This is a genomic window from Pseudomonas sp. SJZ078 (genome assembly GCF_007828255.1).
Classification (GTDB): Bacteria; Pseudomonadota; Gammaproteobacteria; order Pseudomonadales; family Pseudomonadaceae; genus Aquipseudomonas.
Window position 1 is genome coordinate 1 of sequence record NZ_VIUG01000017.1, and the last position, 56,620, is coordinate 56,620.

General features: G+C 60.5%; 56 protein-coding genes, 1 tRNA gene and 2 pseudogenes (1 of these 59 cut by a window edge). 21 read left to right on the plus strand and 38 right to left on the minus strand.

What is annotated here, in order from left to right:
- Positions 1-123: 123 nt before the first annotated feature.
- Positions 124-411, minus strand: a complete 288-nt coding sequence (locus FBY02_RS16000) for a hypothetical protein (RefSeq protein ID WP_144929117.1) — start codon at positions 409-411, stop codon at positions 124-126.
- Between the two features lie 63 nt (positions 412-474).
- Here FBY02_RS16000 and FBY02_RS16005 point away from each other — a divergent pair, with 63 nt between their 5' ends.
- The 4 genes from FBY02_RS16005 to FBY02_RS16020 all read left to right on the plus strand — a co-directional run bounded on the left by FBY02_RS16005 (position 475) and on the right by FBY02_RS16020 (position 2,697).
- Positions 475-1,161, plus strand: a complete 687-nt coding sequence (locus tag FBY02_RS16005; protein ID WP_144929119.1) for a spermidine synthase — start codon at positions 475-477, stop codon at positions 1,159-1,161.
- Between the two features lie 47 nt (positions 1,162-1,208).
- Positions 1,209-1,583: a YajD family HNH nuclease gene (locus tag FBY02_RS16010; RefSeq protein ID WP_003184246.1), complete on the plus strand. Its 375-nt coding sequence runs from the start codon at positions 1,209-1,211 to the stop codon at positions 1,581-1,583.
- Between the two features lie 188 nt (positions 1,584-1,771).
- Positions 1,772-2,242 carry an RNA methyltransferase gene (locus FBY02_RS16015; protein ID WP_047701744.1) on the plus strand — a complete coding sequence of 157 codons (471 nt, stop codon included), beginning with the start codon at positions 1,772-1,774 and terminating at the stop codon, positions 2,240-2,242.
- Positions 2,243-2,319: 77 nt separating this feature from the next.
- Positions 2,320-2,697, plus strand: coding sequence for a DUF2892 domain-containing protein (locus FBY02_RS16020; protein ID WP_047701745.1), 378 nt, complete (start codon positions 2,320-2,322; stop codon positions 2,695-2,697).
- Between the two features lie 74 nt (positions 2,698-2,771).
- Here the strand turns inward: FBY02_RS16020 and FBY02_RS16025 are convergent, their stop codons facing one another.
- The 8 genes from FBY02_RS16025 to FBY02_RS16065 all read right to left on the minus strand — a co-directional run bounded on the left by FBY02_RS16025 (position 2,772) and on the right by FBY02_RS16065 (position 11,241).
- Positions 2,772-4,004, minus strand: a complete 1,233-nt coding sequence (locus tag FBY02_RS16025) for a hypothetical protein (RefSeq protein WP_144929121.1) — start codon at positions 4,002-4,004, stop codon at positions 2,772-2,774.
- Between the two features lie 33 nt (positions 4,005-4,037).
- Positions 4,038-4,487, minus strand: a complete 450-nt coding sequence (locus FBY02_RS16030) for a YcgN family cysteine cluster protein (RefSeq protein WP_024780408.1) — start codon at positions 4,485-4,487, stop codon at positions 4,038-4,040.
- A gap of 243 nt (positions 4,488-4,730) precedes the next feature.
- Positions 4,731-5,663: a D-2-hydroxyacid dehydrogenase gene (locus FBY02_RS16040; protein ID WP_047701747.1), complete on the minus strand. Its 933-nt coding sequence runs from the start codon at positions 5,661-5,663 to the stop codon at positions 4,731-4,733.
- Positions 5,664-5,786: 123 nt separating this feature from the next.
- A complete protein-coding gene (locus tag FBY02_RS16045; protein WP_144929125.1) occupies positions 5,787-6,080 on the minus strand; it encodes a YcgL domain-containing protein in 294 nt (97 codons plus the stop codon).
- Positions 6,077-7,210: a ribonuclease D gene (gene rnd, locus FBY02_RS16050; protein WP_144929127.1), complete on the minus strand. Its 1,134-nt coding sequence runs from the start codon at positions 7,208-7,210 to the stop codon at positions 6,077-6,079. The genes FBY02_RS16045 and rnd overlap by 4 nt, the downstream gene beginning before the upstream one ends.
- 121 nt (positions 7,211-7,331) lie before the next feature.
- Positions 7,332-7,973, minus strand: a complete 642-nt coding sequence (locus FBY02_RS16055) for a class I SAM-dependent methyltransferase (RefSeq protein WP_144929129.1) — start codon at positions 7,971-7,973, stop codon at positions 7,332-7,334.
- A 69-nt stretch (positions 7,974-8,042) separates the two neighbouring features.
- Positions 8,043-9,692 carry a phosphoethanolamine transferase gene (locus tag FBY02_RS16060; RefSeq protein ID WP_144929131.1) on the minus strand — a complete coding sequence of 550 codons (1,650 nt, stop codon included), beginning with the start codon at positions 9,690-9,692 and terminating at the stop codon, positions 8,043-8,045.
- 166 nt (positions 9,693-9,858) lie between these two features.
- On the minus strand, positions 9,859-11,241 hold the full coding sequence (locus FBY02_RS16065) for a glutamine synthetase family protein (protein WP_144929133.1): 1,383 nt from the start codon (positions 11,239-11,241) through the stop codon (positions 9,859-9,861).
- A 522-nt stretch (positions 11,242-11,763) separates the two neighbouring features.
- Between FBY02_RS16065 and FBY02_RS16070 the strand changes: the two are divergent.
- Positions 11,764-12,036, plus strand: a pseudogene (locus FBY02_RS16070) (LysR family transcriptional regulator); the annotation flags it as partial.
- Between the two features lie 58 nt (positions 12,037-12,094).
- Here FBY02_RS16070 and FBY02_RS16075 read toward each other — a convergent pair.
- Entirely contained in the window at positions 12,095-12,457 is a 363-nt protein-coding gene (locus tag FBY02_RS16075; protein ID WP_144929135.1) for a 5-carboxymethyl-2-hydroxymuconate Delta-isomerase, read from the minus strand.
- Positions 12,458-12,552: 95 nt separating this feature from the next.
- A complete protein-coding gene (locus FBY02_RS16080) occupies positions 12,553-13,491 on the minus strand; it encodes a LysR family transcriptional regulator (protein ID WP_144929137.1) in 939 nt (312 codons plus the stop codon).
- 166 nt (positions 13,492-13,657) lie between these two features.
- On the opposite strand from FBY02_RS16080, the gene FBY02_RS16085 reads away from it, so the two are divergent.
- Positions 13,658-13,849 carry a DUF1508 domain-containing protein gene (locus FBY02_RS16085; RefSeq protein ID WP_047701756.1) on the plus strand — a complete coding sequence of 64 codons (192 nt, stop codon included), beginning with the start codon at positions 13,658-13,660 and terminating at the stop codon, positions 13,847-13,849.
- A 101-nt stretch (positions 13,850-13,950) separates the two neighbouring features.
- Entirely contained in the window at positions 13,951-14,319 is a 369-nt protein-coding gene (locus FBY02_RS16090) for a cupin domain-containing protein (protein WP_144929139.1), read from the plus strand.
- Between the two features lie 32 nt (positions 14,320-14,351).
- Here FBY02_RS16090 and FBY02_RS16095 read toward each other — a convergent pair whose 3' ends face one another.
- Positions 14,352-15,830: an amidase gene (locus FBY02_RS16095; RefSeq protein ID WP_144929141.1), complete on the minus strand. Its 1,479-nt coding sequence runs from the start codon at positions 15,828-15,830 to the stop codon at positions 14,352-14,354.
- A gap of 119 nt (positions 15,831-15,949) precedes the next feature.
- On the opposite strand from FBY02_RS16095, the gene FBY02_RS16100 reads away from it, so the two are divergent.
- Positions 15,950-16,555 carry a TetR/AcrR family transcriptional regulator gene (locus tag FBY02_RS16100; RefSeq protein WP_144929303.1) on the plus strand — a complete coding sequence of 202 codons (606 nt, stop codon included), beginning with the start codon at positions 15,950-15,952 and terminating at the stop codon, positions 16,553-16,555.
- Here FBY02_RS16100 and FBY02_RS16105 read toward each other — a convergent pair.
- The 9 genes and pseudogenes from FBY02_RS16105 to FBY02_RS28420 all read right to left on the minus strand — a co-directional run bounded on the left by FBY02_RS16105 (position 16,534) and on the right by FBY02_RS28420 (position 29,682).
- A complete protein-coding gene (locus FBY02_RS16105) occupies positions 16,534-17,304 on the minus strand; it encodes a phytanoyl-CoA dioxygenase family protein (protein ID WP_144929143.1) in 771 nt (256 codons plus the stop codon). The genes FBY02_RS16100 and FBY02_RS16105 overlap by 22 nt on opposite strands.
- 13 nt (positions 17,305-17,317) lie before the next feature.
- Positions 17,318-18,106, minus strand: a complete 789-nt coding sequence (locus tag FBY02_RS28790; protein ID WP_371921424.1) for a methyl-accepting chemotaxis protein — start codon at positions 18,104-18,106, stop codon at positions 17,318-17,320.
- A 69-nt stretch (positions 18,107-18,175) separates the two neighbouring features.
- Positions 18,176-18,997 (minus strand): annotated as a pseudogene (locus tag FBY02_RS28795) (MCP four helix bundle domain-containing protein); the annotation flags it as partial.
- A gap of 73 nt (positions 18,998-19,070) precedes the next feature.
- On the minus strand, positions 19,071-20,693 hold the full coding sequence (locus FBY02_RS16115) for a hypothetical protein (protein WP_144929147.1): 1,623 nt from the start codon (positions 20,691-20,693) through the stop codon (positions 19,071-19,073).
- 85 nt (positions 20,694-20,778) lie between these two features.
- Positions 20,779-22,404 (minus strand): hypothetical protein, encoded by a 1,626-nt coding sequence (locus FBY02_RS16120; RefSeq protein WP_144929149.1) that lies wholly within the window; start codon positions 22,402-22,404, stop codon positions 20,779-20,781.
- A 17-nt stretch (positions 22,405-22,421) separates the two neighbouring features.
- Entirely contained in the window at positions 22,422-24,065 is a 1,644-nt protein-coding gene (locus FBY02_RS16125; RefSeq protein ID WP_144929151.1) for a hypothetical protein, read from the minus strand.
- Positions 24,066-24,079: 14 nt separating this feature from the next.
- The gene (locus tag FBY02_RS16130) at positions 24,080-26,173 is read right to left on the minus strand and encodes a hypothetical protein (RefSeq protein WP_144929153.1); all 2,094 of its coding nucleotides are present in this window, start codon (positions 26,171-26,173) and stop codon (positions 24,080-24,082) included.
- A gap of 27 nt (positions 26,174-26,200) precedes the next feature.
- Positions 26,201-27,121 carry an Ig-like domain-containing protein gene (locus FBY02_RS16135; protein ID WP_144929155.1) on the minus strand — a complete coding sequence of 307 codons (921 nt, stop codon included), beginning with the start codon at positions 27,119-27,121 and terminating at the stop codon, positions 26,201-26,203.
- A 71-nt stretch (positions 27,122-27,192) separates the two neighbouring features.
- Positions 27,193-29,682 (minus strand): hypothetical protein, encoded by a 2,490-nt coding sequence (locus FBY02_RS28420; RefSeq protein WP_256662529.1) that lies wholly within the window; start codon positions 29,680-29,682, stop codon positions 27,193-27,195.
- A 297-nt stretch (positions 29,683-29,979) separates the two neighbouring features.
- On the opposite strand from FBY02_RS28420, the gene FBY02_RS16145 reads away from it, so the two are divergent.
- The 4 genes from FBY02_RS16145 (at position 29,980) to FBY02_RS16160 (ending at position 34,536) form a co-directional block, all read left to right on the plus strand.
- A complete protein-coding gene (locus FBY02_RS16145) occupies positions 29,980-30,420 on the plus strand; it encodes a hypothetical protein (RefSeq protein WP_144929157.1) in 441 nt (146 codons plus the stop codon).
- 30 nt (positions 30,421-30,450) lie between these two features.
- Positions 30,451-33,381, plus strand: coding sequence for a DUF4132 domain-containing protein (locus tag FBY02_RS16150; protein WP_144929159.1), 2,931 nt, complete (start codon positions 30,451-30,453; stop codon positions 33,379-33,381).
- A 364-nt stretch (positions 33,382-33,745) separates the two neighbouring features.
- Positions 33,746-34,012: a short-chain dehydrogenase gene (locus FBY02_RS16155; RefSeq protein WP_144929305.1), complete on the plus strand. Its 267-nt coding sequence runs from the start codon at positions 33,746-33,748 to the stop codon at positions 34,010-34,012.
- A 263-nt stretch (positions 34,013-34,275) separates the two neighbouring features.
- Complete coding sequence (locus FBY02_RS16160) at positions 34,276-34,536, plus strand: hypothetical protein (RefSeq protein WP_144929161.1); 261 nt, start codon at positions 34,276-34,278, stop codon at positions 34,534-34,536.
- Positions 34,537-34,629: 93 nt separating this feature from the next.
- Here FBY02_RS16160 and FBY02_RS16165 read toward each other — a convergent pair whose 3' ends face one another.
- From FBY02_RS16165 to dapA, 7 genes are all read right to left on the minus strand, one after another.
- The gene (locus tag FBY02_RS16165; RefSeq protein WP_144929163.1) at positions 34,630-34,938 is read right to left on the minus strand and encodes an addiction module antidote protein; all 309 of its coding nucleotides are present in this window, start codon (positions 34,936-34,938) and stop codon (positions 34,630-34,632) included.
- Between the two features lie 2 nt (positions 34,939-34,940).
- Positions 34,941-35,234, minus strand: a complete 294-nt coding sequence (locus tag FBY02_RS16170; protein WP_144929165.1) for a type II toxin-antitoxin system RelE/ParE family toxin — start codon at positions 35,232-35,234, stop codon at positions 34,941-34,943.
- A 231-nt stretch (positions 35,235-35,465) separates the two neighbouring features.
- Positions 35,466-35,555 (minus strand) — tRNA-Ser (locus FBY02_RS16175).
- A gap of 83 nt (positions 35,556-35,638) precedes the next feature.
- A complete protein-coding gene (gene purC, locus FBY02_RS16180; protein WP_016963914.1) occupies positions 35,639-36,352 on the minus strand; it encodes a phosphoribosylaminoimidazolesuccinocarboxamide synthase in 714 nt (237 codons plus the stop codon).
- Positions 36,353-36,380: 28 nt separating this feature from the next.
- The gene (locus FBY02_RS16185) at positions 36,381-37,139 is read right to left on the minus strand and encodes an MBL fold metallo-hydrolase (protein ID WP_144929167.1); all 759 of its coding nucleotides are present in this window, start codon (positions 37,137-37,139) and stop codon (positions 36,381-36,383) included.
- A gap of 4 nt (positions 37,140-37,143) precedes the next feature.
- Positions 37,144-38,259: an outer membrane protein assembly factor BamC gene (gene bamC, locus FBY02_RS16190; protein WP_144929169.1), complete on the minus strand. Its 1,116-nt coding sequence runs from the start codon at positions 38,257-38,259 to the stop codon at positions 37,144-37,146.
- A gap of 17 nt (positions 38,260-38,276) precedes the next feature.
- Positions 38,277-39,155 carry a 4-hydroxy-tetrahydrodipicolinate synthase gene (dapA, locus tag FBY02_RS16195; protein WP_144929171.1) on the minus strand — a complete coding sequence of 293 codons (879 nt, stop codon included), beginning with the start codon at positions 39,153-39,155 and terminating at the stop codon, positions 38,277-38,279.
- Between the two features lie 313 nt (positions 39,156-39,468).
- Between dapA and FBY02_RS16200 the strand changes: the two genes are divergently transcribed.
- Entirely contained in the window at positions 39,469-40,029 is a 561-nt protein-coding gene (locus FBY02_RS16200; protein WP_041020812.1) for a glycine cleavage system protein R, read from the plus strand.
- A gap of 10 nt (positions 40,030-40,039) precedes the next feature.
- A complete protein-coding gene (locus FBY02_RS16205) occupies positions 40,040-40,513 on the plus strand; it encodes a peroxiredoxin (RefSeq protein WP_144929173.1) in 474 nt (157 codons plus the stop codon).
- Between the two features lie 116 nt (positions 40,514-40,629).
- Here FBY02_RS16205 and FBY02_RS16210 read toward each other — a convergent pair whose 3' ends face one another.
- On the minus strand, positions 40,630-41,700 hold the full coding sequence (locus FBY02_RS16210; protein WP_144929175.1) for an AI-2E family transporter: 1,071 nt from the start codon (positions 41,698-41,700) through the stop codon (positions 40,630-40,632).
- Positions 41,701-41,730: 30 nt separating this feature from the next.
- Positions 41,731-41,970 carry a sulfurtransferase TusA family protein gene (locus tag FBY02_RS16215; protein ID WP_047701765.1) on the minus strand — a complete coding sequence of 80 codons (240 nt, stop codon included), beginning with the start codon at positions 41,968-41,970 and terminating at the stop codon, positions 41,731-41,733.
- A 98-nt stretch (positions 41,971-42,068) separates the two neighbouring features.
- On the opposite strand from FBY02_RS16215, the gene FBY02_RS16220 reads away from it, so the two are divergent.
- Complete coding sequence (locus tag FBY02_RS16220; protein ID WP_144929177.1) at positions 42,069-43,502, plus strand: M48 family metalloprotease; 1,434 nt, start codon at positions 42,069-42,071, stop codon at positions 43,500-43,502.
- A 192-nt stretch (positions 43,503-43,694) separates the two neighbouring features.
- On the opposite strand, the gene FBY02_RS16230 is transcribed toward FBY02_RS16220, so the two are convergent.
- The 4 genes from FBY02_RS16230 to rpoE form a co-directional block, all read right to left on the minus strand.
- On the minus strand, positions 43,695-45,125 hold the full coding sequence (locus FBY02_RS16230) for a DegQ family serine endoprotease (RefSeq protein ID WP_144929179.1): 1,431 nt from the start codon (positions 45,123-45,125) through the stop codon (positions 43,695-43,697).
- A gap of 208 nt (positions 45,126-45,333) precedes the next feature.
- Positions 45,334-46,278: a MucB/RseB C-terminal domain-containing protein gene (locus FBY02_RS16235; protein WP_144929181.1), complete on the minus strand. Its 945-nt coding sequence runs from the start codon at positions 46,276-46,278 to the stop codon at positions 45,334-45,336.
- Between the two features lie 9 nt (positions 46,279-46,287).
- Positions 46,288-46,875, minus strand: coding sequence for a sigma-E factor negative regulatory protein (locus FBY02_RS16240; RefSeq protein ID WP_144929183.1), 588 nt, complete (start codon positions 46,873-46,875; stop codon positions 46,288-46,290).
- Between the two features lie 31 nt (positions 46,876-46,906).
- Entirely contained in the window at positions 46,907-47,488 is a 582-nt protein-coding gene (gene rpoE / locus FBY02_RS16245; protein WP_003172477.1) for an RNA polymerase sigma factor RpoE, read from the minus strand.
- Between the two features lie 558 nt (positions 47,489-48,046).
- Here rpoE and nadB point away from each other — a divergent pair.
- On the plus strand, positions 48,047-49,663 hold the full coding sequence (nadB, locus tag FBY02_RS16250) for an L-aspartate oxidase (RefSeq protein ID WP_144929185.1): 1,617 nt from the start codon (positions 48,047-48,049) through the stop codon (positions 49,661-49,663).
- Here nadB and FBY02_RS16255 read toward each other — a convergent pair.
- Together FBY02_RS16255 and FBY02_RS16260 are read right to left on the minus strand one after the other, a co-directional pair.
- Positions 49,632-50,084, minus strand: coding sequence for a protein YgfX (locus FBY02_RS16255; protein WP_144929187.1), 453 nt, complete (start codon positions 50,082-50,084; stop codon positions 49,632-49,634). The genes nadB and FBY02_RS16255 overlap by 32 nt on opposite strands.
- Entirely contained in the window at positions 50,068-50,322 is a 255-nt protein-coding gene (locus FBY02_RS16260) for a succinate dehydrogenase assembly factor 2 (protein WP_007930227.1), read from the minus strand. The genes FBY02_RS16255 and FBY02_RS16260 overlap by 17 nt, the downstream gene beginning before the upstream one ends.
- A 149-nt stretch (positions 50,323-50,471) precedes the next feature.
- Here FBY02_RS16260 and FBY02_RS16265 point away from each other — a divergent pair, with 149 nt between their 5' ends.
- Positions 50,472-51,413, plus strand: coding sequence for a folate-binding protein YgfZ (locus FBY02_RS16265; RefSeq protein ID WP_144929189.1), 942 nt, complete (start codon positions 50,472-50,474; stop codon positions 51,411-51,413).
- 34 nt (positions 51,414-51,447) lie between these two features.
- Positions 51,448-52,269: an HDOD domain-containing protein gene (locus tag FBY02_RS16270; RefSeq protein ID WP_144929191.1), complete on the plus strand. Its 822-nt coding sequence runs from the start codon at positions 51,448-51,450 to the stop codon at positions 52,267-52,269.
- Positions 52,270-52,307: 38 nt separating this feature from the next.
- On the opposite strand, the gene FBY02_RS16275 is transcribed toward FBY02_RS16270, so the two are convergent.
- On the minus strand, positions 52,308-53,693 hold the full coding sequence (locus tag FBY02_RS16275; protein WP_144929193.1) for a sensor histidine kinase: 1,386 nt from the start codon (positions 53,691-53,693) through the stop codon (positions 52,308-52,310).
- Positions 53,686-54,357, minus strand: a complete 672-nt coding sequence (locus tag FBY02_RS16280) for a response regulator (RefSeq protein WP_144929195.1) — start codon at positions 54,355-54,357, stop codon at positions 53,686-53,688. The genes FBY02_RS16275 and FBY02_RS16280 overlap by 8 nt, the downstream gene beginning before the upstream one ends.
- A gap of 441 nt (positions 54,358-54,798) precedes the next feature.
- On the opposite strand from FBY02_RS16280, the gene FBY02_RS16285 reads away from it, so the two are divergent.
- The 3 genes in view from FBY02_RS16285 to FBY02_RS16295 are tightly spaced (at most 55 nt apart) and all read left to right on the plus strand, a layout consistent with a single transcriptional unit that may run on beyond the window.
- Entirely contained in the window at positions 54,799-55,776 is a 978-nt protein-coding gene (locus FBY02_RS16285) for a tripartite tricarboxylate transporter substrate binding protein (protein WP_047701776.1), read from the plus strand.
- A gap of 55 nt (positions 55,777-55,831) precedes the next feature.
- Entirely contained in the window at positions 55,832-56,293 is a 462-nt protein-coding gene (locus tag FBY02_RS16290; protein WP_144929197.1) for a tripartite tricarboxylate transporter TctB family protein, read from the plus strand.
- A 1-nt stretch (position 56,294) separates the two neighbouring features.
- On the plus strand, positions 56,295-56,620 hold the 5' end (the start) of the coding sequence (locus FBY02_RS16295) for a tripartite tricarboxylate transporter permease (RefSeq protein ID WP_144929199.1). 1,189 nt of this gene lie beyond the right edge of the window; the window shows 326 of its 1,515 coding nt (coding positions 1-326); its start codon is at positions 56,295-56,297; its stop codon lies off the right edge, out of view.

The window sequence follows — 56,620 nt, forward strand, 5'->3', positions numbered from 1 at the left end:
TCTCCAGATATCTGCACTGCCAAGAGCTGTGAGAGCTTTTGCTGCCTTGAAAAAGAATGGCTAAATAAATCATCCAAGACAGTTGCTCCCACAGGAGGAGTCGTCTTCAAGCAGAAATGAAGTTCAGCCCCCCGGGGACTTGACCTTGGGCGGCTTCACCTCCATTCCCGGCAGCGGCTGATCCTTCGGCGGCCTGGGCATCTCGATCGGTGGCAACAAGGGCGGCCCGCCATTTTCGGGACCGGCCTTGGGCACACTGCTGGGCGCAACCGGTGGGTAGGGCATCGGTGTGGCGGTACCGGGCGAACCAGGCACACTAGGCGGGGTTACCGGAATCGTCGGCTGCTGGGCCTGTGCATAACTTAATGGAAGCGCCGCCAGGGCAATGGCCGTTAGAATGATGCACTTCATCACTGGCTCCGTGGCTACTGTCATCTTCAGGCTAGACCGTAGCCCCTCCCCCATGAGATTTCCATGAAACGTTTCGTTCTGCTCGACACCACCCCCATCCCCGACAATGGCGGTGCCCTGTGCCTGTTCGAGTACGGCGAAGACTTCGTCATCAAGATCCAGGGCGGTGACGGCGGGCAGTTGATGAACACCCGCATGCACGGCTCCGAAGACGCCCTGGCGGAGATTCCCTGCCGCAAGGTCGCCGGACGCCCGGGTTCACGGGTGCTGATCGGCGGCCTCGGCATGGGATTCACCCTCGCCTCGGCCCTCAAGCACCTGGGCAAGAGCGCCGAGGTAGTGGTGGCCGAGCTGGTGCCCGGCGTGGTGGAGTGGAACCGTGGCCCCCTCGGAGAAAAGGCCGGACGGCCACTGGAGGATCCGCGCACGGTGATCCGCCTGGAAGATGTCGCCAAGGTGCTGCAAGCCGAGCCCCTGGGTTTCGACGCGATCATGCTCGATGTGGACAACGGCCCCGAAGGCCTGACCCAGAAAGCCAACAGCTGGCTGTATTCGGCCGGCGGCCTGGCAGCCTGCGCGAAAGCTCTACGGCCCAAGGGAGTGCTGGCGGTCTGGTCGGCCAGCGCCGACCGGCAGTTTTCCGACAAACTGAAGAAGGCCGGCTTCAAGGCTGAAGAGGTGCAGGTGTTCGCCCATGGCAACAAAGGCACCCGCCACACCATCTGGATTGCCGAGAAGCTCAAAGGCTGAGCTAAACTTCGTTCAACCGTCATCAGTCTTATCTACAAGGTGAACCCATGAGTTCGTCAACGCCTCCTTCCAATACCGCGAAGCTGGACCGCATCCTCGCCGACGCCCAGCGCGACCGGGAAATGGGTTACCGCGACAAAGCCCTGAAAATGTACCCCCATGTCTGTGGCCGCTGCGCCCGTGAGTTCTCCGGCAAACGCCTGAGCGAACTGACCGTTCACCACCGCGACCACAACCACGACAACAACCCCCAGGACGGTTCCAACTGGGAACTGCTGTGCCTGTACTGCCACGACAACGAACACTCGCGCTACACCGACCAGCAATACTTCGGTGACGGCTCCCTGAGCACCCCGAAAATCGCCAAGGCGACTCACAACCCGTTTGCCGCGCTGGCTGGGTTGATGAAGAAAGACGAGTAGTCGGCAAGGCACTGAGCGCCTGTCATCAGGCCCTCATCGCGAGCAGGCTCGCTCCCACATTGGAATGCGGTCTTCTGTGGGAGTGAGCCTGCTCGCGATGGCGATGCTACCTTCACCGCCAATCTTGAAACTGACCACCCTCCCCCATTCCCCGTATAATCGCGCCTTTTCCCAAAGGCACCCCGCCCGTGGCCAACAAACGCTACAGCTGCATCGGTCTGTTCAACCCCAAATCACCGGAAAACGTCGGTTCGGTCATGCGCGCCGCCGGTTGCTACGGCGTGGCGTCGGTGTTCTACACCGGCAAGCGCTATGAACGGGCCGCCGACTTCGTCACCGACACCAAGAAAGTCCACTACGACATTCCGTTGATCGGCATCGACGACCTGAAGAAGATCCTGCCCCTGGGCTGTATACCAGTGGCCGTGGAGCTGGTAGAGGGTGCTCGCCCCCTGCCCGAATACACCCACCCGGACCGGGCGCTGTACATCTTCGGCCCTGAAGACGGCTCGCTGGATAAAGATATCCGGGATTGGTGCGAAGACGTGGTGTACATCCCCACCACCGGTTGCATGAACCTGGCGGCCACGGTCAACGTCGTGCTGTACGACCGCATGGCCAAAGGCAACAACACCCGCTCGGGGCCGCAATTCCGCTGACCGGTGGGAAATTCCATGGAACGACGGATTCGCTCCGGCAGTCAGTTTTATACCAATCCCCACACTGGAGACAGACCATGAGCGATAACAATCCGTTCGAGCCGATCGAGAGCACCCCGTTTCAATCCCGCCCTGCGCAAAATGTGCACGGCTGGGAACGCGCGGGCTCCCTGGCTGGCGGCGTGCTGATGATGGGCAAGGGCTTGCGTCGTGGCGGCATCATTGGTCTGGCTCAACTGGCCATCGGTGGTATGGCCCTGGCGCGGGGCATCACCGGGCATTGCTCGGCCAAGACGCTGCTGGAGAAGAGCCGCCAGAACCTGAGCAGCGCCCGTGCCCGTATCGAGCAGGCCGGCGATGAACTGGTCCGCATGAAGGCCAACGCCGAGGCGGCTACCGGTACAGCTACGGTGACGGGAAATGATTCGTTGGATTCGCCGAAGGCCGGGCTTTGAGCTGGACAATGTGCCGGGGCTGATGGCCCCATCGCGAGCAGGCTCGCTTCCAGAGCCTGCTCGCGATGGCGATTCTACTGAAGCAACCGATTATCCAGCACTGTAGAAGCCCCACCCAGGATGCTCTCGCTGAGTTGCACGAACTCCCGGGTGTCGACCGTTTCCAGGCGCATCGCCGCCTGCAGCACATCGTCGAGAGAGCGCTTGTTACGGGTTTTCAAACGAATTTCCCGATCCAGCTCCTGCAGCAACAGCACCGCCTTGGCCACCATCGCGGGGCTGGCCTGTTCGCCGCGCAGGGTCGTCACGCCCTTGCTGTCTCGTACAAGGCGCTCGTTCAGGGTCTGGTAACGCTCGTCGCTCATGCCGCCGGCGCGGCGCAGCAGTTCGACGGCGTAGTACTCGGCCAGGCCTTCGCTGATCCAGTCACTGCGCTCACGGTCGTGGATACGGGCGAGGGTCTGCACCAGTTCTCGCAACAACGGGCTGGAGCCCCGCTCGCTGACCAGCGGCGGGCGGCTGTGCAGGTAAATCGACTCACGGCCGGCCTGGGCACCGCGCCACATCGGGTCCTGGGCACCGACAATCAGCAATTTGGTGGGGTGCCGTGGTATCAGCACCTGCACCTGCGGCCAGACGAAGGTCAGCAGTGTCAGCACGTCCATCCGGCGCATGCCCTGGCCTTGGGGCGAGGCCACGGTAACGTCGGTTTCACCCAGGCGCGTGCGGCGGCTGCCCAGTTTGCCGGCCAGCATCCAACCCGTGGGACGGTCGAACAGCCGCGAGGGGTTGTCGATGCGAAAGCGCTGCTTGCCGATACGTGGCCAGGACGTTTCGATGCTTTTCCAGCCGGCGGGCAATTCAACATCCAGGCGCGCCACCAATTCGACGCCGTCTTGCTGGTCGAGCCGGGCCGACGGCACCAGGTCATCGCCGCGCAGCAGGGCCCAGGCGGGCGTCATGCGGGTTTCGAAGGTGCCGTTCTTGTGCTCATGGCTGATGCGCACCCGGTAGGTCAGGCTGGCCTTGTCGGCGCTCGGGCGCCAGAGGCCTCGCGCGGTTTTACCGGGTGTCAGCTGCCATTGACCGTCCGCCTTGAAATCACTGTAGCGGCTGCCGTCGCCAAGGTCGAAATCCAGACTGCGCACCGCCGAGCCACGGGCCAGGGTCAAGCGCACTTCGGCCTGATCGCTCTGTGGCAACAGGTGCACATGGTAATCCAGATCGACTTTCTGCGCCGCCCATAGCGGACCGCACACCGCCAGCAGCCCGCCGCTCACCAGCAGCCGTTTCAATCCTGCGCCCATGGACTCTCCCCCGGTGATGCAACGCCTGACGATTCAGCCGGCGCGAAAAATCAGATGATCTTCCCAATCGTCTTCCGGCACGCTGCCTTCGGCCAGCATGCGCCCGGACTGGGAAATGCGCTCGTGGTGCACGGCATCGCGGTCGCCACATACCAGATGGTGCCACAGCGGCAGGTCCTTGCCCTCGCTGACCAATCGGTAAGCACAGGTCGGCGGCAACCACTTGAACTCATCGGCCTTGCCCGGCGTGAGCTGGATGCAATCGGGAACGGACTCACGGCGGCGTGGGTAATCGGTGCACTGGCAGGTTTTCAGGTCCAGCAGTTTGCAGGCGATGCGGGTGTAGTAGACGCTGTTGTCATCTTCGTCTTCGAGCTTTTGCAGACAGCACAGGCCGCAGCCGTCGCACAGCGATTCCCACTCCTGCGCATCTAGCTGATCGAGGGTCTTGCGTATCCAGAAGGGTTCGACTTTGGCGGCCATGGCTCGGAGCATCAACATCAGATGGTGAAAAGGCCGACAGTCTAGTGCCGGGACCTCTTCAGGCCAAGCGTTGGCGACTGTCGGTAAAGCAATTGGCCGGAGGCAAACTCCACCCTGTAATCCTGCACAGGTCGAAGGTGTGGGAGCGGGCTTGCCCGCGAAGAAGTCATTACATTCGACGTTTATGTCGATTGACACTCCGCTTTCGCGAGCAAGCCCGCTCCCACAATGGAGTTTGTGGAGTCAATAGCCCCGGGTGAAATCCACTTCCCCGCGCAGGGCTTCGCCGGCCTGATAGGCGCGCAGGTTTTCCAGGAACAGTTGCGCCATCAGCGGCGGCGACGTCGGTGCCGAACTGTGACCGGTCAACAGCAGGCCCCAGGCCGTCCAGAACGGGTGACGCTGAGGCAGCGGTTCCTGGCGGCAGACGTCGATCACCGCACCGGCCAGATGCCCGTCTTTCAAGGCTTGCACCAGGTCCGCGTCCACCACGGCGACGCCGCGTCCGGCATTGATGAACAATCCGGTGGGCTTGAATTGCTTGAACAGCGCCGCGTCGTATACGTCATGGGTGTGGGGCGTATTGGGCAGCAGGTTGATGACGTAATCCACTTCGCCGACCAGACGCGGCAGATCCTTCATCGCTCCGACCTCGACGAAAGGGGCCTGCTCCCGCGCTTCGCTGGCAATGCCATAGAGTTGCACGCCAAACGGCACGAGGAACTGCGCCACCCGTTGACCGATATCACCGGTCCCGACGATCAGCGCCTTGCGCCCCGCCAGCCCCTGCCCCTGGCGGTTGTCCCACTTGCGCTCGACCTGGCTGACCAGCCGCGCCAGCACCTCGCGCTCATGACCAAGCATGTAGGTGAGCACGTACTCAGCCATCAACTGACCGAAAATGCCTACCGCACGGGTCAGCCGGTAGTTGCGTGTCAGCCCCTCGGCCAACAGCGGCGTGATGCCCGCCCAGGTCGATTGCAGCCACTGGGGACGATGGCCCTGGCGCAGCAGGGTAGCCAGCAGGTCGGGCTGGCCAAGCCAGACCGGGCAATCGGCGGCCAGCCGGGACAACTCGGCGGAGTCACCGCTGGTGAGCACTTCGATATCGGGTGCAGCCTGGCGCAACAGTTGGGCATATACCGCGTGGTCGTGTTCGGCAATCAGAACGCGCATGAATCAAACCTTTCAAAACAGTGCAGACGAACGCCGACAGAGTGTCGCTCCATCCATGCGGCGATCGTCAAAAAAATTCCAGTGTGTTCCCAGAGGCCCCAGGACGGGCACCTCGGTATCGCATCAGACCGGATCGTTGCGTCGCAGCAACTCTTCGGGCAGATGCTCGATGTACTCGTCCTCGGCCGGCGGCATCTGCAGGTGATAACCCTGGGTGTCGAGGTTTTCCAGCACCTTGTTGATGTCCTCCCGGGACAACTGCCGCTCGGGGCTCAGGACCAGATCGAAGGCATGGGTCGCCTTGCCGAAGGCCGCCATCAAGGGCTCAGGCACACGCGTCAAGGCATCGTTCTTGAGCACATACAGGTACATCTCGTTTTTCTTCGAGCTGCGGTAAATGGAGCAAATACGTTTCAAGGCTGTTCTCCAGCAGTGGCCAGGCTGTCGAGCAGCGCCTGGCCCATCAGTTCGCGACGCCAGCCACGCAGCGAATCAGGCAATTGGTAAGGACCCTCGGGGAAGCCGCTCTTGATCAACGCCTCGAGGGTTTTCTTGCGCAGCATCAGTTCCGGAGCAATGCCCAGGCGTTCGGCCTCAGCCTGCCCCAGAGCGCGCAGACGCTTGACCAGGGCCGCGGCCTCGATGGGCAACGGCTCGGCCACGGCTGGCGGCCATTGTTCGGGCGGCACGCTGGCAGCGCGCTTGATCAGGTCCAGCAGAAACTCGCCGTCCTGGCGCACGGTGCGCGGGTGCATGTCTTCGATTTTCGCCAATGCGCCGAGGTTATCCGGCTGAGTACGGGCCAGGGGCCACAGCGAATGCTCGCGAATGATGCGGTTACGCGGCAAGTCACGGGCCCGCGCCTCGCGCTCGCGCCAGGCGCAGAGCTCACGCAGCACGGCCAGTTGAGCGCGGGACAGTTTCCAGGCCAGCTTGGCTTCGCGGTACACCTCATCGGGGTCGATTTCGCGACGCAGGTTGGCGACCAGCTCAGCGCCGTCCTCCAGGACCCAGGCGTACTTCTCGTCGGAAAGCTTGGGACGCAGTTGTACGAAAACCTCAGCCAGGTGCACCGCATCTTCCGCGGCATAGCTGATCTGCGTTTCGGACAGCGGCCGTTGCAACCAGTCGGAGCGGGTCTCGCCCTTGGGCAGCTCGATGCCCAGAACGTCCTGCACCAGCCGCGAGTAGCCCATGGAGAAGCCCAGGTTCAGGTAGGCGGCAGCCAACTGGGTATCGAACAGCGGCGCAGGCAGGCTGCGGGTCAGGCGCAACAGGACTTCCAGGTCTTCGCTGCAGGCGTGCAGCACCTTGAGTACGGCCGGGTTCTCCAGCAATGCCGCCAGGGGCTGCCAGTTGTCGATGGTCAAGGGGTCGATCAGGTAGGCACGCTTGCCATCGCCGATCTGCAGCAAACCGGCGATAGGGTAAAAGGTGTCGACCCGCATGAATTCAGTGTCGAGGGCGACGAAGGGCAACTGCTGCCATTCGGCGCAAAACCGCCCGAGGCTATCGTTGTCGCGAATCCAGTGAATATCGATGGCCACACGGCTCTCCCTTGAATAATGGCGCGCAGTATATATCGCCGTCAGCGATTGCGAGCATCCATAGAGCAAGAGCCTGAGAGAAATCGCCTGCGCAATCTCAAGAATAGTCCTACATTCGAAGCTAACTGGTCTTACGCAACACATAAACCCGCGTCAGCGCAAAACCGGGCAGGAAGTCCTGGTGCCACAGCACGTTGAAACCAGCCTGGAGGAACTCGGCCTCGACATCGGCCTTGTCTGCCAGGTTACGTTGTGGTGGGTGGCCGAGCTTGAAACGCCCGTCGATTTGAACCGACACGATGACCGTGTCGCGACTGACCCGACGAAACTCGCGTAGCAGCGCCAGGCGATGCTCACTGGCACTCACGTGACGAAACAATTGCAGACAACAAATACAATCCACCGCGTTTTCCGAAAGCCCGATGGTAAACGCCGAACTCGGAAAGGTCTTGACCCGTTTGAGCAACGCGCCGCCGTGGTGGGTAAGCGCGTGTTCGAGCATGTCCGGCGATGGATCCGCCGCCAGAATCACCCGGTTGGTGTGTTCGGCCAGCACCGGCCAGAACCGCCCAGCCCCACACGCCACGTCCAGCACCAACCCCGGTTCACCGGCTACTTTCAGGGCATTGCGCACCATGTGCTCATCACGCCAGAACGCCAGGCGCAGCCGTCGAGGGGCCGGCCGGGAACAGACTTGCGCATGCTCCTGCTCGTGATGCCTGGCGAACTCAAGCTCGACGGTGGATGGGGGTAGCCCGGACATACAAACAGCTCTTGGAAAGTGGACAGATGACAGGTTAAACGGCGCGGCGTGAAAAAAAGGTGTAGGCGATCACTCTCGCGCCAACACGCCGTCAATCACCGCGCTGCGACAACCGGCAAACAGATCCAGGTCCCGGTTATAGACATTGCTGTTGACCTCCAGCAAGCCGAGCATCGAGTGAAACAGGTTGTCCTGGCTCAAGGGCTTTTCCCGACTCAACTGCAGGCAATGGGTGTCCACCGCAAAAGACTTCTGATAACTGTCGGAAAACCAGGCGAGCATCGCCACATGCTTCTGCTGCTCTGGAGCAAGCATGTAGGGCGTGCCATGGAGAAACAGGTTGTATTCGCCCAGGGACTCACCGTGGTCCGACAGGTAGAGCATGGCGGTATCGACCTTGTCCTGGTTGGCCCGTAGCAGATCGATCAGGGTCGAAAGAACGTGGTCGGTGTACACCAGCGTATTGTCATAGCCGTTGACGATGCTTTCGCGACTGCAATTGTTCAACGCGTTGCTTTCGCACACCGGTGTGAAGTGTTCGTACTCCTTGGGATAACGCTTGAAGTACTCAGGCCCGTGGCTGCCCATCTGGTGCAGGACCAGCACCGTGTCTTTGTCCAGGGTGTCGATGAAATGCTGCAGCCCCTGAAGCAGGATCTCATCCCGGCATTCGCTGTTGGCGCACAGGGCCGGATCCTTGAGATTGCTCACATCCTGCAGGGTGACCCGGTCGCAGGTGCCTTTGCAGCCGGACTGGTTGTCCCGCCAGATCACGTCCAGGCCGGCACGCTGGAGTACATCCAGCAGGCCTTCTTCATGCCTGGCCTTGCTGGCGTCGTAGTTCTTGCGGCCCATGTTGGAGAACATGCACGGCACCGACACGGCGGTTTCGGTGCCGCAGGAATGCACATCGGTGAAAGCGATCAGGCCGGCCTCGTGATTCAACTTCGGTGTGGTGTCGCGGTTATAGCCAAGAATGCCGAAGTTTTCCGCGCGAGCACTCTCCCCGACCACCAGTACGGTCAGGGACTTGCGGGCGTGGGTCTGCCAAGCCGGATTGCGACTGGCATCCTCGCCCAGCTTGATGAACGGTTGCTTGGCCGACACGACCTGCTCACGCAGGTAGCCAACCGAAGCACCAATGTAATTGCTTGGCACAATCATCAGGCGCAATTCATGATGATTGCGAAACAGAGAAGACAGCCCCTGATAATTCGCCAGGGCAACCACGCCAATCAGCGCCGCCGAGGCGACACCGACCAACAGCTTGCTTAACAACTCTTTAGACCAGCTACGGTATTTGATCGGTGTCTTGAACAATAACCAGGAAGGTAAGACGCCAAGTAAGCCGAGATAGGCGAACAACTTCAGAGACAACAGGTCACGGACTTCAGTGGCATTGGTTTCGGCAAAGTTGCGCAACATGCCGACGTCGATCAATACACCGTACTGGGCCATGAAGTAGGCGACACCGGCACTGATCAGGAACAACAGCATCAGCACGGGCTTGAGCAGCGGGCGGAACGCCACGAGGGTCAGCACCAGGTTGAATGCACAGAAAATCATCACGCCAAAGGCCGCGCACATCAGCAGGCCTCGCCCGTCAGCCGCCGTGATCGTCAGCAAGTGTTGCCAGAGAATGACGTTGAAGCCAACTAATAAAAAGGCACTGGCGAGCAGCGTCACCCACTCGGGGCGCACGGCTTTAATGGTCAGCATGATGGTGGGCGTTTTCCTGAAAGTTGCTCTTTGGAGAAGAAGTGCCTAAGGAAAGCGTGGAAAATTCGTTCCCTACGGCAACACAAACTTTAGGCAGCCCACCATCAATTTTTCGTGAAAAAGTTGCTATTAAATTATTATTTAAGTGACAAACCTGGCGCAGTCGTCAGGCCTGATTCAGATACCAGCGCCAGTCCTGCTCCCCCACCTCGCCCATGAACTGACGGTATTCGGCGCGTTTGACCGCCAGGTAAACGCCAAGAAATTCGCCACCGAAGGCTTCTTGCGCCCAAGTCGAAGCCTCGAGCGCCTGCAGGGCAGTGAGCCAGTCGGTGGGCAACAAACGGCTCGCTTGTGCATAACCATTGCCTTCAACGGGCGCAGCGGGATCGCACTGCTCCCGTATGCCACGATGGATGCCGGCCAGCATCGCCGCAGCCGCGAGGTACGGGTTGGCGTCGGCACCGCAGATGCGATGCTCGATGTGTCGGGAAAAGGCCGGCCCTCCCGGCACCCTCAGGCTCACGGTGCGGTTGTCCACGCCCCAGGTCGCCGTCAGGGGCGCGTAACTGTTGCTCTGGAAGCGCCGGTAGGAGTTGGCGTTCGGGCAGAACATCAGCAATGAATCGAGCAGCGTATCGAGCATCCCGCTTATCGCCCAGCGCAGCAATGGCGTGCCGTCGGCGGCTTCGCTGGCGAACAGGTTATTGCCCTCGCGGTCCGCCAGGCTGACGTGCATGTGCATGCCGGAACCCGCCAGATGCTCGAATGGCTTGGCCATGAAACACGCCACCATGCCATGTTTATGCGCCACGCCCTTGACCAGGCGTTTGTAGCGCACCGCCTCGTCCATGGCTTGCAACGCATCGTTGCGGTGCTCGAGGGTAATTTCCACCTGGCCTGGAGCGTATTCGGAAATGGCCGTGCGCGCCGGAATGCCCTGGAGCTTGCACGCGGCATAAAGGTCCGCCAGGAACGGCTCGATCTGCTCCAGCTCGCGCAAACCATAGACCTGGGTAGCGCGCGGCCGGCCACCATCGGCCTCCCGCGCCGGTTGTGGCCGGCCCTGGCTATCGCGTTGCGCGTCCAGCAGATAGAACTCCAGCTCTGCCGCCATCACTGGGTAATAGCCGTCGGCCTGCAACCGCTCGATTACCCGGCCGAGCAGATAACGTGGATCGGCGATGGCGGCCGGCATGCCCTCCCGAGGGTGCATGGCGACCTGCACGGCAGCCGTGGGGATCAACCGCCACGGCATACGCTGCAAACTGCCGCTGATGGGATAGGCCCGGCAGTCGATGTCACCGACCTCCCACACCAGCCCCGAGTTTTCCACGTCGTCACCATTGACGGTCAGCCCGAGGATCGTGCTCGGCAGCGGACGGCCGCCTTCATAGACCGCCAGCAATTCGTCCCGGTGCAGCAATTTGCCCCGGGGTACGCCGTTATTGTCGAGGATAAACAGTTCGAACAGTTCGATGTCCGGGTGCAGGGCCAGGAATGCCCGGGCGTGTTCAACGGGCGCGAACGCAGGATTGGCAATGCTCATGGGAATGCTCGTATGTCATGTCGGACGGGCATCAGGGCGCCGTCGGTCTGTGCCCGCAATGAGCGGACACCGTGAAGTGTTCAACAGGAAATACGGGCATCCGGAGGCCGGGCATGGCGACAATGCCAGAGGGCCCAGAAAGCCAATTCAGAGGGCAGCGCAGAAAGTGACGGGGCGAAGACTGGCGTGAGTCGACCGACCGGACCGACCGCGGCGGATGATAATGGGTACGGGAATGCTGCGGGCCGACCGTCCATAAGCGCATCACAGTAAACAGACCCCGCGAGCGTCCCACGCCGACCTGCGTCGTTAAATCCGGATTTGCTGAAGCGTGGATGGGAATACGCTAAACAATCATCCTCGCAACGAATGACCGATCTATTCGTCGTATTCCCTACATTATCTGTCCCGTTCCCGACAGCGAAACAGCCTGCACGGCATTCACTTGGGACCATCGTTCCGTTAGGATCACGGATCTTGTTTGCGCAAGATTCGCGCAAGGAGCACAGCGAGAAGCAACGGATGCTAAACAGTAACTCCCTCAGAAAGCTCGATATGCAAGACCTCATGGTGTTTAACGCCGTGTACGAACAAAGCAGTGTCAGCGGCGTGTCCGAGGCATTGTGTGTCAGCCAGTCAACGGTGAGTTACTGCCTGAAGAAACTGCGGACCTGCTTCAAGGACGAACTGTTCATCAACACCCGCACCGGCATGCGCCCCACATTCAAGGCCGAGGGCATGTACGATCATGTGCGCAGCATCTTGCAAAGCATCAACCTGTGTCACGCCGGTGCCGGCTCACCCATGCCACGACCGGGCGATCGGAGCTTGCACCCGGCTGACGCCTGAGCTTTCAGTTGTCGAGAATGGCCTTCGCGTAGCAGCCGCGATCCATATCGACGGTCTCAACACTGAGCTGCACGCTGAGACCGGTCGGCCATGGGCTCAGCTCCTGGATCACGGTCAACAGGCTCTCCCCCAGTTGCTTCTTGATTTCCGGCGAGCGACCGCTCAACAACGCCAACTGCACGTGCACGAAAGCACGCTCGCCCAAACCGGTGCCCACTCGGAAATGTTCGACTTTCACGGCCCGGCTCTTGATGTCCGTCTCCGCGAACTGACCGGACGCCACCAGCGCATTATTCAAGCGCAGCAACGCGACGTCGGCGTTCAGCTCGGGCAGGTTGGCGGTGTACTCGAGGTGCAGGTGAGGCATGTGTTCGACTCCGGTTCGAAATGTGAAGACGTGAATTCAGCCGACGCACGATACCCCTACTTGGCACTCAAGCACAGAACCTGTGGCGAGTGGATTTAGCCAACCGGTATCGCAGCCGCCCCCGAGACTCCACGCTCACTCATGAACGCCTCCAGCCGGGACCGCAACCAGCGTTCCGCCGGGTCAGTGTCGACATGGCTCAGCCAGACCATGGACAGGTCCAGGGTCGGGGTCTTGAACGGAAAGGGTTCGCTGAACAGCTGGCCCGAAGCGGCCATGGCGACGGCGGTATAGTCTGGCAGGCTGGCGATCATATCGGTGCCGGCCAGCAGCGCCGGCAACGCGCTGTACTGCGGCACGGACAACACCACCTGACGCTTGCGACCGATCTCGGCCAGCCATTCGTCGGCGAATCCGGCCACGTTCGCGGTATGGGACACCAGTACGTGGGGCCGCGAACAATAGTCGTCCAGGGTCAGCGGCGTCTGCGAGGCATCAGCCCGCAACACGCAAGGTTGGATGTGCCGCAACAGTTTACGCTTGGCATTGGCCGGCAGGCCGCGGGTCTGGCTGATTCCCACGGTGATGTCGCCGGACGCCAGCAAATCGGGAATCCGCCAGTAATCGACGTGCTGGACCACGAACACCACTTGCGGCGCCTCCTGGCGCAGGCTGCGCAACAGTGGCGGCAGCAGGCCGAACTCGACATCGTCCGATAGACCGATACGAAACGTCATGTTACTGCTGGCCGGGTCGAAATCATGGGTCAGGCTCAGGGCCGCCGACAGCGAGTCCAATGCCGGCGACAAGTGCTGGATGATCTCCTCCGCCCGTGCCGTGGGTTCCATGCGATGGCCTACGCGGATGAACAGCGGATCGTTGAACCGGGCACGCAATCGGTTGAGGGCCGAACTGATGGCCGGCTGGCCCAGGAACAGTTTTTCTGCCGCCCGTGTCACATTGCGCTCAAGCATCAGCGTTTCGAAAACCACCATCAGGTTGATGTCTGCCTTGCGCAATTCGTTGCGGTTCATCCTTTGCTCCCGGGTCGAGTCAGTTCGAGCGAACGCTGTCATTATCGGCAATATTTCATAACCATTGGAAACGTATTTGCGATAGCGAAAACTTTCAGCTTGGCTAGGCTTTCGACGACATGTTCAAAAACATGTCTTGAATGAGTCAATCGCAGGGAGCGAACCGATGTATTTTGAAATCTACAGACAGACCCGTGGCACCCACAGCAGCGGCAAAGGCCAATGGCGCTGGCGCCTGCGCGCAGGCAACCACGAAACGATCGCCAGCGGCGAATCCTATGTGAACAAGGCTGACTGCCTGCACGTCATCGGGCTGATCAAGAACGTCCAGGGCGAGACGCCAGTGAAGGAAATCTGACACAACGTCGTGCCATTACCGCCCATCAGCTGCTTCGCCGGGCCCTGCCTGTCGAGCAGCTTGTTGTGGCCTCACCCAAGTCCCACAGCGAGTATTGCGCAATGGCTACCCATGATGCCCCTGTCAACTTTGCCCAGAAATACGCCCTGTTTCAGGATCGGTGGGCTCCCAAGGTCGTGGCTGAAATGAACGACTACCAATTCAAGGTCGCCCGGCTCGAAGGCGATTTCGTCTGGCACTCCCACGCCGACACCGATGAAACCTTCATCGTGCTGGAAGGCGAGCTTCGTATCGACTTTCGCGACGGTGCGGTGACCATCGGCCCTGGCGAGATGTACGTCGTCAAGAAAGGCATCGAGCACAAGCCCTGGGCCGCACAGGAAGTGAAGGTGTTGTTGATCGAACCTCGAGGGGTCATCAACACGGGGGAAACCCATGAGCGAACGGCAGACAACGATGTCTGGATCTGAGGTCGACCGCCGTACGCTCATTGGATGGCAAATCAGCCTTTCGCTGCGCGCTCCGTTGGAGACGATGCTTGAACATCCCGATCACCCGCCCACACTGGCGGCCGCCGGCCGCGCCAGGGCATCGCACGTTCCAGCTGTGCCGCCAGTTGCAACAGCAAGTCTTCACGACCGTAACCCGCTCCGAACTGCAGCCCGATGGGCAGGCCGCTCTGTGCATCATGAACCAGGGGCACGGACATGGCCGGACAACCGCTGACGTTGAATACCGCGGTGAACGGCGAGTAATTGAATACCCGTGCCATCCACTCGCGCCCGCTGAGCAGCTCCTGGCCGGCGTTGTACTCCCCGACCAACGGGGCGACGTCTGGCAACGTGGGCGTCAGCAGCACGTCGTAATCGGTGAGCACCTGCCCCACATGCCGGGTCACCAGGTTGCGATTGTGCATCGCGCCCAGCAACTGCATGGCGCTCAACCCTTGGCCCATGCGATACAAGGCCAGGGTGGCCGGCTCCAGGGTGCTGGCATCGATCGGGCGTCCGGTCGCGCCCGCGATGGCGTCGATCCAGGCGGCGGTATTGCTGGACCAGAAGCAGGCGTTAAGGTCGACGAATGCTTCCCAACTCAGTCCGATGTCGGTTGGTACGGGGATGACCTTATGCCCGAGAGTTTCAAGCATCTTGGACACCCGGTCGAGGGCTTCATCCACTGCGGGTGCGTTCAACTGGCCGTTCAAGGCCCGGTGTTGCACGGCAATGCGCAAGGGTTTGGGATCGCGATCCAATAAAGAGGCATAGCGTTCGGCAGGGGAGGCCACGTGGAACGGGTCGCCCACGGCAGGGCCGTGCAGGCAGTCCAGCAAAGCCGCGGTGTCCCGCACCGTCCGGCTCAACACACCGTGCACCGCCAACCCGGACCACACTTCATCGACATCCGGCCCCATGGGCAGGCGACCACGACTTGGCTTGAGACCGAACAGGCCAGTGGACGCGGCGGGCACGCGAATGGAGCCACCACCATCGGTGGCATGGGCGACGGGCACCGCTCCGGCAGCCACCGCGGCAGCCGAGCCGCCACTTGAACCACCCGCGCTGCGGGCCAGATCCCAGGGGTTACGAGTGGGTCCATCCACACGATTCTCGGTGGTGGTACTGGCCGCGAGTTCCGGTGTGGTGGTACGGCCCACCGGCAACAGGCCTGCCCGACGCAACCGCAGCATCAATTCGGAATCCGCCTGGGCAATGCCCCCCGCAGCCAGACGGCTGCCCAATTCATTACGACGATTGCGTACGGTCAATCCCAGGTCCTTGACCAGCAACGGTACGCCAAGAAAAGGCCCCGACTGAGGTTCCGGCTCATCCTCCCAAACCTCGATGACCGCGTTGATGCGGGGATTGACTGTATCGATGGCCGCTAACGCGGCACTGCGCACCTGCTCCTGGCTGACCTGGCGATCCCGGATCAACTGCGCCAGACCTACAGCGTCCTGTTCGGCATATTCAAAGCGATTCATACGACCTTCTCCCAGCAGAATACCACATAGTATCGAACGATACTGTTTAGTATCATGCAATACCCTGTAGTATTCTTGTCAAGCAGAAATCTCAATCCTCGGAGAACACTTTGAAGCTCATACACCCTGAACGCGTCGCGCAGTTGCCGCCGCGTGAACGCATCATCGATGCCGCGCATGCCTTGTTCATCGAACAGGGCATTACCCGGGTGACCGTGGATGCCATCGCTGCCCTCGCCGGCTCGACCAAAATGACCCTATACCGTCATTTCGAAACCAAGGATGTGTTGGTGCTGGAATGGCTGCGCTTGCTCACCGCCCAGTACAGCCGGGTGCTCGACGACCTCGCGGCGCAATGGCCAGGCCAGCCGATCCAGCAGTTGTTGGGTTTTAGCCAATTTATCGCACAGGATCTGGCTCGTGCCGGCTACCGCGGCTGCTCCTTCACCAATTGCCTGGCCGAACTGGCCGACCCGCAACATCCGGCGCGGCAACTGATCGAGGCACACAAGCAACGTCAGTTCCAGCGACTGGTGACCCTGTGCCAGGAGGCGAAGTTGCCCGACGCCCGAGCCATCGCCCGCGAGCTGACGTTCTTGCTTGAAGGGGCGCAGGTTGTCGCCCAGAACAAGGGAGTCAGCAACGTGGCGGAACACCTGTTGCAAATGGTCGAGAAACGCCTTGGGGTTGAGGCGCCGGACAGTCAGTCGTACTCGGCTTCTTGATGCTCGCCCAACAGACGCCGCTGGCGAGGTGACGCGGCCGCCAGAACGGCAGGGTTGAATTGCCAGTGCAGGTAAGGCGAAAACTTCTGCGCCACCATGCGTCGGCCATAGTGCACTTGCAGCAGGTAACGGGTGCGGTCGGCGGTCCGGTTGTCGCTGCCGGCATGCCATAGCTCGCTGCGCAGCACCAGCACATCGCCAGCCCGACACAACACCGGCTGCGCAACCCGCCCCGACCACTGGGTTTCACCTGCCACAGGCGCTCGCCCCGCCCGGTGACTGCCAGGGATGACACGGGTTGGACTCAAGTCAGCATCGATGTCATCGAGATAGAACTGCGCGGTACAGATTTGCATCGGTAACTCGAAAGCGGGGTCGGCCAACAGGCTCGGCGGCAGTGCCATCGGCAAGTAATCCAGGTGCAGCGGCGCCCCGATAAAACCAGGATGGCAACGCCAGGCCGTCTGGCCGATGACGTGACAGTCATCCCCCAGGGCGGCCTCGGCCAGTTCGATCACGCCGTCCACGTCCAGGAACGGCAGCCAGAACGGGTCGCGGTTGAAAACGCATTTGTAATGATCGATGACACCGCTGTAGTCCCAGTGCTGGGGTTTGAGCTGGTCGATTGCCTGGCGCAGCGCCACGACTTGCGCGGCGCCTAACACTGCCGGCAGCAGCACGAAGCCGTCCCGATGCAGGGCCCGCAGGCGGTCGCGGGTAAGCGTCGCCAGGGACTTGCGGGTAGACACGGCCGCGGCTGACTCAGGTGCGGAAGCGGCCGGTGAGTTCCGCCAGGCTCTTCGACAGCGTGGACAGTTGCCGGCTGGCCTGCATGCTCTGGGCGGAATTTTCTGCCGCTTCGTTGGAAAGGTCACGGATGTCGGAGATGTTGCGGGCAATCTCCTCAGTGACGCTGCTCTGCTCTTCACAGGCGTTGGCAATCTGCGCGGCCATGTCGTTGATCCGTTGTATCGAGCCACTGGTGCCGCTGAGCACCTGATCGACGCCCGCGGCGCGCTCGACACTGTCGCGGGCCTTGTCGCTGCCGGCCTGCATGGCCTGCACCGCCTTGGCCACCCCGCTCTGCAACCGCTCGATACGCACCTGGATGTCCTTGGTCGAATCCTGGGTACGTGCCGCCAGGGCCCGGACCTCGTCGGCCACGACGGCAAAACCGCGCCCCTGCTCGCCAGCTCGCGCGGCCTCGATGGCAGCGTTCAGTGCCAGCAGGTTGGTCTGTTCGGCAATGCCTCGAATCACCTCGAGGACGGCGCCGATGCTGGATGTTTCCTGGGCCAATGCGCCGATGGTACCCGAGGCGCTTTCCACCTCCTGAGCCAGTTGGCGGATCGATTCAACAGTGCTGCTGACCACTTCGGCGCCGTCGCGGGACTGGCTGCTGGCTTGTTTGGCGGCGTCCGAGGCGTTCACGGCGCTGTGCGCCACCTCATGCACCGCCGCGCTCATCTGGGTGGCGGCGGTACTGACCTGATCCAGCGCCGCATGTTCGCTGCTGATCAGTTGATCATTGGTCGCGGCCATACTGGCCATGGTGCGGGCCGCGGCATCAACCTCGCCGGTCACCCGGCCTACCTCGGCAATCAAGGGCTGGAGCTTGTCGAGGAAACGGTTGAAAGCACTGCCTAGCTGCCCCAACTCGTCAGCCGAACGCACCTCGAGGCGCCCCTTCAAATCACCGCCGCCCTCGGCAATCTGCTCGACACGGTGAAGCAACCGACGCATCGGATGCAACACCACCATCGGCAGGACAAAAACCAGCAGGATGCACCCGAGCAGGCCGATCAGCAAAATACCGCCCTGTTGCCGCCCCACCGCTTCGCCATGGTCGATCGCCGCCTGCCCCTCGTTAAGCGACGCCTGGTCTTCCAGCTCGCCCAGCTTGTCGATGGCATCGCGCATGGTGTCGAACCGCTTTTCGCCGTCGCCGAAACTCAGGGCGCTGGCCGCTTGAGGATTGGTCGCGGCCTGCTCGACCACTTGCCGCGACAGCTGTGCCCATTGGGCAAAACTGTCATCGAACTGTTTGACCAGCGCCAGCGCCTCGGCCCCCGGCTGCATCGCCGCGTACTTGTGCACGCGATCATAGGCCTGCTTCATATTCTCGGCATGGCTGGCGCGCAGTGCTTGCACATGATCGCCCGCATTGCCGACCAGCAGGCTGCGTTCGGCCACGAATGCCTGGTAGAGATCGCGGTCAGCATTGAGCAGCAGGCTGATGGCCGGCAGATAACGCCTGGTCAATTCCGTACTGGAGTCAGTCACCTGATCGATACCACGCACGCCCGTCCAGCCCATCAACACCAACAGCAACGCCAGGAAAGCGATGGGCAGGGTGATTTTCCAGCGAAAGCCCAGGTCGGCAAAAAACCGCAGCATGGGTACTACTCCTTTACGGGGTTTGATTTGCCTATCGGCAGCCATGCTTTGAGCTATAGACCATTAGTCCAATTGTCACAAAGAAGTGACATGCCCGTTGCGGATTAAACGCAAGCGTCTACTGCCCATGCTCCTCGAACCAGGCCTTCGTGGATTCGGCGCTCATGAGCGACACCGGTGGGGGACAACTGTCATCCAGGCACTGGTCATCAGGTACATAGGTAAATACCTGACCGTCGGTGGCGTCCAGTCGCAGGTGCACGATCGGCCAGAAACGCCCCGTTGTCTTGAAATAGTCATCCTGGATATAACGGGCTCCCGCGCGCCCATCCCCCGGGTTGTATGCCACCCCATAGAACAAGGCATCGATCGGCAGGCGCTCGGGAATACGCTGGGGCCAAGGCGTCAGGACGAACTCGTTCCAATGGTAAGGCGGATGGGCATATGTATTGCGAAGGTCGAGCAGCACCTGAACCATATGCACCGAAGGGGCGAAACTGCAGGAGTTATAGGGCGTCGTGGAATACCAGTACAGCCAGCTTTCCACGCTGTCGACTTCCAGGGTCGTGCATTCCATGCGCCCGGTACAGGCCTCGGTCAGCGCGCCCGTGTAACCATCGAATGGATAGAGGCAGCGCACCGTCAGTGGATTAGACGTCGGCGCGTCCAGCGCCTTGAACAATAAACCTTGAGGCCAGGCCGGCAACGACATCGCGGCATCGGCACGGACATAACTGGCGGAAACACCATTGATATCTTCCGACCGGGGACTAGGGTTCCATGATTGAAAGGCGGAGGTCGACTCAGTCCCTCTCAATACCACCCCATTGCAATAAAACGGCGCGCGCCCATCCGGACAGGTGGTGGCCGTATCGAAATAACGCGCATTCAACCGCTGGGCCACTTCGTAACCGACATACAACTGATCCTGCAAATTGAAACCGAACACGATCCCCTCGGCGCCCGCCAGATCCAATCGCAGAATCGGCAGCCATTGACCCGTAGCCGCGTGATAGTCGCGCTGGTTGCGTTGGGCCACCCGCAGTCCGCCGGACCGGGATGTGTCGTAGAACAACGCTTGCACGGGCACCTGCCCCGGCACCTCGGCGTTCCAGTTACGGACCTGCAACTGGTTGGGCTGGGTCACCCAACTGCCGCCCAATTGCTCATGGGCCAACAGGCTGGCACGAAACTGCGCTGCGATCCGGCTGCTCAGCGAGCATTGCAAAGCCGGTTGCTGGCCTTGTTGCTGGAAGTGCGTCAACCAGCCCGCCGCATCAATCACGCCCAATGCCGCGCAGGACCCCGGATCATCCGCCGTACCTCCGGTTCCGCATCCATAATTGCCTTGAATCGACGCCACCAGCGGATAGGCGCAGAGCACGTCCACCGATTTGCCCTGGCTGATGGCCGTGAACGGATCACTGAAGACCATGCCGCTGTCCTGGGTCAGGCTACGGATGCCCTGGTCGCTGCGAAGATAGGAGAAACTGCGGGCGCCCAGGGCGATGGCGCTGTCCGTATGTTCCCAGAACCGGATCGGCAATCCACTCATCAGGCCACTGACCAGCACGCCGCTACAGAAATACGCGGCCTGGTTGCCGGGGCACGCCTGAGGGGTGTTGCTATAGCGGGTATTGAGCAACTGAGCGACTTCCGGTCCGGTTGCTGCGTGGGCCGTTACTCCCAACAGGATCAAGACCAGATACAGGAACTTGCCAAACAGAAGACGCCGTTTCATGAAACCTCCTTGGCACGGGATTCATAAAGTCATGCAAAGCCCTGAACAGGGACAGGTGGGATCGCGACTGAATGAAGCGACGTTGTTATGGGTCTAGATACCGTTCCAGTTTCGGACCAAAGCGCTGTCTACCCATGACCGCTACCCGAGGTGCCGGGCAACTGCTCTCCAGGCATTGATCTTCGGGAGTGAACCTGAATACCTGGCCATCCGGTGCGTCCAGGCGCAATTCGACGATGGGTAAGAATCGCCCCGTTGCCTTGAAATAATCATCCTGCAGGTAACGAGAACCCACGGGACCGTCGCCAGGAAAAAGCGCCTCGCCATAGAACACGGCATCGATCGGTAATTGCTCGGGAATGTCTTGCGGCCAGGTCCTGACCATGAATTCGTTCCAATCCCAGTCTCCCAGACGTACACGAATGTCGAGCGTCAGCTGGATCTGCTCCGGGGTCGTTGAAAAACTGCAGGATACGTAGGGATTGCCGGCATAACGGGCCATCCAGATATCTACATTGTCGATACCCATTTGCAGACAGACGCCATGGGATGAACACGCCTCCGCCAGGTTGGAGGTTCCGGCATCGACAGGGTAAGCGCAGCCCATGGTCAATGGATAAGCGGCGGGGGCCGACCATTCCTTGAAGATAAATCCCTGACGCCAGACCGGTTTCAGGACTTGTGAATCGACCCTGATAAAGGTTGTGGATACCCCATTGTTGCCCTGGGAGATGGGACTGGGATTCCAGGATCGGTAGGCCTCGGTTGCATCAGTCCCTCTCAATACCACTCCATTGCAATAAAACGAAGCTCTATTCCCCGGACAGACAGTTGCCGTATCGAAATAACGCGCATTCAACCGCTGGGCCACTTCGTAACCGACATACAACTGATCCTGCAAATTGAAACCGAACACGGTCCCGTCGGCGCCCGCCAGATCCAATCGCAGAATCGGCAGCCATTGACCCGTAGCCGCGTGATAGTCGCGCTGGTTGCGTTGGGCCACCCGCAGTCCGCCGGACCGGGATGTGTCGTAGAACAATGCTTGCACGGGCACCTGCCCCGGCACCTCGGCGTTCCAGTTACGGATCTGCAACTGGTTGGGCTGGGTCACCCAACTGCCGCCCAATTGCTCATGGGCCAACAGGCTGGCACGAAACTGCGCCGCGATCCGGCTGCTCAGCGAGCATTGCAAAGCCGGTTGCTGGCCTTGCTGCTGGAAGTGCGTCAACCAGCCCGCCGCATCACTCACGCCCAATGCCGCGCAGGACCCCGGATCATCCGCCGTACCTCCGGTTCCGCATCCATAATTGCCTTGAATCGACGCCACCAGCGGATAGGCGCAGAGCACGTCCACCGATTTGCCCTGGCTGATGGCCGTGAACGGATCACTGAAGACCATGCCGCTGTCCTGGGTCAGGCTACGGATGCCCTGGTCGCTGCGAAGATAGGAGAAACTGCGGGCGCCCAGGGCGATGGCGCTGTCCGTATGTTCCCAGAACCGGATCGGCAATCCACTCATCAGGCCACTGACCAGCACGCCGCTACAGAAATACGCGGCCTGGTTGCCGGGGCACGCCTGCGGGGTGCTGCTATAGCGGGTATTGAGCAGTTGAGCGACTTCCGGTCCCGTGACGGCCTGGGCCGTCAATACAAACAGGAACGCTATCAGAGTCAGGATCTTGCCAGGCCAGAATGAAGGCGTTTGCATCGCGGCCGTCCGTGTAGTCATTGTCCGTGCTCGCGAAACCAGGACTCCATACTCTGGACTCCCGCAGCTTGTGGGGGAGGTGGACAACTGTCAGCCAGGCACTGGTCATCCGGTGTAAAACTGAATACCAGGTCATCCGTTGCCCTCAGGTCCAATTGCACAATGGGCCAGAAGCGCCCCGTCATCTTGAAATAGTCATCCTGGAGATACCGCGCACCGGCCAAACTATCATTGGGGTAATAGGCCTCGTGGCTGTAAAAAACCGCATCGATCGGTAACTGCTCGGGAATATCCTGCGGCCAGGTCAACAAGATGAATTCGTTCCAATCGTAAGGTGGCATCGTGGCTGTCTTGCGCACCTCCATCAGCAATTGAAGGCCATCGGCCGTGGGGGCAAAACTGCAGGATTCGTAGGGTCGCGTTTGATATAGCTGCATCCAGGTTTCTAGGCTGTTGACCCCCAAGTCGGCACAGCGGCCATAACCCGCGCAGGGATCAGGCATCAGCCCTGTGTGGCCATCGTACGGATAACCACAACGCAAGGTCGTAGGATGGATCGCCGGAGCGGCGACTTCCTTGAAGAGAAAACCTTGGGGCCAGACAGGCCGTGGCACCCGGGAATCCGCGCGTAAGAACGTGGTGGAAACACCACCGTTGGCGATGGAGTAATGGCTGGGGTTCCATGAGTGATAAAGCGCGGTGGCATCGGTTCCTCTCAATAGGACGCCATTGCAATAGAATGAGGGCCGGCCATCCGCACACGTGATCGCCGTATCGAAGTAACGGGCGCTGAGTCGCCGGGCGACTTCATAACCGAGATACAACTGATCCTGCAAATTGAAGCCGAACACGGCGCCATCGACGCCCGCCAGGTCCAGTCGCAGAATCGGCAGCCATTGGCCTGTAGCCGCGTGATAGTCGCGCTGGTTATGCTGGGCCACGCGCAATCCACCAGGCCGGGTCGTGTCGTAGAACAACGCCTGCACAGGTACCTGTGCCGGAGCCTGGGCATCCCAGTTGCGGATCTGCACCTGATTGGGCTGGGTCACCCAACTGCCGCCCAATTGCTCATGGGCCAACAGGCTGGCACGAAACTGCGTCGCGATCCGGCTGCTCAGCGAGCATTGCAAAGCCGGTTGCTGGCCTTGCTGCTGGAAGTGCGTCAACCAGCCCGCCGCATCGCTCACGCCCAACGCCGCGCAAGAACCGGGGTCGTCCAGAGAGCCTCCAGTTCCACATCCATAATTGCCGTGAATCGAAGTCATCAGCGGATAGGCACACAACACATCCAGCGATTTTCCCTGGCTGATGGCCGTGAACGGATCGCTGAACACCATGCCGCCGTCCTGCGTCAGGCTGCGAATGCCCTGGTCGCGGCGCAGGTAGGAAAAACTGCGGGCACCCAGGGCAATGGCGTTGTCGGTATGCTCCCAGAACCTGATCGGCAATCCACCCATCAGGCCACTGACCAGCACTCCGCTGCAGAAATAGGCCGCATGGTTGCCGGGGCACGCCTGCGGGGTGCTGCTATAGCGGGTATTGAGCAACTGAGCGACTTCCGGCCCGGTTACGGCCTGGACCATCGAGCACTGCAGTAGCAATAACAACAGCAGGGGCTTGACCACCCGACGGACTATTCCAAAGCGCAAGCAAGCGTTCATGATCGGACCTCCTGTCACACGGATTCCGACCTGGACCGATAGTAGGAAACCCGACCCTGGAGCAAGGACTGAACGGCTTCACTGTCACCGCCACCCGCGGCATGCCCCCACGTCACCATTCGGCCATCGGCGGTCAAGGCAGTAAACCCATGGGAGTTGCCATAGATTGCCCGGACATTGATCAGCACTCCGGCCACCGGTCCCACATCCCCACCGACGGTGACGTCCCCCCAAGCCACGACGCTGCCATCGTTACGTAGAGCGGCGAAAGCTTTGGAGGATCCTGTGACCTGGACGATGTCATTCATCCGGGCAATCTCATCGCTGACCTCTCCTCCGGTCTCCACGGTTCCCCAGGCCACCACATGACCATTTTTCCGACGTGCGACAAAAGACTGCCAATTGGAGGTCACTTCGACGATATCGTCCAGATCCTGAATCAGCTCCGGCAGCACGCCACCGTGTGTCGCGGCCCCCCAGGCGATGACATGTCCGCTGGCACACCGAGCGACGAAGGCTTGTGCAGTGGCGCAACTGAGTTCAATGACATCATCGCGATAGGCAATTTCTTGCGGTAGCGTTCCGCCTTGCTCAGCGCCACCCCAGGCAACCAGCCGATGATTGCCACGCAAGGCAGCGAACGCCGCATAATTTCCGATCACCTCTTCGACGTCGTCCAGTTGCCCGATGTCTTCGCCCAGCTCGCCGCCATTGGCCACGGCTCCCCAGGCCAGCACTTGCCCCGTGCTGCGCAGGGCCGCAAAAGCCAACGAGCCGCCACACACCTTGACGATATCGCTGCATTCCTCGACAGGCTCTGGCAGCAGACCACCGCTGGCCGCATCGCCCCAGGCCGCCAACTGCCCGCCGTCTCTTATGCCGGCAAAGGCTGCGCCATTACCCACTACCTGGGTGAATCCGGTTCTCGGCACACCGCCCATAGTCGCCCCATGGGTCGTCATCCCCCAGGTCACTACATTGCCATTGACACGGCGCGCGGCGTAAGCGCCCATCGTGGCACTCACCTCGGCGATATCATCCATGCTGATAATGGTCGCCGGGATCTTCGCACCCTCGGCGTCATTGCCCCAGCCCACCAGATCGCCGATGTCCCGACGGGCAATAAAGGCCGCATCGCCGGTGAGCACGCCATCGAGGCCACTACCGAAGATATTTCCCGGGTTCAAAGTGACCTGATAATCGGTGGAACGTACATGCAAGGGCCTGGAAGAGTCGCGGTCCTGAAAAGTCGTGCCGGCCACCCAACCATCGTCGCCCTCGTATTGCCACTGCACCAGGACGGGCCGTCCGGTCGACGTCTGGAACGCACTCAACCGCCGCGAACATCCCGAACATCGATACAGGCCACGGTTATAACGTGCCCCCATGACCCGTATCTCACCGGAGCCGATATCGCGCTTGACCTCGTACCGGGCCTCGGGGCCCGGCTCGCCTCCGTTGACGGTATAGGTCAGCACGATGGAGCGGCCTTCGTTGGCACTGATCACCGTGTAGGGAATATCGATGTACAGTGCGCCTCCCGCCTCGCTCGGCAACACTGAATGCGTTAATACAGTGCTGCCCGTGCCCGCCGCTCCCGCCAGGGTTACCTGAACCACATCAGCGGATTTCAACCAGGCTTCGGGAGCGATCCGCAGCGTCGCACCGCTGGACAGATCCTCCGGATTCAACTGATCGCCCTTGGCCTGAACGATGATGGGCATCGGCAACGGCAGTTTGGCGATTCGCAAGCCGAAGTCCTCGGAGTGCTCATTATCGCCTCCGGCGAGGTGTTCCACTTCGTAAGTCAGGGTCACGGCCAGTTCCAGAAACCGCCGGACCTGCGCCTGGGGCACGATGAAAAACAAAGGTTTGCCTATATCGTTACGCGAATAAGGCTTCTCATCGGTGTATGCCGTCACCCCCCCCGCCGTATCTGCCCAGGTAAGCCACACAATGTCGCCTTCGATCAGGCCATCCCGGGGTACAGTCACCTGGGCGCCCTGCGGAACCGACTCGGGATCGAGCACAGCGTTCTGCTCCATCCCCATCACAGAAGGGGGCGGCAGCAAAGCGCCTTGCCTGGCGTCGGCATGGATATCGTTCATGGCAAAAAACTCCTCTGAGGCGAGTCTTCAAGACGTACCGCGCGAAGCGCCCAGAACGGGCAGGAAGGTATCGGTGGTCAATGCCGTGGCATTGGCGTTGACATCCCCGCCATTCAGGTCATAGGCCCAGGCAGTACCGGCGCCCAATGTGTCGCCGGTCCAGAATGGATAATTCAGCCAGCCCAGGTACTGCGCCACGGGGCCGTTACCGGCGGAATACAAGGACCACAGTCGCTTGATGTCCACCAGGGTGACCGGGTCCAGGCTGGCGCTGGCGCAGACCCGGACCATCCCCTGCCAGTCAGCACCAGAACTCAAGTAATACAGTTGCCGGATACCCGAGATCGTCAGCGAATAGGCACGCGGTTGATTCAGGCTGTCGGTGGCCGTGATCGTGCATTGGCCATTGCCCCTGGCGGTCACTTCACCTGTCTGGGGATCGACATCGGCCACATAGTCGTCGCTGCTGGCATAGCGATAAGGCGGGCTGCCCCAGGTTGCTTCCCGTGTCATCCGGGCATAGGCCGGTACCGTCAATGGGGCTTTGTCGGCGACGGCGACATAGTGATGCTCGCTGAGATCGAGTTCCGCCGCGTCCCCGAACCCCACCGCGATTTGCAGCGGCAACTCATCCGAGGGCTGCGTGCTGCCATCGAGCATCAACACCTCATAACGGATGGGCACGACCCCCTCGACGTCGGCAACGAAATATTCAGCGTCGACGTAGAACACCACGTCCTTGATGTTCGTTCCGACCGGCAGCTCGTTCTCATAGTCGGGCCCGACAAACACGAACACTCTCTGCCAGTTGACGTCGGCGGCATCACGCCTGATCCGGACACGAGCCCCGTCCGGTGGGATATCGACAGGATCCAGGACGCCGTCGGGCGCTTCATCCACGGAGGGAGGCGGTAGGTTTACCACACGCTGGCCAGGGGTATCGGACATGGTGACACCTCGCAAAGACAGGAAGCCAGGCGCCCAGAGACGCCTGCTCGGATAAGCACGGAATATTCGGTTTACGAACCTACAGACGCATGCTCGGCCTGCGCCGCCAGCACCCTCGGTGCCGGTGGCGAGCGATAGTAGGACACGTTGCCCCGCAACTGTCCGTACACCGAATCGTTGTTGCCACCGCCAGTCGCATGTCCCCAGGCAACCACATCGCCACTGGCCGTCAACGCGACAAAGCCATGGGAATTGGCATAAAGGGCCTGAACATTGACCAGTCGTTGGGACGTGGCGCCGGGAATCGTTCCACCCACCACCGGATTACCCCAGGCAACGACGGTGCCGTCACTGCGCAACGCCGCAAACGCCTCGGAACTGCCGGCGATCTGTACGACCCCCGTCAACCCCGCCGGAGCGACGCCCCCCTCGTTGGGTCGTCCCCATGCGTCTACGGAACCATCACCACGACGCGCGGCAAACGCCCGCCATGTGCTGACCACTTCGACAACACCGCTATTGGGCTGCGGCGCGCCGCCTCCGCCATATTCCACCGAGCCCCAGCTCACCACCTGCTGGTTGGTATTCAGAACACAGAACGCCTGGGCATTGGCGCAAGCAAGCTGGGCGACTCCGGACAGCCCGCCAGGTAAGCTACCGCCGTAGGCGGGATTGCCCCAGGCCTCCACTCTGCCGCCGGTACGCAGGGCTGCGAAGGCCGCGAAAGAGCCTATGATGTCCACCACGTCATTAAGCCCTGGAGGAGCCGTTTCACCGTAACCGGCAATCCCCCAGGCCGCGACCGGATTGTTCAGACGACGGACCGCGAAAGCCTGGGAAGTGGCATAGACATTAGAGATATCGAGGTAGCTATTGATCGGTGCCGGCACCAGATCGTTGTCCCGGTTCGCCCCCCAGGCCACGACGCTGCCGTTGGTCTTGCGACCGCCGAAGGCGTTGCCATTGCCGACGATCTCGGCAAAGCCTGCAGCCGATACGCTTCCCATCCGACCACCTGCGGTCGGATCGCCCCAGACCCGCACCGTGCCCGAGCGGTCAACGGCCGCATAGGCGCTCTGGGTACAGCTCACATCGACGATATTGTTCAAAAGCGGAGCCGCGCCACCAAACGCCGGGTTTCCCCAACTCACCACATCGCCCCGATCGAGCAGGGCAGCAAAAGCCGCGCCGCCCTCGGTCAAGGTATCGACCCCATTGCCGAAGATATTCGCTGGGTTCAGCATCGCTTCCTGACTGCTCGAACGGACCTGCAACACCTTGGACGGCTGGATGTCGCGCCAAGTGGTAGCCGGCGCGCTCCAGGTGGGCTCATCCGCATACTTCCATTCAACCGCCAGCGGCTGCTGGGTATTGGCATGCAAGGCACTCAACAACTTGGAGCATCCTGAAGCCCGGTAGGTTGTGCGGTTGAAACGGGCACCCATGATCTTGAAGGGCTCCAGGACCACCGGTACGCCAACATGCATATTGAACGGCAGGGACGGCCCGGTGAGGGTTCCATTGCGATTGCGGGTATAGGTGACGGTCACGTCCGTGTTGATAAATCGCTGGACGTCAGTCGATGGAATCAAGAAGCGCAGGTAATTATTAGGCAGGTCATTCGCTGTGTAGGGTTTTTCTACAGAATCATACCGGGCGACCACACCGTTTTTATCCGTCCAGGTCACCACGATCCCATCGCCGACCAGCAATGCATTCCCCGGGACACGGGTCCAGACTTGCGTAATCAGCGAAGGATCCAACGTACCGCCTTCAGCCACCCCCTCCACGAGGGGAGCTGGCAGGTCCTGATCGGGTAGGCCGAGATGAATGTCCAGGCGCTTGACCGACGACCGGCTGAAGTTACCCAATTGATCGAACACCAGGAACTCCACCAGCGTGTTGGGATTGTCGCCCGCCTGTTGGAATGTGTCGGTGAACAGGGTGTTCACTTCCGGTATCGAGGCGTCGGCAATCTCCCACTCAACGGTGGCATTGCCCAGCAGGAAACGAATACGGTCGTAGTCACGGCGGTTGCTGTAGTTGAAACCGAATGCCACCCCTTGGGCCGCTCGCTCGGCGTTGACGCCATTGCTGACGACGTCGGGAGGAATCACCAGGTCCAGTCCATCGGGCGCCGGCTCACCGGGAGCCCGCAGGTGATAAAGCACGTTCAAATCCCTGGAGTTATCGAAGTCCCCACTCGGGCGGGTCGCTATGTAGTACAGCCGGTTGACGCCATTGAGCAACCGTCCCTGGGGCACATACAAACGCATGCGCAGTTGTTCCTCTCCCGGATTGACGGTGCCGCCAGCCACCGGAGTGGGATCGGCATTGACATACAAGTCGACACGATCGCCTTCCGCCATTGTCCAGCCACGACGCTGAAGCTCGTTCCACGGATCGATCAGGCATTCAAGGCCCCGGGGTTGGTCGTCGTAGAGACTTTTCGGAATGCCGCCATGAGCGAGATCGGGCGGTTTGATTGGAGACACCCAACCCGGAACGATCACAGGGTATAGTTCGAACAAATCGTTCAATGTGCTGGATTGGATATCCATCATGATCTCCTGGGGAGTGGCAGGCCGTTATCCTCTCGGGACGCCGTTATCACACTCCAGACCGGGGAGACTGGCTACTGTCAGAACTAACAGGTGTGGGGATATTCAGGACAAATGGTCGGTTGAATGGCTCATGGCTGTCATCGAGTTGAGCAAATCGTTGGCGAATCGGGCGCTGGATAACGTTGATCCGCGCTAGGGTTCGCTCCCTCACCACGGACCCACTCCAACTTTAGGCACACTGACCGCAAGATGCTAAGCTGCTGCCCGGCTGGCCTGGCTTGCGAGAGGTACCTCATGGAATTGGTGGTTCATAGCTATTGCCTGAAAGGCGCACGTCAGGAGCCTCTGCTTCCCCCCGTCACCCTGACACCGACTTCGTCGACCCTGACGGTCGCCGAGCTCATTCGCCTCACCGTTGCCGAACAGATCGCCGCGCTGTCGGTCCAGCACTGGCTGGAACAGGCGGCCGTGCGCGAGGTGCTTGATCGCCAGTACCTGAGCGAGCGGGACATCCGCCGGCAAGCCGGTGAAGGCGCAATCGTCATGCCGCAAGCCAAGGCATCCCCCCAACTGGACCTCGACGTCGAGATCGAGCGCGCCTTGAAGGGCTTTGAAAGCCTCGCATTCCGCGTCCTGCACAATGGCGTCATGCTGCAGAACCTGGATGACCTCATCGATGTGAGCCCTCCTTCCACGATTGCGTTTATCCGTCTGATGCCGCTGGTTGGCGGTTGATTCCTGTCGTTCATTTCTTCGGAACCCCTCATGCAATCACGTCGTCCTGTGCCCGACCAAGCCATACGCCTCGCTGCACTGGGAGCCTTCTGTGACAGCGCATTGGATACCTATCCCGAACTCAGTCGCCATGACGAATGCGAGCTCGATTTCTGGGATGGCATCGACTTCCTGCGCATTGCCAACGACTGGGTCAGGCAGCAGCCAGAGGAAGGCGCCAGGGCACTGGCCGACGGTTTTGTGTTCCCGACCGTCTGGGACGACTTGAAAGACCGTCGCGACCAACAGCGCTATGGCCTGCAATATCGCATCTGCGATGCGTGGATCACTGCTCACCCCGATGCTTACGCACTGGAGCAGATCGGTGCACGGCTGCAACACATGCTGCAATTTGCTTTCGAGGACAGCGACTATCCACTGCCCACCGGTGACGACGATCCTGCCTATTACCAAAGACGTCCGGAACACGCCTGGGCCTTTCCCGATGTGTCGGACTGCATCAACCGCCTGAGCAACTACCCGCCCACTCCGGCCTGGCAGACGTTCGCCGAATGGTTGCTGGACGGCAGTTGGAACCGTGTGCAGCCACCTTCCCCGCCTGATGAAGAGCAAAGGAGAGTCGCCGACGCGTATACCTACGTACACAAGGACATCGAGCGCATTGCTTTGGGCCTGATGGAAGCTGGCCAGTTCGATTACCCTCGCTTCGTCCGGGCAGCCAACACCTGGGGGCGCGCCATGATGTTCTATACAGACGACACGGGGCTCGACAGCGATGACCTGGAACTGAATCGGTACGCTGGTGAAACGTTCGACGAGGACGCCCCAGATGACGGGGCCCCTGAGGACGAGGGATTCAAGGCGGAACAACCTCAAAGTGAACATCCCCTGATTGAAGGGTCGGCCGACGTGCCACCCGAACTGGCGAATTTCACCGTTCGTTATGTCGAGGACGCCCTGGCCGGATTACCCGATAATGCCGAGAAGCTGGCCGACACCTTCCGTTCGGTGGAGGTCTATCAGACCCGCTGGGTGCTGCTGGCCCTGGCGGTCATCGAACGGCTGGGCATGACACCTGACACCTTTCATGAAAGCTTCGGCAATACGGCCGCGGTGCTCGAACGTTTCCTGTCGCTCCAGGCATTGCCCAAGGAGCAATCGTCGGAGCTGCTCGCCTCGCTGACCGGTTTTGCAAGAAATACCCTGCTGACCGCCCTGCCCTACGCCGGACACGCCAGCCGAGTGGTCCTCAACGCGCTCGGCTGGAGTGATCTGCAAGCCTTCCAGCGTGAATACCTGAACATCGCCCTCGCACCTCAATCCGGCTGGGGCAGCGACCTGCCCAATACGCTGGATGAAACCGTGGGTGTGGTGGACCGCTATCTGCTGGACAAAGCGCTGTCCGAGGCCGACCCGCAGCACCTGCACGACTACCTCGCCGCCCTCGCCCCCTCGCACTGGGCGTTTCCCGAAACCCGCGTGCTGCTCGACGCCTATCAGGGCATCGGCCGTCCCGCACTGGAAAAGAAGTTGACCCGCCACGCTCAGTCGGCAATGCGCATCTATGGGGTCTTCCCCATCACGCATCCGGATGACGTACGCCAGCGCTACCTGACGCTGAAGAAATTGCATAAGGAGGTACGCAAGTACGGCGCTCAACGACAGGCCAACTCCCACGCAGCGATTCAGGCGGGGCTGGAAAACCTGGCGCGTGTCGCCGGTTATCCCTCGGCGATTCGCCTGGAATGGGCCATGGAATCGGAAATCGCCGAATCCGCCCTGATAGCCGCCACCGTCGACGGTTATGACGTCACGCTGATGATCGACGGCTTGTCGCCCACGTTACGTATCTGCAAAGCCGGAAAGACGCTCAAGACCGCACCTTCGGCGATTCGCAAAAAACCTGACTTCATCGCCATCAAAGCCCAGCAGACCCAACTCCAGGAACAGATCGCACGCTTCTGCCGCACCCTGGAAACAATGATGAGCAGCGGCGAAGCCCTGGCTCTGGATGTCTTGAAAACCCTGTTGAAAATGCCCGCGGTTCGCCTACTGCTGGAACAACTGATCGTGCAAGCCGACAACACGGTGTTGGGCTGGCTCGACGGCACAACACTGACGGTCACCGACCTTGAAGGCCGTCAATATGCCATTGAACAGAACCTGCGCATTGCCCACCCTTTCCATCTGTTCGCGGCAGGACAACTGTCGGCCTGGCAGAAAGAAGTCGTTAATCATCGCCGTGTACAGCCGTTCAAGCAGGCTTTTCGCGAGCTGTACCTGCTAACACCCGCCGAGCGAGATACACGCTTGTGGTCCAATCGATTTGCGGGCCACCGCCTTAAAGGCAAAGTAGCCGCCCGGTTGCTGCAGGTCCGCAACTGGTCGACCTCAAGCGTCGAAGACATTTATTACGAGAGCAAAGAACACGGCATTTACGCCACCTTCAACTTTCTGGATACCGGCCACTACCTGTCAGAAACAGAACATTTCACCTTCGACACGATTGCGTTCTACCGCGACCGCAAAGCCCTGCCTCTTGAACAGGTACCGCCACTGCTGTTTTCGGAAGTCATGCGTGATGCCGACCTGCTGGTCTCCGTGGCCCACGCCGCAGACGGCTACAGCACCAGTCACGAAACCCTGCAGCGACGCGCCGAACTGGTCAGCGAGCTGATTCAGGGGCTGGGACTGCAAAACGTCAAATGTGAGGGGCATTTCCTACACATAACCGGCCAGCGTGCGAACTACCGCATTCACCTGGGCAGCGCAGCCATCCATATCGAACCCGGCAACTACCTGTGCATCGTGCCTGCTGGCGGCAGCGCCCCCGAGCTCTACCTGCCGTTCGCCGACACCGACAGGAAAATGACCGAAGTGCTGAGCAAGATGTTTTTGCTGCAAGACGACATGAACATCACTGACAGCCAGATATTGGAGCAGATACAGCGGGGGAGCTGATGGGCAGGGATATCGCATTCTGTACTAAGAATGCTCGCAAATAATTTTCTTACATCCCCAACCTACACAACTCCAAGACTCTTCTTACACATCATTCAATTGATGGTTTCTGTAGAACAACCCTATAGTTCATGCGTCGTCTTTAAGGACGATTTGGGTTTGGCGACCCGATGACAAATGTGCAGAAGCCTCCGTTAATTTGCGGAACGCCTCTGTGCGCAATATGCTGCTCTTCGGTGGCTGTGCGTGGGAGATCTTCGGATCTGCCGGTTTTACCATTTGTCCCGGTTCGCCAACCCACGTACGGCTACCACCTTTTTCGTTTGGCGACGATAAGAAGGTCTTCAATCAAATGGAGTTTGAAATGAATCGATACATGGCTCTTACCAGTAACGCCGACGATCAACCGCTGTTCGTCGACACGACCGCTCCCTTGCACGTTTTGTTGGATACGGCAGGTTATAGAATTCGCGCTGTCACCCAATTTTTAGAAAACCTCGCGATGCGAGGTGATATCCCCAGCGACTCGGTCATCCTTCAGGATTTTGCGCAGTTATGCTGCATTCCATTGAGAGACGGCTGCGATGTGCTGGATGTTGTCGCCCGACGATTGGATGCAGAGCCTGCTTAGTGTCATAGGGCCCTTTGCGGGCCCAACTTCGGCGGCGGGGCGGAAGAATCGATTGACGTGCCTTTCAATCTCTCTAGGTTTATTTCTTCTAAGCGACTGACCAGATGAGATAGAGCGCTTCCCAGCGGCGAAAGCCGTAACCGCGCAAGGCGGTTCGCAAGGGGTGTCTGGATCTGCTTTACCAAACACGAAAAAAAGCGCCTATGGCGTACTGCCGGTTAAAACTAAAGAATAAGGGAGATGCCCAATAAAGTTAGCCCGCCATGAAGCGTTCAGGCCATGCCTTGCTAAAAATGCAGGAAAACTTGCGATGGAGAGAAGTCATGTTTAAAGGCAATGTCGTCTCGTTTACCGAAAGAAAGGCGGGCATTCAAGCAGGTATCGAGTTCATTGATCTGCTTGATAGGGATATCAATGAAAATCCTGAAGGTATCCAGCCCATCCCTCGCGGCCTGTTGCAGCGAATTCAAGCAATTCGCAATCAGGCAGACAACAATCGTCGCCGCGAGCTTCAAGAAGGCTAGAGTGTTGGGGGACAGACCACGATTAGAAGCAGGCTGATTACAGATGAACTCACATCGTGGCCTGCTCCCAGTCTCCGCTGTCTGATCCACTCTTCAGACAGGTGAATGACTAGCCGCATGCCCAGGCTGCGCATGAAGATCAATGCCTAGCGCATGAATGACCTTGAGTACGGTATCGAATCTCGGTTTTGATCCGGGGGCGAATGCCTTGTATAAGCTTTCTCGTCCCATGCCGGAGTCTTTAGCGATCTGCGCCATGCCTCGGGCCTTGGCTACATAGCCGATCGCTCGGAGAAACTCCTCGCTATCACCATCAGCCAACACCTGAGAAAGGTATTCACTGATCGCTTCGTCGCTATCGAGTAGTGCCGCCATGTCGAATGTCGTCAGATGTTGGCTCATGCTCAAATCTCCTTTGCCAATTTCTTCGCTCGCCGGATATCAGCACTTTGTGAGGACTTATCGCCCCCGGCCAGTAGCACGATGACTACTCCACCGCGCATGGTGAAATAGACCCGGTAGCCAGCGCCTACATCCACACGCAACTCTGAAACACCATCACCCACAGGTTTCACATCGCCCAAGTTACCTGATGCGGCGCGATCAATGCGGCGGGCGATAGCGATTTTCGCTCGCAGATCACGAACCGATGAATGCCAGGCAGTAAACATCTGTGTTTGCTGGATGAGATAATTCATGGGCGAACCGTATCCAGTTGGATACTGAAAGTCAAGATGATGATGCTGATCATCCCTCCGTATTCTCAATCCGGGGTGGAGGGACCTGATGTAGAACTGGCGCAGCTGGCTGCTGACACAGTAGAAGCGCAAAGAGTGCCTGTAACGACAGTTATTTTACGTAGAATCTCTATGTAGAATTTCTTCCACAAAAAAGCCCCGTGACCTGAGTCTACGGGGCTTTACGTATAGTGGCGGAGAGATAGGGATTTGAACCCTAGGTACTGTCGCCAGTACAACGGATTTCGAATCCGTCCCGTTCGGCCACTCCGGCATCTCTCCAGTGGCGCGCATCATACCAGCACATTCGCCGGAAGCGAACCCCCGAGCGAATTTTTTTCCGTGCTATCAGATGCTTGCGTCGATTACAGCGGCACACCCAGACGTTGGGCAACTTCTTCGTAGGCTTCGATGACGTCACCGAGGCCCTGGCGGAAGCGGTCCTTGTCCATCTTTTTCTTGGTGGCCTTGTCCCAGAGGCGGCAACCATCCGGGCTGAATTCGTCGCCCAGGACGATGGAGCCATCGCTGAACACGCCGAACTCAAGCTTGAAGTCCACCAGCAGCAGGCCGGCGTCGTCGAACAGCTTGCTCAGCACTTCGTTGACCTTGAGGGACAGCTCTTTCATACGCGCCAGTTGCTCGGCGGTGCCCCAACCGAATGCCACGACGTGGGATTCGTTGATGAACGGGTCGCCCTTGGCGTCGTCCTTCAGGAACAGTTCGAAGGTGTAAGGGTTGAGCTTCATGCCCTCTTCCACACCCAGGCGCTTGACCAGGCTGCCGGCGGCGTAGTTACGCACGACGCATTCCACCGGGATCATGTCCAGTTTCTTGACCAGGCACTCGTTGTCGCCCAGCAGCTTGTCGAACTGGGTCGGCACGCCGGCGGCTTCGAGTTTCTGCATGATGAAGGCGTTGAACTTGTTGTTCACCATGCCCTTGCGGTCCAGTTGTTCGATGCGCTTGCCGTCGAACGCCGAGGTGTCGTTGCGAAACAGCAGGATCAAGCGGTCGGCGTCGTCGGTCTTGTAAACCGATTTGGCTTTGCCGCGGTAGAGTTCTTCACGTTTTTCCATGATGGGCTCCGCTTGCTAAGTAGATGGGCTAGGCGATATGTCGCCAGTCGAGCCCTGAATCTTGATCGGCCAGTTGCAGCCAGTCCGGGTCGCACCCGAGGGTGTCGACAAAACATTGCCGGGCCAGCTGCGGCAGGTTGTTCTTGCTGCTCAGATGGGCCAGGACCAGGTGTTGCAGGCCTTGCCAGCCCAACTCGGCCACCAGGTACGCCGCCTGGTGGTTGTTCAAATGTCCATGTTCCCCGCCCACCCGCTGCTTGAGGAAGTACGGGTAGTACCCACTTGCCAGCATGTTACGGCAATGGTTGGACTCGATCATCAAAGCATCGAGGTCCCGATAACTGTCCATGACCCTGTCGCAATACGATCCCAGGTCGGTCAACAAACCGAAACGCCGCTCGCCATCGCTGAACACATACTGCGTCGGTTCCCGGGCATCGTGGGCCACGCTGACCACGTCGATGTCCAGGGCGCCAATGCGCAATTGCTCGCCACCGGCCACGAAACCGGCTGGCTCGATGGGTTTGCGCAAGCCCTCCAGCGTTCCGCGGCTGAGGTAGACCGGCAGATTGTAGCGCCGGGACAGCAAACCCACGCCATGCACGTGGTCGGCATGTTCGTGGGTCACGAGTATCGCGTTCAGTTGCGCCGGATGCACACCCAGGCGCAGCAGGCGTTTCTCGGTTTCCCGCAGGGAGAAGCCGCAGTCGACCAGCACATACGTACCGGCGCTGGCTACCAGCGTGCCGTTCCCCTGGCTACCGCTGCCGAGAACGGCAAAACGCATCGGATCAGCCCAGGTTGTCCTGAATCATACCCAACACCTTGCGGGCCACTTCGGCCGGCGCCACGGTGTTGATGTTTTTCTCGACGGTCACCTGGACGTTGTCGCCCACCTTGCTCAGGCGAACCTGATAGCGCTCGGCGCGAGCCTCGATTTCTTCCTTGTTCGGCTTGCCGCCAAACAGACCACTGAAGAAGCCGGGCTTCTCGTCTTTCTTCTCGGCTTTTTCGGCGAGGTTGATGTAGTACAGGCCCAAGCTGCGGTTGATGTCTTCAACCCGCCATTCGCCCTGCTCCAGCGCGCGGCCAACACTCGACCACGCACGGTCCAGGTCGGAGCCGACGTTGAGCACCGGGTTGCCGCTGCCGTCTTCGGTCAGGCTGACACGATTCGGCGTGTCGAAATCACGGGAAGCCAGCATCGAAACCGAACCGCCCTGCTCGGCGGAACGGGTCATGCTCGCAAGCATGTCGTCCACCAGCGCAGCGTCGAGACCGGTATTGACCGAACGGTTGGTGAAGGCCACGTCGGCGGTGCTGCCGGCAGGTCGCTCGGCGCTGACCACATAGACTTCACTGGTGTTGCGCTGCACGCCCGGCTCGATACGCACCCGCACGCGGGACTCGCTGTCGCTGGCGACGCCGGCGGCACTCAGGCGCTTGCCCATGGCGGCGGACAACTCATCGGCGTGTTGCCAGGTGGTGGTGAACTCGCCAGTCTGCGGGCGCTGTTCATCAATGCGGAAACCGTTGTCCTGAAAGAACTGGATCGCCACGGGCCAGACTTCGGCCGGAGGGTGCTGGGCCATGACCCAACGTGAATCACCGCTCTTCTGCAGGGTGTAGTCGCTGGCATCGGCGATGGCCGACAGCGGCTGTGGACGAGGAACCTCGTATTCGCCTTTGACGGTGTCGTCGGCCACGTTACGCGGGATCGGCAGCAGCGGATCCAGGCGCTTGGCGACATGGACATCCGGCGGCAGTTGCATCGGTGCAGTCTGTTGCGCGTTCAGGTAATCGCTACCACGATCGCGGAAATAACCTTCCGGCCCCCAGATCCACCCACAGCCACTGGTGCTGGAGATAATCAAGGCAAGTGCGGAAAGTCCGGCAATTCGCTTCATGCGGTGTACTTCCTCAATTAAACCAGGACGCCGGACTGGCGCATGGCCTGCCGCAGCGGTTCGTGACAGGCGTTGCTCAGCCAGGTGAGTGGCAGGCGGATGCCTTCGTGCATCAGGCCCATTTCCACCAGCGCCCACTTCACCGGGATCGGGTTGGCCTCGATGAACAGGTCCTTGTGCAGCGGCATCAGTTTTTCGTTGATGGCCCGTGCGGTCTCGGCGTCGCCCTTGAGCGCGGCCTCGCACAGGTCGGCCATTTCCCGCGGCGCGACGTTGGCGGTGACGGAGATGTTGCCCTTGCCGCCCATCAGGATCAGCTCAACCGCAGTCGGATCGTCACCGGACAGCACGATGAAGTCCTTGTCCACGCCATCGAGGATGGCCTTGGCACGCTTCAGGTCGCCGGTGGCTTCCTTGATGCCGATGATGTTCGGGACGGTAGACAGGCGGATCACGGTCTCGGCCTGCATGTCGCAGGAGGTGCGGCCAGGGACGTTATAGAGGATCTGCGGGATGTCGACCGCTTCGGCAATGTGCTTGAAGTGCTGGTACAGGCCTTCCTGGGTCGGCCGGTTGTAGTATGGAACGACGAGCAGGCAGGCGTCGGCACCGGCTTCCTTGGCGTTGCGGGTCAGCTCGACGGCTTCGCGGGTCGAATTGGCGCCAGTACCGGCGATTACGGGAATGCGACCGTTGACCTGCTTGACCACGGCACAGATGACTTCGATGTGCTCGTTGACATCGAGGGTCGCCGACTCGCCGGTGGTGCCGACGGCAACGATGGCATGGGTGCCGTTTTCAAGGTGGAAGTCCACGAGTTTGCTGAGGCTGGCCCAGTCAAGACGCCCTTGTGCATCCATGGGTGTGACCAGTGCCACCATACTGCCCGCAATCATGAAACCGCTCCTGCCGGAAAAAGAGAGCCGTAATGGTACTGGCGCCAAGATGCTTGTACAAGCGAACTCCCATTCCCCTTGGCGATGGTTTTCGCTACCCTTCAGACTTTGATCGGTACCGACACGCTCACAGGCCGGTTCCCAGCCTCCGTTTTCGTCGCCACAAGCCCCGATCCTGCGTTTGTTCTGGCGTATTCCCCGCTGTTGCGGAATGCCGCGCAATCCCAGACGCAGGGCTTGAGTCTTCGTTTTCACAGGCCGGCGCCCGCAGGGAAGCTCAGGTATCGACCGCTCATCGCTTTAGGAATGCTGCATGTCCACCCCCACAGTCCGCGAACAATTCCTTGTCATCAGTGCCCTCGGCGCCAACCCCATGGAGCTGACCAACGTCCTGTGCCGCGCCAGCCATGAAAACCGCTGCGCCGTCGTGACCTCACGCTTGACCCGCCACGGCGAATGCAGTGCGCTCGTGCTTGAGGTTTCCGGCAGCTGGGATGCCCTGGCCCGCCTGGAAGGCAGCCTGCCGGTACTGGCCAAGAAGCACACCTTCACCGTCAACGTGGTGCGCAGCGCCGCGCTGGAAAACCGTCCGCAGGCCCTGCCATACGTGGCCTATGTGAGCTCGGCCTACCGGCCGGACATCATCAACGAGCTGTGCCAGTTCTTCATGGACCACCATGTCGAGCTGGAGAACCTCACCTGCGACACCTACCAGGCGCCGCAGACCGGCGGCACCATGCTCAACGCCACGTTTACCGTGACCCTGCCGGCCGGCACCCAGATCAGTTGGCTGCGCGATCAGTTCCTGGACTTCGCCGACGCGATGAACCTGGACGCGCTGATCGAACCGTGGCGCCCACAAAACCCAATGTAAGGAAGCGCCCATGGCCGTTGCCATCGACCAGCCGGTTACCGATTTCCAGGCGCCCGCCACCAGCGGGCAGACCATCAACCTCGCCGCCCTGAAAGGCCAGCAGGTGGTGATCTACTTCTACCCGAAGGACAGCACCCCGGGTTGCACCACCGAAGGCCAAGGCTTTCGTGACCAGTACGCACAGTTCAAGGCAGCCAACACCGAAGTGTTCGGCGTCTCCCGGGACAGCCTCAAGTCCCACGAGAACTTCAAGTGCAAGCAGGAATTTCCGTTCGAGCTGATCAGCGACAAGGACGAAGCCATCTGCCAGTTGTTCGATGTGATCAAGCTGAAAAAGCTTTATGGCAAGGAATACCTGGGCGTGGATCGCAGCACGTTCCTGATCGACAAGAACGGCGTGCTGCGCCAGGAATGGCGCGGGGTGAAAGTGCCCGGGCATGTGGATGCCGTACTGGCGGCGGCGCAGGCGCTCGATAAGGCCTGAGGCTTTTTATTGCCTGTCGGGCCCCATCGCGAGCAGGCTCGCTCCAGGGTCCTACACAATCCATGTGGGAGCGAGCCTGCTCGCAATGGGGCCATCAGCCTCACCTGATAAGTCAGCTAGAGCAACGGCGCCACCACCGGCTCCTTGCTCGGCCACGCATCCAGCACCGCCTTGAACAGCGTCGCCAGGGGAATCGCAAAGAACACCCCCCAGAATCCCCACAACCCACCAAACAACAGCACCGCGCAAATGATCGCCACCGGGTGCAGGTTCACCGCTTCGGAGAACAACAATGGCACCAGCACATTGCCGTCCAGCGTCTGGATGATTCCGTAGACTGCCATCAGGTAGATGAACTGGTCGCTCCAACCCCACTGGAACAGCGCAATCAACGCGACCGGGACGGTCACCACCACCGTGCCGACGTAAGGCACCACCACCGATACTCCCACCAGCAGCGCCAGCAACGCGGCGTAGTTGAGCCCGAGGGCCACGAAGCCGATGTAGGTCACGCCACCGCAGATGAACACCTCGATGACCTTTCCGCGAATGTAGTTGGCGATCTGGCGATTCATCTCCTGGGCCACCCGGGTGATCAGCGCCCGCTCACGGGGCAGGTAACCACGAACCCAGCGGCCGATCATTTCCCGGTCCTTGAGAAAGAAAAACACCAGGATCGGCACCAGCACCAGGTAAATCATGATGTTCACCAACAGCGGCAGGCTGGACAATGAAAATGTCAGAGCCCACTGACCGAACTTGCCGATCTGGCCGCGCACCACTTCGATGGTCTGGAGCACCTGCTCGTCCGATACCAGATGCGGATAACGCTCGGGCAGCAGCAACAGCAGGGACTGCCATTTGGCGAGCATGCCTGGCAATTCGTTGAACAATGTCACCAACTGATGCCAGAGCAGTGGCACGATCAATACGACGAACACCACCAACAGCCCCATGAACAGGGCAAACACCAGGCCCACCGCCACGGTGCCGGGCAACCGCAGGCGCTCCAGCGTCGTCACCAGTCCTTGCATCAGGTACGCCAGCACCATCCCCGCCAGCACCGGTGCCAGCATGCCACCCAAGGTAAGGACAGCGGTGAACCCCAGGAATAGCAGCACTGCCAGCACCACCGCTTCCTCGTCGGAGAAGTAGCGCTGAATCCAGTCGCGTAGCACTTTGAACATTAAAAATCCTTAAGCAACATCATCGGTTATTCAGGCTTTCTTCAGCCAGTAACGGTAGACACCGTTATCGTCTTCTTCATGCAGCAGCGTATGACCGGCCAACCGGGCGAAGGTGCGGAAATCACGCTGGGAGCCCGCATCCGTGGCGATGACCTTGAGCACATCGCCACTGGCCAGGCGGTTGAGCTCCAGCTTGGCCTTGAGCAATGGCAACGGACAATTCAGGCCGCTGGCGTCCAGTTCGGCATCGTGGGCTACAGCATCGGTCATGGATTCACTCCGCAGCAGGTCGTAGAGCCGCCTAGAATATCTGGTCCCGGGCCCGGTGTCCGGCTACAGTAGGGTCTTTGTCGACTAAGGCCCCGTGCATGACATTTCTGCGCCCCACCCTGCTGACGCTCGCTTGCCTGCTCGCCTCACCAGGCTTCGCTGACGACCTGCCGTCACTTGGCGATGCCAGTTCTGCCGTTGTCTCGCCAGAGCAGGAACACCAGCTGGGTCGTGCCTGGCTGGCCCTGCTGCGCAGCCAGGTCCAACAACTCAACGATCCACAGCTCAAGGATTACGTCGAGACCAGTGTGTACAAACTGGTGGAAACCAGCCAGGTCAATGACCGCCGTCTGGAATTCATTTTGATCAACAGCCCGCAGCTCAACGCCTTCGCCGCACCTGGCGGGATCGTCGGGGTCAACGGCGGCCTGTTTCTCAACGCCCAGACCGAAGGCGAATACGCCTCGGTGATGGCCCACGAACTGGCTCACCTGTCGCAACGCCACTTCGCCCGCGGCGTCGAAGCCCAGCAGCGCATGCAAGTACCCATGATGGCTGCGCTGTTGACCGGTATCGTGATTGCCGCCGCCGGCGGTGGTGATGCGGGGATCGCCGCAATCGCCGGGACCCAGGCAGCCGCCATCCAGGAACAACGGCGCTTCTCACGCCAGAATGAGCAGGAAGCCGACCGCATCGGTATCCAGAACCTGGAAAAGGCCGGCTACGATCCACGTTCCATGCCGACCATGTTCGAGCGTCTGATGCGCCAGTACCGCTTCGACGCCAGGCCGCCGGAATTCCTGCTGACGCACCCGGTCACCGAGTCCCGGATCGCCGACACCCGCAACCGGGCTGAACAGGCCAAGCCGGGCGGCATAGAAGACAGCATGCGCTACCAGCTGATTCGCGCACGGGTCCAGTTGACCTACGAGGAAACCCCAGGCCTGGGCGCCAAGCGCTTCCGAGCGCAACTGGATGAAAACCCCAAGAACGACGTGGCCCGCTATGGCCTGGCGATTGCGCAAATCAAGGGCGGCCAGTTGAACGAAGCCCGGCAGAACCTCGCGCCCCTGCTGGCCAAGTCCCCCAACGAAATCATCTACAACCTGGCCCAGGTCGACCTGGACATCACCAGCAACAAGCTTGCAGACGCTCAATCCCGCGTCGATCGGATGCTGACCCAATACCCAGACAATTACCCACTCAATCAGGTGCGTGTCGACCTGCTGCTCAAGCAGAACCGCCCCGCCGACGCCGAGAAAGCCCTGGAAACCCTGCTCAAGAACCGTCCGGACGATCCGGATGTCTGGTACATGGTGGCCGAGACTCGCGGGCTGTCGGGTAACATCATCGGCTTGCACCAGGCCCGCGCCGAGTACTTCGCCCTGGTGGGCGACTACCGCCAGGCCATCCAGCAACTGGACTTCGCCAAACGGCGCGCCGGTACCAACTTCCCACTGTCGTCACGTATCGATGCCCGGCAGCGGGAGCTCATGGAGCAGGAGCGTATGGTCAAGGACATGATGGGCTGAGGGTGACCGACTTGTGGGAGCGGGCTTGCTCGCGAATGCGGTGGATCAGCTTGAACTGATGTTGGATTTGATGCCCCCTTCGCGAGCAAGCCCGCTCCCACATCAGCCATGTGTCCGCCAATGGATGCCCCATTCACCGGGCACAAAAAAACCGCCTCTCTCGAGGCGGTTTTTCATTGCATTACCAACCGATCATTCGGCCAGCTTGAAGGTGATGAAGCTCGCACGTCCCTGACGCAGGACCCGCATCGAGACCGAGCGATTCTTCGGCAGGGCCTTGGCGATCTCGGTGAACTCCTTGGTGGAGCCAATCGCCTGGTTGTTCAGATGCGTGATGATGTCACCGGGTTGCAGACCGATGAGGGCGGCAGGACCATCCTGCACTTCCTTGATCACCACCCCACCCTGCAATTCCAGGGCTTTTTTCTGCTCGGCCGTCAGCTCGACCACTGCCACACCCAGGCGATTGCTGCTGCGCTCGACGCCGGACTTGGGTTGCGATTCCAGCTCCGCACCTTCTTCAGGGATGGCACCGACCGTCAGCTCGATGTTCTTGCGCTTGCCCTCGCGGATCACCTCCAGGTTGGCCTTGGCACCGGCCTTGAGGGCACCCACCAGGTGTGGCAGGTCGGCGGACATGATGATCGGCTGGTCATTGAGCTTCAGGATCACATCACCAACCTGCAGGCCGCCCTTGGCAGCCGGACCACCTTCCTGGATCTGTGCCACCAGCGCACCCGCCGGTTTCTCCAGCCCGAACGACTCGGCCAGGTCCTTGTTCACTTCCTGAATGACCACGCCCAGCCAGCCGCGACTGACCTTGCCTTCGCTTTTCAACTGGTTGGACACGTCCATCGCCACATCGATCGGAATCGCGAAGGATACGCCCATGAAACCGCCCGAACGGGTATAGATCTGGGAGTTGATGCCCACTACCTCACCGGACAGATTGAACAACGGGCCACCGGAGTTGCCCGGGTTGATCGGCACGTCGGTCTGGATGAACGGAACGTAGTTTTCGTTCGGCAGGCTGCGACCGATCGCACTGACGATGCCCTGGGTCACGGTGTGGTCGAAGCCGAATGGCGAGCCAATGGCCACAACCCACTGGCCGGCCTTCAGGTCCTGGGACTTGCCGAGCTTGAGCACCGGCAGGTCCTTGCCGTCGATTTTCAACAGCGCCACGTCGGAGCGCGGGTCGGTACCGATCAGCTTGGCCTTGAGCTCGCTGCGATCGGCCAGGCGCACCAGAATTTCGTCGGCATCGGCGATCACATGGTTATTGGTCAGGATGTAGCCGTCGGGCGAAATGATGAAACCCGAGCCCAGGGACTGCGCTTCGCGCTGGCGACCACCGCCCGGCGAACGCGGTTGCTGCGGCATTCCGCGCTCGAAGAACTCGCGCAGCATGGGCGGCAACCCTTCCAGATCCGGCATCTGCTGCTCCGAGACGCGGCGATCCGGCAGCTTCTGGGTGGTACTGATGTTCACCACCGCAGGCGAGGCGTTTTCGACCAGCTGGGTGAAGTCAGGCAAGCTGTCCGCCACGGCGGGAACGGCCTGGCCGAGCACCAGCACGGTGGCAAGGATGGAGAAATAGGTTTTCAAGCTTGGTATCGACATACGGCTCCCGTTACGACGAGCAGGGTTAAGCGATATGGAACAAGAAATACCGGTGGGAAGACACTCCGGTTTCATCGCTCCGGAAAAACAGGCAAGGACAGAGCCGAGCGGCTCTGACCTAATAGAAAAAAAACTGAAGTTTTGCAAATGAAAATGCTGACAGGAAGTTTCGGCATTTCGATCAGGACCGAACCACCGAGGCAGCACGTTACTGAGTCGCCGTGGCATCGGAACGCATCGAAAGCGCGATCCGTTCTGCCGTACCAATCGGGATTTCACCGACCACGGTCACCATCATCTCGCCCTGAGGTGTGGTGAGGCGACGAGAGACGGCCGCCGTCGGGCCAAGCTGGGTACGCGTGTCGGTGACGTTCGCGCCATTCAGCGGCTCCAGGAACACCGAGAAACGAGCCAGACCATCGTCGTACATCAGGCTGCTGACCTGTACGCTGGTCTCCGGGTCCTTACGCACGGCACTGTTGGTCAACTCGAAGCCAGGGGGAAGCCAATCCGAATGCCAGGTAGCTTTCGCCACGGCAGCCTTACTGGCGTCCTGGACGATTGCCTTGCACTCAGCGCTGGCTTGCAGGTCGCTGTCCGTCGGCTCGGCAATGTTCAGGCGCGTGAACTGGAAACGTTCGAGCAACTGCCCCTTGTCGTTAAGCAACAGGGACTTGAGCGGCAGGCCGGTCTCTTTGTCCAGATGCAGCTCAAAGCCGTAGCGATGCTGGTCCTTGGGCGTCAGGGAAACGATGACAGCCGGTCGCCCGGCCACGCGCGACTTGCCGATGACGGCAAGGTCGTACCAATTCTTGAGTTTTTGCGGATCAAGCGCACGGGCTGCGCCCTCGGTATTCCCAATCCCTGGGATAAAGGCACCACTGACGCATTGAGTATGTCCATCGATGCGCAGGACTTCCTGCGCCGAGCCGTCCTGCTGGAGCAACCGCTCCCGCACCTTCCCATCCTGGACACGATGCCAGATGTTATGGGTAGAAAAACTACCGTTGCGCTCGTAAACGAAGGTGCCTTGGAAGCTTTGCTGTTGCTCGGCCTGGCCCAAACGATTCAACCAGTCCTGAGCCTCATCGGCGTACGCTGGGACGGCACACCAGCCACCCAGCAGCAGCGTGAAAAGAGGTATGGCGCGCAAGGGTTGTCCTTAACGGTTTTCCAGACTGGCCGCACGGGCGTAAGGCAATGCGCTTTCAGTCCCTTTCAGGGCAGCCTGTTGGGCATGCTGACGCAGGTAGTTGGGCAGACGCTGGTCGTGCCAGCCTGGCTGACCCTGCAGAACGCCGTTGACCATGGGACCGGCGGCTTCCGAGCTTTCGTTGTAACCGGCCAATACCGCTGGGCCCTTGACCTGTGGAGCGACCAGGCCTGGCTGGTTGGACTGCTGTGCCATCTGCACACCGGCGATTTCATCCTGGTTGTACAGACGTACACCGGCCAGAACGGCAACGGTTACCGAAGCGGCCACTGCCAGACGACCCAGGCTGCGCCATGGGCTACGGGAAGCTTTTGCCGGTACGGCTTCGTCAGCCAATGCAGCAGAAACGGCCGCAGCGATGTCCAGGCGCGGAAGCAGCAGGTCCTTGTGCATGACAGCCCGGGCGATCTGGTAGCGAGCCCAGGTCTCACGGGTTTCAACATCGTCAAAGGCATTCAATACCCGACGTAATTCCAGTTCGTCCGCTTCGTTATCCATCACTGCGGACAGCGATTCCTGCAGGGCTTCACGACTCATGGCGTTCCTCTCTTGGCTATCGCCGCTGTCTTTAGTTTTCCTGCAACAACGGTTGCAGGGCTTTATCGATGGCCTCCCGGGCGCGGAAGATCCGGGAGCGCACGGTGCCTACCGGACACTGCATGACGCTCGCAATGTCCTCGTAACTCAGACCGTCGAATTCACGTAAAGTTAACGCCGTACGCAAATCTTCAGGCAGTTGCTGGATGGTCCGATGGACGGTGCCCTCGATCTCATCCCGCAGCAACGCTCGCTCCGGGGATTCGAGATCCTTGAGGCCATGATCGCCATCGTAGAACTCTGCGTCTTCGGAACTGACATCGCTATCCGGCGGCCGGCGGCCGCGTGAAACCAGATAGTTTTTCGCCGTGTTGATGGCGATGCGGTAAAGCCACGTATAAAACGCGCTGTCCCCGCGAAAATTACCAAGTGCGCGATAGGCCTTGATGAAGGCTTCCTGAGCGACATCCTGGGCTTCATGGGTGTCGTGCACAAACCGCACGATCAACCCGAGAATTTTGTGCTGATATTTCAGCACCAACAGATCGAAAGCTCGCTTGTCGCCGCGCTGAACACGTTCGACCAGCTGCTGATCCTCTTCCTGGGTTAGCATGAACACTCCTCGATAAGCTCGAAGGAGGCTTGCATGACTAATTGACCGGACTTGCAAACATAGACTCGGGCTTTTCGCAAAAGTTCTCCCCCTTCAAGCAAGTTTCCGGCGTGCTCTGATCCGGCACGCACGAAAAACGCAGCACGAGATTCCCCGGCTGCGCGAATAATCTGTCACCGGGCCTGCTGGCAAAGACTCTCAATCGAGGTCTTGCACCAACCCGATGCTGTTCCCTTTTGCAGACAACCGTCTATTGAACGTGGGCGATCAGCAAAAGTTCCCGCCATTTACAGCCATTAAAAGCAGACATCGGGCAACCGTGACGAGATCAGCCGCGTTTATCCTCGAAAAGGCGGCCTCGTCACCCATCGGCGAAAAAACCGATCCGACGAAGCGCATCGCCTTTCTGTCACGTTGGTTTCACATTGCCATGAATGCCCGGCTATTGTGCCGTTCCACCCCTCTATATACTAGTGGGCTGCGTGGCTGCCTGACGCCGCTGAAGCGGATGCCTTGCGCCAACCCCGACCCGGGTCGCCTTGAGCGGAAACCTATCGAATGAGCCAACAGTTTCAACATGATGTTCTGGTAATCGGCAGCGGTGCCGCCGGATTGAGCCTTGCATTGACGTTGCCGGAGCACCTGCGTATTGCAGTGCTGAGCAAAGGCGACCTGGCCAACGGCTCGACGTTCTGGGCACAGGGCGGCGTCGCAGCCGTGCTGGACGATACCGACACCATCGAGTCCCATGTCGACGACACCCTCAATGCCGGTGGCGGCCTGTGCAATCCTGAAGCAGTGCGCTTCACCGTCGAGCATAGCCGCGAGGCCATCCAGTGGCTGATCGACCAGGGCGTGCCTTTTACCCGCGACGAGCAATCCGGCACGGAAGACGGTGGGTTCGAATTCCACCTGACCCGTGAGGGCGGCCATAGCCATCGGCGTATCATTCATGCCGCCGATGCCACCGGTGCGGCGATTTTCAAGACGCTGCTGGCCCAGGCCCAGCGGCGACCGAATATCGAGCTGCTGGAGCAGCGAGTCGCCGTCGACCTGATCACCGAAAAACGCCTGGGCCTGGCCGGCGACCGCTGCCTCGGCGCCTACGTCCTCAACCGTGGCACCGGCGAAGTCGACACCTATGGCGCACGCTTCGTGATTCTGGCGTCCGGTGGTGCAGCCAAAGTCTATCTGTATACCAGCAACCCCGACGGTGCCTGCGGAGACGGCATCGCCATGGCGTGGCGCTCGGGTTGCCGGGTGGCGAACCTGGAATTCAATCAATTCCACCCCACCTGCCTCTATCACCCGCTGGCGAAGAGCTTCCTGGTCACCGAGGCCCTGCGTGGCGAAGGCGCCCACTTGAAACTGCCCAATGGCGAGCGTTTCATGCAGCGCTTCGATGCGCGCGCCGAACTGGCACCGCGGGACATCGTCGCCCGGGCCATCGACCATGAAATGAAGCGCCTGGGTATCGACTGCGTTTACCTGGACATCAGCCACAAGCCCGAAGCGTTCATCAAGAGCCATTTCCCGACGGTGTACGAGCGCTGCCTGGAATTTTCCATCGACATCACCAAACAACCGATCCCGGTGGTGCCGGCTGCGCATTACACCTGCGGCGGCGTAATGGTCGACCAGCACGGCCGTACCGACGTACCGGGCCTGTACGCCATTGGCGAAACCAGCTTCACGGGCCTGCATGGCGCCAACCGCATGGCCAGCAACTCGCTGCTGGAGTGCTTTGTCTATGCCCGCTCGGCCGCTGTGGACATCCTCGAACAGTTGCCACAGATTGCCATCCCGGCCGCCCTGCCCTCATGGGATGCCAGCCAGGTCACCGATTCGGACGAAGACGTGATCATTGCGCACAACTGGGATGAACTGCGGCGGTTCATGTGGGACTACGTGGGTATCGTGCGCACCAACAAGCGCCTGCAAAGGGCCCAGCATCGGGTGCGGTTGCTGCTGGATGAGATCGACGAGTTCTACAGTAACTACAAGGTCAGCCGCGACCTGATCGAACTGCGCAACCTGGCCCAGGTGGCCGAGCTGATGATTCGCTCAGCCATGGAGCGCAAGGAAAGCCGAGGCCTGCATTACACCCTCGATTATCCGAACCTGCTGCCCGAGGCATTGGACACTATCCTGGTGCCGCCCACCTACGCCGACTGAACCTGAGCCGCACCCGCAGGCGCCGATGGAGATCGGGCGCCAGCGCGTCGCGGGGCACACACAGCGAGCGGATCCGCCGCTCGCCCTTCAAGCGAAAGCGCAGTATCACGATCAATGGCAGCGCCAGGCTGTCGGGGCGTAGCTGCACCGCCTGCCAGCCATGGGCCTTGCTCCAGAGCTGCCAGCCATCAACGTCCCAACGCAAGCCGCAGAATGCCTGGCGGTGAGTCAATAACAACTGTCGCGGTACCGTCCAGATACCGTGAGCCAGGCACAGCACAACGCCAAGCAGTGCAAACCCCGACGGGACAGACATCAGGAACAACGAGCCCAGCGCGAAGAGCTGGGCCAGCATGTAGGCCGCCAGCAGTTGCCCGGAGGCCTGCCAGCGGCATTCGAAGCGATTACTTCGGTTGGACACGGTCCAGGATCATCCGGACCATGCGCTGCAGCTCCGGATCTTCGGATTCGCTGCGCTCCATGAACCAGCCGAACATGTCCTGGTCTTCACATTCGAGGAGGCGGACATAGCAGGCGCGGTCCACGTCATTAAGGTGGGGATAGACCTCTTTTACGAATGGCACCAGCAGGACATCCAGTTCAAGCATGCCGCGGCGGCTGTGCCAGTAAAGGCGATTCAGTTCTACATCTTCGACCATGGAGCGCTCCTCAAATAGAGCGCAAGTATACAGGCCCCGCCGCGGTGAAACAGGCAGCTTTGGTCAGTCGCCATCGATCCTTTGTGAACTACCCATTTCAAGGGCGCGCCCTTATGATGTCTACCAGACTTTTTATCCTGCGATGACTCATGGCTGATTCCGCTTTTTTCTGCTCCCTGTCCCACGAAGGCGTTCTTGCGGTCCGCGGCGTGGACGCCGGCAAATTCCTGCAGGGCCAATTGACCTGCAACCTCAACTACCTGAGCGACAACCGGGCCAGCCTCGGCGCCCGTTGCACCCAAAAGGGCCGGATGCAATCGAGCTTTCGGATCCTGCTCGAAGGCGACGGCGTGCTGATGGCAATGGCCACCGAATTGCTCGAGCCGCAATTGGCGGACCTGAAGAAATACGCCGTGTTCTCGAAATCCAAGCTCACCGACGAAAGCGCAGCCTGGGTTCGCTTCGGCCTGGAGAACGCCGACGCGGCGCTGGCTCAACTGGGCCTCACCCCGCCGGCCGACGTCGACAACGTGGCGCGCCACGAATCCTTGATCGCCATCCGCGTGTCTCCCGGTCGCGTCGAGCTGTGGGCGCCTGCCGAACAGGCCGACGTGCTGAAAACCCAGCTGCGCGCAACCTTGACCGAGGCAGACCTGAACTCGTGGTTGCTGGGCCAGATCCGCGCCGGCATCGGCCAGGTCATGCCTGCCACCCGCGAGCTGTTCATTCCGCAGATGCTCAACCTGCAGGCCGTCGGCGGCGTAAGCTTCAAGAAAGGCTGCTACACCGGCCAGGAAATCGTTGCCCGCATGCAGTACCTGGGCAAGCTCAAGCGACGCCTGTATCGCCTGCAGTTGGACGCTGGCGAACTGCCGGAACCTGGCACCGCCTTGTTCTCTCCCGCTCACGGCAGCGCCATCGGCGAGGTCGTGATCGCAGCGCAAGCCGAGCGAAACATTGAACTGCTGGCGGTGTTGCAGGCCGAAGCAGCAGAAGAGGGCAATATGCACCTCGGCAGCCTGGAAGGCCCGATACTGAATTTGCTGGACCTGCCTTACGAACTGGACCGCGACCGCGAAATCCAGCGCTGATCGCAGCATTTGTCGCAATACCTAGAGAATCGAAATGAGCGATTTGGCGGATAAGGTCCAACGGGACTTGGTAGAGGCCATCGATAACGATGACCTGGTTCTGCCGACATTACCGGAAGTGGCCCTGCAGATTCGCCGGGCCGCCGAAGACCCGGAAATCAGCGTCAGTGACCTGAGCAAGGTGATCGGTCGCGATACGGCACTTTCGGCACGCCTGATAAAAGTGGTCAACAGCCCATTACTGCGCGCCACCCAGGAAGTCACCGACCTGCACACGGCCATTACCCGGCTGGGCGTGAATTACAGCAGCAACCTGGCCATCGGCCTGGTCATGGAGCAGATCTTCCATGCCCGCTCCGAGGTGGTGGAACGGAAGATGCGCGATGTCTGGCGTAGAAGCCTGGAGATCGCCGGCGTCAGCTATGCGTTGTGCCGCACTTATACACAGCTCAAGCCCGATCAGGCCGCGCTGGGAGGGTTGGTGCACCAGATCGGCGTATTGCCGATCCTGACTTACGCTGAAGACCATAATGAACTGCTGTCAGACCCGGTCAGCCTCAACCATGTCATCGAAACGATTCATCCCGTGCTGGGAGACAAGCTACTCAGCGTCTGGGAGTTTCCGGAGAGGCTGGTGAAGCTGCCGGGCCTTTACCTGGATTTCGCCCGGGAATCCCGACAACTCGACTACGTCGACCTGGTGCAGGTCGCTGCGCTGTACTGTTACAAGGACACCGATCATCCCCTCGGCCGGATCGACGCGTTCAAGGTGCCGTCATTCCAGAAGCTGGGCATCGACCCGAGCGACAAGGAACGATGCGCGCATCTCGAAGAAGCGCGGTCGATGTTTTATTAGAGATAGGCGCCCCCTTGTGGCGAGGGGCACAGCCTGGATTAGCCTGGGATAAAACTCACCCGCACCTTCAACCCACCCTCCAGCCCGTCATGCAGGCTGATCTGGGCCAAGTGGGCGCGGCAGATTTCTCCGACGATAGCCAGGCCCAGACCAGAGCCGGCGACCTGCTGGTTGCGCCGGTAGAAGCGCTCGAACACACGGTCGCGCTCGTGCAATGGAATGCCAGGGCCATCGTCCTCGACCTCCAGCACCGCCGGCGCGGCGACCCGCAGAATCACGTTGCCGCCCGAGGGCGTATGGGCCAGGGCATTGTCCACCAGATTGCTCAACAACTCGTTCAACAAGGTCGGTTCACCGCGCAGCCACACCGGCTCATCGGCTTCCAGGGCCAATGCCACGCCCCGTGCATGCGCCAGCGGCGCCATGGCCATGCCCAGCTCACGGGCCAACTGACTGAGATCCAGTAACTGCGCCCCCCCTTCGGCAATGGCCCGCGCACCGTTTTCCACCCGTGCCATGGACAACAACTGGTTGGCCAGATGCGTCAGCCGATCGGTGCCCTGGGCCGCGGTTTCCAGGGTTTCCCGCCAGGTCGCCGGCTCACTGGCCCGCAGCCCCAGTTCAAGTCGTGCCTTGAGCGCAGCCAGGGGCGTGCGCAGTTCATGGGCGGCGTCGGCGATGAACTGCGCCTGACGCTCGAACTGCCCGCGCAAACGCTCGGTAAAGTGGTTGAGGGCCCGTACCAGTGGCCATAACTCGTGCTGCACCTCCACCAGCGGCAACGGCCGCAGATCGTCCGACTGGCGCTCTTCCACCGCCGTACGCAAGCGCTCCAACGGGCGCAACGCCGCGCTGACCGCGAACCACACCAACAACAGGGCGCCCACGGCCAGCATGCCCAGGCGCAACAGCGTGTCGGCCATCAGGCCGCGGGCCATGCTGACGCGGGCCTCTTCGGTTTCCGCCACACGGATTTCCGCCATGCCGTTCATGTTCGGCTCGCTGACGGCCTTGAGCAGGCTCACCACCCGCACGTTCTGGCCTTGATAACGGGCGTTGTAGAAGCGCGCCAGGGCCGGGTAGTCGTCCGTGCGTGGCGTGCCGGGTGGCGGACCTGGGAGGTTTTCATAGCCGGAGATCAACTTCTTGTTGATATCGTTGACCTGGTAATAGATGCGCCCGGCGCTGTCATAGGCGAAGGTGTCCAGGGCCACGTAGGGCACATCCGCGCTGAGGCTGCCGTCGCGTTGCGAAAGGCCCGCGGCAATGGTCCGGGCCGAGGCCAGCAAGGTCCGGTCATAGGCCGTGTCCGCGGCTTCACGACCGTTCCAGTAGGCGCTCAGACCGCTGGCCAGCATCAACACCACCAGCAACAGCGCCAGGTTGCGCAGCAGTCGCCAACGCAGGCTGTCGGGTTTATGCATCGCGGTTTTCCAACAGATAACCCAAGCCCCTGAACGTCACGATCGCCACGGCATGCCCATCGAGTTTCTTACGCAGGCGGTGGACGTAGATTTCAATCGCGTCGGGACTGGCTTCTTCGTCCAGGCCAAACACCTGGGCGGCGAGTTGTTCCTTGCTCATCACACGCCCCGGCCGCGCGATCAATGCCTCCAGCACGGCTTGCTCGCGGGACGTCAGGGTCAACAGTTCGTCATCGAGGGTAAAACGCCGGGTGTCCAGGTCATAGACCAGTCCGCCACAGCGTTGCTGGCGTTCTCCGCCCAATACGCTACGCCGCAACAGCGCCTTGACCCGCGCCTCGAGTTCGGTGAGTTCGAAGGGTTTGGCCAGGTAATCGTCGGCGCCGAGGTTGAGGCCATGCACCCGGTCCTTGACGTCGCTGCGAGCCGTCAGCATCAGCACCGGCAACGTCTTGCCCCGGGCCCGCAGGCGTGCCAGTACTTCAAAGCCGTCCATGCGCGGCAGCCCGACATCGAGTACCGCCACAGCGTATTCCTCGCTGCTCAGCGCCAGGTCGGCAGCCACCCCGTCGTGCAACACATCCACAGTCAAACCGGTGCTTTTGAGCGCCTGGGCGACGCTTTCGGCAAGCTGCAGATGATCTTCGACGAGCAGAACACGCATGTTTTTTCCTCGATTCAGGAACGGTCGACGCCATTCACTGGCGCGGAGTTTACAGCCGCGTCCGCTGCTGTGAAGCCAAAAAACATCCTGAAAGCTTTTGAAAGGTTAGCGAAAGGTTGGGCGATTAGAGTCCTCCCACGGACAGTTTCGACTGCCGATCGCCAAACACAATCGCGAACGAGAAACGCCCCGATGCGTTTTCACATAAGAACAATAAAGCGGAGTATCCCCATGCTGTCCATGCAGCCCCAGGCGCCGATGCCTACTCGCTTTTCCCGCCCCAACCAGCCTCCTCGTGGCCTGTGCCGCCAGCGAATACCCGGACATGTGCCGGTGGGTCAGCTATAGATTCAAGTTCCTGCGATGAACCTGTTGCCCGATCCAGAGGGTTCGGCAGCGCAAAGACCGCAACACACAATAACAACTCCTGTGGAGAAGAGAATGAACCTATCACTGCGTAAAGTAGCCCTGGCCGTCGGATGCCTGATGTTCACCGGACAGTTGCTCGCCGAGCCGAAGCGCCCGGAGTGCATCGCCCCCGCAGCGCCCGGCGGTGGTTTTGACCTGACCTGCAAGCTGGCACAAAGCGCGCTGGTAAACCAAAAGCTATTGACCAAACCGATGCGTGTCACCTACATGCCGGGCGGTGTCGGTGCAGTGGCCTACAACGCCGTGGTCGCGCAACGCCCGGCAGACGCCGGCACGTTGGTGGCTTGGTCCAGCGGTTCATTGCTGAACCTGGCACAAGGCAAATTCGGTCGTTTCGACGAAACCAATGTGCGCTGGCTGGCAGCCGTGGGTACCAGCTATGGTGCCATCGCTGTGAAAAGTGATTCCCCCTACAAGAACCTCGACGATCTGGTACAAGCCCTGAAGAAAGATCCGGGATCCGTCGTCATCGGTTCCGGCGGCACCGTCGGCAGCCAGGACTGGATGCAAACCGCCCTGATCGCCAAGGCCGCGGGTATCGATCCGCGCAAATTGCGCTACGTGGCACTCGAAGGCGGCGGTGAGATCGCCACCGCCCTGCTGGGCGGTCACATCCAGGTGGGCAGTACGGACATTTCCGACTCCATGCCTCACATCCTGAGCGGTGACATGCGCCTGTTGGCGGTGTTCGCAGAGAAGCGCCTGGACGAGCCGGAAATGAAGGACATTCCCACCGCTCGCGAGCAAGGCTACGACATCCTGTGGCCAGTGGTGCGCGGCTTCTACCTCGGGCCGAAGGTGAGCGATGAAGACTATGCCTGGTGGAAAGACGCGTTCGACAAGCTGCTGGCTTCCGAAGAGTTCGCCAAGTTGCGTGACCAGCGCGAACTGTTCCCGTTCGCCATGACCGGCCCGGAACTGGACACCTACGTGAAGAAACAAGTAGCTGATTACAAGGTGCTGGCCAAAGAGTTCGGCCTGATCCAGTAACCGTCTCTGTTCTCGCGGCGGCGTCGGTTCCCCCGGCGCTGCCCAGGAGTTAGTCATGCTCACCCTCCAGCGTATTTTTGCCGCGGTGCTGTTACTGGTCTGTATCGGCCTGGCATTGATGGCTTGGCCGTACCAGGCCGCTTTTTCCTACGAACCGGTCGGCCCACGTGCCTTCCCCTTGCTCATGCTGGGACTGATGGGCCTGGCGCTGCTGTACATGGTGTTCCGCCCTGCCCCCATCGTGCACAGCGAAGACGACCCGCAACTGGACCGTGAAACCCTGCAGAAAATCGGCATCTGCGTCGTGCTGTTGCTGGTATTTGCCGGAACCTTCGAGCCTCTGGGCTTCATCCTCTCCAGCATCCTGATCGGGGTGCCGATGGCCCGCCTGTATGGCGGCCGCTGGGTACCGAGCGTGGTGATCATCAGCCTGATGGCCATCGGTCTTTATCTGTTGTTCGACAAGCTGATGGACGTGCCGCTGCCCCTGGGCCTGCTCGACGTCCTGGAGAATTGATATGGATACCCTGAATTATCTCGGCCAGGGTTTCGGTGTCGCGCTGACGCCTTATAACCTCGTCACTGCGCTGACCGGCACCCTGATCGGCACCGTGGTCGGCCTGCTGCCCGGCCTGGGCCCGATCAACGGCGTGGCCCTGCTGATCCCGATTGCGTTTGCCCTCGGCCTGCCACCGGAGTCGGCGCTGATCCTGCTGGCGGCGGTGTACCTGGGTTGCGAATACGGCGGGCGCATCAGCTCGATCCTGCTCAACATCCCGGGGGAAGCCTCCACCGTGATGACCACCCTCGACGGCTACCCGATGGCCCGCCAGGGCCTGGCCGG

Bases quoted from the DNA above. Each gene is read 5' to 3' on its own strand.
- FBY02_RS16065 (WP_144929133.1), bottom strand. From the start codon at position 11,241: ATGAGCATTGCCAATCCTGCGTTCGCGCCCGTTGAACACGCCCGGGCA.
- FBY02_RS16130 (WP_144929153.1), bottom strand. From the start codon at position 26,173: ATGAACGATATCCATGCCGACGCCAGGCAAGGCGCTTTGCTGCCGCCC.
- FBY02_RS16060 (WP_144929131.1), bottom strand. From the start codon at position 9,692: ATGCTGACCATTAAAGCCGTGCGCCCCGAGTGGGTGACGCTGCTCGCC.
- FBY02_RS16275 (WP_144929193.1), bottom strand. From the start codon at position 53,693: ATGCATAAACCCGACAGCCTGCGTTGGCGACTGCTGCGCAACCTGGCG.
- FBY02_RS16095 (WP_144929141.1), bottom strand. From the start codon at position 15,830: ATGAATCGCTTTGAATATGCCGAACAGGACGCTGTAGGTCTGGCGCAG.
- FBY02_RS16005 (WP_144929119.1), top strand. From the start codon at position 475: ATGAAACGTTTCGTTCTGCTCGACACCACCCCCATCCCCGACAATGGC.
- FBY02_RS16150 (WP_144929159.1), top strand. From the start codon at position 30,451: ATGCAATCACGTCGTCCTGTGCCCGACCAAGCCATACGCCTCGCTGCA.
- FBY02_RS16020 (WP_047701745.1), top strand. From the start codon at position 2,320: ATGAGCGATAACAATCCGTTCGAGCCGATCGAGAGCACCCCGTTTCAA.
- FBY02_RS16085 (WP_047701756.1), top strand. From the start codon at position 13,658: ATGTATTTTGAAATCTACAGACAGACCCGTGGCACCCACAGCAGCGGC.
- FBY02_RS16000 (WP_144929117.1), bottom strand. From the start codon at position 411: ATGAAGTGCATCATTCTAACGGCCATTGCCCTGGCGGCGCTTCCATTA.
- FBY02_RS16115 (WP_144929147.1), bottom strand. From the start codon at position 20,693: ATGAAACGGCGTCTTCTGTTTGGCAAGTTCCTGTATCTGGTCTTGATC.
- FBY02_RS16145 (WP_144929157.1), top strand. From the start codon at position 29,980: ATGGAATTGGTGGTTCATAGCTATTGCCTGAAAGGCGCACGTCAGGAG.
- FBY02_RS16010 (WP_003184246.1), top strand. From the start codon at position 1,209: ATGAGTTCGTCAACGCCTCCTTCCAATACCGCGAAGCTGGACCGCATC.
- FBY02_RS16285 (WP_047701776.1), top strand. From the start codon at position 54,799: ATGAACCTATCACTGCGTAAAGTAGCCCTGGCCGTCGGATGCCTGATG.
- FBY02_RS16120 (WP_144929149.1), bottom strand. From the start codon at position 22,404: ATGCAAACGCCTTCATTCTGGCCTGGCAAGATCCTGACTCTGATAGCG.
- FBY02_RS16280 (WP_144929195.1), bottom strand. From the start codon at position 54,357: ATGCGTGTTCTGCTCGTCGAAGATCATCTGCAGCTTGCCGAAAGCGTC.
- purC (WP_016963914.1), bottom strand. From the start codon at position 36,352: ATGGAAAAACGTGAAGAACTCTACCGCGGCAAAGCCAAATCGGTTTAC.
- FBY02_RS16215 (WP_047701765.1), bottom strand. From the start codon at position 41,970: ATGACCGATGCTGTAGCCCACGATGCCGAACTGGACGCCAGCGGCCTG.
- FBY02_RS16135 (WP_144929155.1), bottom strand. From the start codon at position 27,121: ATGTCCGATACCCCTGGCCAGCGTGTGGTAAACCTACCGCCTCCCTCC.
- FBY02_RS16165 (WP_144929163.1), bottom strand. From the start codon at position 34,938: ATGAGCCAACATCTGACGACATTCGACATGGCGGCACTACTCGATAGC.
- nadB (WP_144929185.1), top strand. From the start codon at position 48,047: ATGAGCCAACAGTTTCAACATGATGTTCTGGTAATCGGCAGCGGTGCC.
- FBY02_RS16205 (WP_144929173.1), top strand. From the start codon at position 40,040: ATGGCCGTTGCCATCGACCAGCCGGTTACCGATTTCCAGGCGCCCGCC.
- FBY02_RS16025 (WP_144929121.1), bottom strand. From the start codon at position 4,004: ATGGGCGCAGGATTGAAACGGCTGCTGGTGAGCGGCGGGCTGCTGGCG.
- FBY02_RS16155 (WP_144929305.1), top strand. From the start codon at position 33,746: ATGAATCGATACATGGCTCTTACCAGTAACGCCGACGATCAACCGCTG.
- FBY02_RS16265 (WP_144929189.1), top strand. From the start codon at position 50,472: ATGGCTGATTCCGCTTTTTTCTGCTCCCTGTCCCACGAAGGCGTTCTT.
- FBY02_RS16185 (WP_144929167.1), bottom strand. From the start codon at position 37,139: ATGCGTTTTGCCGTTCTCGGCAGCGGTAGCCAGGGGAACGGCACGCTG.
- FBY02_RS16220 (WP_144929177.1), top strand. From the start codon at position 42,069: ATGACATTTCTGCGCCCCACCCTGCTGACGCTCGCTTGCCTGCTCGCC.
- FBY02_RS16055 (WP_144929129.1), bottom strand. From the start codon at position 7,973: ATGTCCGGGCTACCCCCATCCACCGTCGAGCTTGAGTTCGCCAGGCAT.
- dapA (WP_144929171.1), bottom strand. From the start codon at position 39,155: ATGATTGCGGGCAGTATGGTGGCACTGGTCACACCCATGGATGCACAA.
- rpoE (WP_003172477.1), bottom strand. From the start codon at position 47,488: ATGCTAACCCAGGAAGAGGATCAGCAGCTGGTCGAACGTGTTCAGCGC.
- FBY02_RS16030 (WP_024780408.1), bottom strand. From the start codon at position 4,487: ATGGCCGCCAAAGTCGAACCCTTCTGGATACGCAAGACCCTCGATCAG.
- FBY02_RS16080 (WP_144929137.1), bottom strand. From the start codon at position 13,491: ATGAACCGCAACGAATTGCGCAAGGCAGACATCAACCTGATGGTGGTT.
- FBY02_RS16160 (WP_144929161.1), top strand. From the start codon at position 34,276: ATGAAGCGTTCAGGCCATGCCTTGCTAAAAATGCAGGAAAACTTGCGA.
- bamC (WP_144929169.1), bottom strand. From the start codon at position 38,259: ATGAAGCGAATTGCCGGACTTTCCGCACTTGCCTTGATTATCTCCAGC.
- FBY02_RS28790 (WP_371921424.1), bottom strand. From the start codon at position 18,106: ATGGCCAGTATGGCCGCGACCAATGATCAACTGATCAGCAGCGAACAT.
- FBY02_RS16090 (WP_144929139.1), top strand. From the start codon at position 13,951: ATGGCTACCCATGATGCCCCTGTCAACTTTGCCCAGAAATACGCCCTG.
- FBY02_RS16290 (WP_144929197.1), top strand. From the start codon at position 55,832: ATGCTCACCCTCCAGCGTATTTTTGCCGCGGTGCTGTTACTGGTCTGT.
- FBY02_RS16200 (WP_041020812.1), top strand. From the start codon at position 39,469: ATGTCCACCCCCACAGTCCGCGAACAATTCCTTGTCATCAGTGCCCTC.
- FBY02_RS16075 (WP_144929135.1), bottom strand. From the start codon at position 12,457: ATGCCTCACCTGCACCTCGAGTACACCGCCAACCTGCCCGAGCTGAAC.
- FBY02_RS16170 (WP_144929165.1), bottom strand. From the start codon at position 35,234: ATGAATTATCTCATCCAGCAAACACAGATGTTTACTGCCTGGCATTCA.
- FBY02_RS16260 (WP_007930227.1), bottom strand. From the start codon at position 50,322: ATGGTCGAAGATGTAGAACTGAATCGCCTTTACTGGCACAGCCGCCGC.
- FBY02_RS16040 (WP_047701747.1), bottom strand. From the start codon at position 5,663: ATGCGCGTTCTGATTGCCGAACACGACCACGCGGTATATGCCCAACTG.
- FBY02_RS28420 (WP_256662529.1), bottom strand. From the start codon at position 29,682: ATGGATATCCAATCCAGCACATTGAACGATTTGTTCGAACTATACCCT.
- FBY02_RS16230 (WP_144929179.1), bottom strand. From the start codon at position 45,125: ATGTCGATACCAAGCTTGAAAACCTATTTCTCCATCCTTGCCACCGTG.
- FBY02_RS16210 (WP_144929175.1), bottom strand. From the start codon at position 41,700: ATGTTCAAAGTGCTACGCGACTGGATTCAGCGCTACTTCTCCGACGAG.
- FBY02_RS16270 (WP_144929191.1), top strand. From the start codon at position 51,448: ATGAGCGATTTGGCGGATAAGGTCCAACGGGACTTGGTAGAGGCCATC.
- FBY02_RS16240 (WP_144929183.1), bottom strand. From the start codon at position 46,875: ATGAGTCGTGAAGCCCTGCAGGAATCGCTGTCCGCAGTGATGGATAAC.
- FBY02_RS16125 (WP_144929151.1), bottom strand. From the start codon at position 24,065: ATGAACGCTTGCTTGCGCTTTGGAATAGTCCGTCGGGTGGTCAAGCCC.